A 57671-nucleotide genomic window follows, 5' to 3' on the forward strand; every position below is an offset into this window, starting at 1 on the left:
AAATGGTTCAAATTCAACAGTTACTCTATGTACGTAATTTTGCGAGTTTCCAGCACAATCTGTATATGTCCAAGTATAAGTTACTTCGCCTTCACAAGCTGGAGCATCAGATACAACAGGTCCAACAGGAGTGATGTCGTTACCACAATTATCTGTAACTGATGGAGGTGTTGGTACATTAATGTTAGCCACACAATCAACTGTATCGGTTGTTTCAGCAATAGGATCTAAGTCCGCAAAATCAATCGTTACTCTATGTACGTAGTTTTGAGAGTTCCCAGCACAGTCTGTATATGTCCAAGTATAAGTTACTTCGCCTTCACAAGCTGGAGCATCAGATACAACAGGTCCTACAGGAGTGATGTCGTTACCACAATTATCTGTAACTGTTGGAGGTGTTGGTACATTAATGTTAGCCACACAATCAACTGTATCGGTTGTTTCAGCAATAGGATCTAAGTCCGCAAAATCAATCGTTACTCTATGTACGTAGTTTTGCGAGTTCCCAGCACAGTCTGTATATGTCCAAGTATAAGTTACTTCGCCTTCACAAGCTGGAGCATCAGATACAACAGGTCCTACAGGAGTGATGTCGTTACCACAATTATCTGTTACTGTTGGAGGTGTTGGCACATTAATGTTAGCCACACAATCAGCAGTATCAGTTGTTTCAGCAATAGGATCTAAGTCCGCAAAATCAATCGTTACTCTATGTACGTAGTTTTGCGAGTTCCCAGCACAGTCTGTATATGTCCAAGTATAAGTTACTTCGCCTTCACAAGCTGGAGCATCAGATACAACAGGTCCTACAGGAGTGATGTCGTTACCACAATTATCTGTAACTGATGGAGGTGTTGGCACATTAATGTTAGCCACACAATCAGCAGTATCGGTTGTTTCAGCAATAGGATCAAGATTGATATATTCTATGGTATAAACATATGACCAAGTATCTTGATTATTATTACAATCAGTATAGGTATAGGTATAAGTTCTTGTTCCTTCACAAGTTATTGGATCTGGACTATCTGTTATAACTGCATTTGATGGAGTTAAATTATTACCACAAGCATCAGTAATTGTTGGAATTGTAAATGTTTCAGTTGCTTCAGATAAACAATTTACCGGTTCAGCACCATCGGCTTCATTAATAGTTAAAGCAGGTGTATTAATAGTTATTGTTTGATCTGCTGTTGCGGCAATGCCACAACCATCAACAATTGTAAATGTTCTTGTAATAATAAGAGGACAAGAACCTGACGAATTATCTTGATAAGTTATACTAGTAACATTATCTTCAGTAAATGTACCACCTTCAGCTAAAAACTCTGCTTCAGTAATAGCTGTATCAGTTTCGCTGTAAGGTAATGAAGTTAGACCTCCATTAGTAATATCTGTAGCTAGACAGCCTTCAATAGAAAAATTATTAGGCGCTGTTATTGTAGGAGGCGTAGCGTCTTCAACAGTAATTTCATATTCAGCAGTAGCACTACAATTAGAATCTACATCTTCAACTAAAACAGTATAAGTTCCAGCAGGTAAACCTGAAATATCTTGAGTTGTAGAGCTTCCAGCATCATTCCATGCGTATGTATAATTACCAGAACCTCCAGTAACTGAGATATCAATAGCACCAGTGTTTCCATTAGCACAGTCTGTAGGAGTTAAATCTTCTAAAGTAATACTAATTTCTTCAAGCACTTCTACAGTTATAGCTACAAGATCTCCTTGACAAGCTTCACTAGGACCTTCAGAAACATAATAAGTAAATGTTCCAGCAGTAGTGGTATTTGGTGTTAATGTAGTTTGTCCAATTGCTCCAGGATCATTGTTTGTATAAAATAATAAAACATAACTTGGATCTGTTGAAGTAGCTGTTAAAGGGCTAGCTGTCTCGTTTAAACAATATGTTAAGTTATCAGCCGTTGGAACAGTTACAAGTTCATTTATTTCAATTGTAAAGATATAGTTACAACCTGAATCCCCAGGAGGTATAGCATAGTAAGTTGATACACCAGTGTTTGCAGGGAATGGGTTGTTTAAATCATAAATTTCAGTATTTGAATCAATAGGGTATTCATTAGTAAAAACTGAGCCAGGTGGGAAATTACCAGAAATTTCAGAAACAGGAATACCATTTACTGTGCTACCACAGTAAAAGAATTCTCTTTCTACAGAGGCATCTGTACAATTATCGAGGATAAATTGTTCTGAATCAATTCCTATTTCAATAGGATCTGCGTTTGGTTCTCCTTGACAGACACCATTTGTTTGATATCCTTGAATGAGAGGTAAAGAATAATCTGTGCTTGACAATTGACCCGTACCTTCAATATAACCACCTAAAAGCACAATTTTTGGTGCGCAATTGTCATTAATAAGTATGGAACAATCTGTAGTAGCTTTTAATTCGAAAGTAATATCGGCCAATAACATATTAAGACCTAAAGTACCTTCTTCTTCTGTACCTTCGTTTAATGGAATATAAGGCATATCCCAAATAATGGCACCTGTAGCACCTTCTGCAGCGTCAAAGTATGGTGGATTAGATTGGAATAATGTATGATATTGATTTGTGCTAATACTTCCAGGGACATAATTTGATGTAAATGGAATTGGTATCACCAATCTACCATCAACAATTGCTTCAGACCCTTTGTTTTTGACTTCTATTTTATAACTAGCAATATCGCCAGGAGTTACAACTGGGTTTGCAGGAGCTGGGTTTCCATTAATTGTTTCTAAAGATAATAAACCTTCAGTTTCTGGTATATAGGCATCTACTGAAAAAGTTACATTATGAATAGAATACGTATCTCCATTTGTAAAATATTTAAAGGATGTACTTGTTTGTTGATTATCAATAATGGATTTATTCGCATTATTAATATAAAACATACTAATATCTATTCCTGTATTATTTAATAAACTAGGATTTCTTAAGTTTCCACCTGTATTTATTGAGGATTTAAAAAAGTTATTGGTATTGTTTCCAGAATGACTTAAGGTTGTATAAGTGTTGGTGTCTCTATTTTCAATTTGGAATGTATCACCAGTAAAGGCAACATCACCTTCACCACCCATAACACCTAATTTTACATTTACATCTCCACTCTGAACGGCATTAAATCCATCAACATCAATAATGTATTGATTATTACTTCCAGAAACCACATAAGCATGCCCATCAAAAACAGTTACATCACGCCATTTCATTTTAGTGTTTTCGTAAACAACAACCATTCCCCAGCCACCATAGTAACCGGTACCATCTGGATCACCTTCTCTCAACGCAATATCTGCAACAAAATAGTTACCTAGACCATGTGTTTTAACATAATCTGTAACTTCTTTGTATGCAGAATACATATAATCGTCTGATGAAGTTGGGTAATAAATATCATTCGCATCTGCCGTTAATTGGGTGTAATTTCCAGCACCTGGACCCTTAATTGAAACTTTACGTTTATCGTAATTTTTTGTTATGGTAGTATATTCGTCTACTGTTTCTAAATAAGAAATATTTACATAAGCTCTATCTGTCCATTGTAATCTTAAACGTGTTACTTCCAAGGTATAATTTGCATCAGAATGTATTTGATAAGGTGTGCTTAAATACGCATTGTTATCATCCACAGAATTAGTTGGGACAACCGTTTCTGGGCCACTATTTACAGAGACATGTAATGTTTCGTTATTGCCAGATGTTCTATATATAAAACTTATGACATTGCCTGCACCTGAAGGTGTAAACGTGTATGTATATGTGCCACCAGAACTACTAATATCTAGGGAGTAATTAGTATTAGGTATATTTTCATTATCATAAATAACATCTGTAGTGTTTATTTGTTGCGTTGTTGTGTTTCCTGTAGGGACATTTTTAGTTACAGTAAATGTATTACTCGAACCAGCACGACCATTCCAATATAAACCAGCATATACAATGTTAGAACATTCTTGAATGGCGCCGTTTTCTTCTGAAAGTTCAAGTACTGCAGATGAAGAGTTTAAGGTGTTGACATCAGAATCAATATCAACATAACGCATGTCGTTACCACCGTTGTTGGTGTTATCACCATAAGATACCAAAGTTAAATTGGTGTTTCCCATCATGGTAAAATCCCCTTTAACATTGTATATGGTTTTTGACGGAGTGTAAATTGAAGTTCTCGGTTCAAAATCAACTCTTACTTGACTATAACTATAAAATGTAGCTGATAAGAAAATAACAGCTACTAATGCAAATTGAGCAAAAGATTTATAGTTTTTAAATTTTGAAGTGTATAAGTTTTCCATTTGTGTAACTTTTAATGAAGTTAATACCAATTATGAGCGATTAAATATTTTGTAAAAAATACTAATCTCAGGATCGGCATTTTGGATAAAGTTTCTTATTTGGTTTTCTGTGATTAAGAATTCACTTTTAATATAGATGTATTTTAAATTAGCAAACCCTCTAATATCATCTACAATAAAAGGTCTTGATAAATCACTTAGAGATGTTACATTAATAGTTATCATTTCTACTTTATTATACAAGGCATTTCTATTTGATAAAAATGGAATAGAATTGACGTCCTTAAGTTTTAGCACTTTTGGAGAAGCAACACCTACAACATTTTCTACATTATTATTTTTAATGTAGACAGAAGGTTCTAAGTCGTATAATAAATCTTGTGGATAGTTTGTAATTCTTGATGACCTTAATGAATTTTGGTCCGAATTATCAGGCAGTTTATAAATGTTATTTTCTTGCGCAAAACTTATGCTTGTAAAGAAAATCATCATAAAACAAACTAATAAATAGTTTGTAAACGTTAGTTTAATTCTATTTCTCATAATTTTTTTAAGTTTAATTTTGTTAAACCTTAAATAATAAAATGTAAAACTTTAATAAAATTATATTTTAAGTAATTCTATTACAGTATTTTGTATTGGTTGTTGAGGGAAGTACATTGATACATCAATGTAAAATGGATTAAGTAAATTTTTTAGACTTGGGATCATTTTTAATTAATAGCTTACGTAACAAATAAATAGCGATTAAACAATCCAATCAAATAAAAATGTTAAATAACTTATAAATTCGATAAGATGAGAGTTAGAAACACTTAATCGGTAAAATAGATTAATTAGCCGATTGAGTTTTATGGCCCCAAACTTTTAAACTAGTTATTTGTTATTTAAATTTTTAAGATTTTATAGTCATAATAAATAATATTTGATATTTTTAATAGCTCACTGTATTTTTAAAGTAGCCAAAATAAGTCATATGTCCGACATACGCAACACTTTATCGATAAAAAATGCATTTAATCGTAAAAAATGAAAAAACTAATCATAATTAGACATGCTAAATCTTCTTGGGAAGAGAATCTTAGTGATCATGATAGAGGGTTGAAAACTAGAGGGTTACAAGATGCTAAATTAGTCTCATTGCAGTTTAAACAATTAGAAATGGTTCCAGACAAAGTACTTTCAAGTACTGCAAAAAGAGCAAAAAAAACGGCCGAAATATTTATAAATAATTTAAATATTAATAATAAAAGCCTCATTTTAAATGCAAATCTTTATGATTTTTCTGGAGAAAATCTTGTTGAAGTGATTAAAACAGTTGAAAATGATATAAATAGTTTAATGATTTTTGGTCATAATCATGCATTAACATATTTTGTAAATACATATGGAGATAGATATATAGAAAATGTTCCTACAAGTGGATTAGTAGTCATAGATTTTCAAATAGACTCTTGGCAGTATATTAAGAAAGGTCATACAACTCATATTATGTTTCCTAAAGATTATAGAGAATAACTTAATACTGTAATTATTATAGCATGAATACATGGTATACAATGTTTTTTAAGTAAACTCCATCCTTAAACCTGTACTTTTTTTACATATTAAAGTAGATGAAGTATGGCAAAATTCTTCTTAATAATAAATTCTAATAGAATATATTTGTAGTAATAAATTCGATTTTATGACAAAAGCAGAAAAGCTTGATAATAATTATATAAATAGAGAAATTAGTTGGCTGCAATTTAATGCTAGAGTGCTGCAAGAAGCGGCCGATAAAAATGTACCTATAATTGAAAGGTTAAGATTTCTTGGAATTTTTTCTAACAACCTGGATGAATTTTTTAAAGTAAGATACGCAACGGTTAAACGAATTGTTGAAGCTGGAAAAGGAGCAAAAAGTGAATTAGGGGGTATTAGAGCACAAGAATTGCTAGAAGAAATTACTCAAATAGTAATTGAACAACAAAGCGAAAGTTTAAAGATTTTAAGTAATATAGAAAAGCAACTTGAAAAGGAACATATTTTTATTATTAATGAAACGGAAATAGATGCATCTCAACATCAGTTTGTTAAACAATATTTTATTCAAAAAGTAAGTCCAGCTTTAGTAACCATTATTTTAAGTCATCAAGTAGAACTTCCAAATTTAAAAGATAGTGCTGCTTATTTAGCCGTAAAGATGGTTTTAAATAATGCAAATCATCAATATGCTTTAATTGAAATTTCTAAAACCATGGATCGTTTTGTGGTTTTACCAGAAAAAGATGGTAAAAGTTACATTATCATGCTAGACGATTTATTGCGATATTGTTTACATGATATCTTTAATATATTTGATTATGATAGCATTTCTGCTCATATGATAAAAATAACAAGAGATGCTGAACTAGATTTTGAAAGTGATTTAAGTAAAAGTTTTATAGAAAAAATATCAGATAGTGTTAAACATAGACAAATTGGAGAACCTGTAAGATTTGTATACGATAAGACAATAGACAAAGAAACCTTATCTTATTTAATGGCAAAAATGGGAATTGATTCTCACGATAGTATCATTCCAGGTGGTAGATATCATAACAGAAGAGATTATATGGGCTTTCCAAGTCTTGGAAGAACAGATTTACTCTATTCTAAAATCGAACCATTACCTGTAAAAGGATTAAGTTTAGAAGAAAGTATTTTTGATAGTGTTTCTAAAAAAGATTATCTGCAATATGCACCATATCATACGTTTTCATATGTTGTTAAATTTCTTCGTGAAGCAGCTTTAGATCCAGCTGTTAGAACGATAAAAATAACCATCTATAGATTAGCTGAAATCTCTCATGTTGCAAGTTCCTTAATTAATGCTGCAAAAAACGGTAAAAAAGTAACAGTTTCTATTGAGATTCAAGCACGTTTCGATGAACAAGCAAACATCGATTATGCCGAACAAATGCAAAATGAAGGTGTCAACATGATTTTTGGAGTTCAAGGCTTAAAAGTACATAGTAAAATGTGTGTCATTGAACGTGAAGAAAATAATAAATTAAAGCGTTATGGATTTGTAAGTACAGGAAACTTTAATGAATCTACAGCTATGATTTATACAGATTACACCTTGTTTACTTCAGATCAAAGAATATTAAAAGATCTTAACAAAGTCTTTAGTTTCTTCGAAATAAACTATAAGATATATAGATATAAACACATAATTACATCACCACATTATACACAAAAAGCTTTTTTTAAACTTATTGATACAGAAATTCAAAATGTAAAAGACGGAAAACCTGCATATATTCGGTTAAAAATGAATAGTTTATCGAGCTTTCAGATGGCAGATAAGTTATATGAAGCCAGTAGAGCAGGAGTTAAAATTCAAATGATAATTCGTGGTATCTGTTGTTTAATTCCGGGAGTTAAAGGAATGAGCGAAAACATTGAAGTTATTAGTATTGTTGATAAATTTTTAGAACATACGAGACTCTACATGTTTTGTAACAATAACAATCCTAAAGTATATATTTCTTCGGCCGATTTTATGACTAGAAATATAGAAAATAGAGTAGAAGTAAGTTGTCCAATTTACGATGAAGACATTAAACAAGAACTTATAGAAACCTTCAACATTTCTTGGAGCGATAATGTTAAAGCTAGAATTCTCAATAAATCACAAAAAAATGAATATAGAAAAAGTAAAGCACCAAAAGTAAGGTCGCAATTTGCTTTGTACGATTATTATTCTAAAAAACTGGAAAATTAAATATGCTTTCAATAAAAAAATATGCTGCAATAGATATTGGTTCAAATGCTGTTAGGTTGCTTATAGCAAATATTATTGAGGAAAAAGGAAAAGAAACTCGCTTTAAAAAAAGCTCATTGGTACGTGTCCCTGTTCGTCTTGGAGCCGATGTTTTTTTAGAACAAACCATTTCAGAATACAATAAAAATCGAATTATCGATACTATGAAAGCTTTTAAGCTATTAATGAAAACGCATAATGTTGTAAAATATAAAGCTTGCGCAACTTCAGCCATGCGAGAAGCAATTAATGGAAATGAGATCACAGAATTAGTCTATAAAAACACTCAAATAAAAATTGATATTATAGAAGGCGAAGAGGAAGCAGCTATCATTGCAGCAACAGATTTACATTCGTATATAGATAAAAACAAAACCTATCTGTATGTAGATGTTGGTGGTGGAAGTAGTGAGTTTACTGTAATTAGTAAAGGAGAATCTATAACCTCTAAATCGTTTAAGATTGGAACCGTAAGACTGCTAAACGATATTGTGAAAAAAGAAACTTGGCAGGATCTAGAAAATTGGATTAAGCAAAACACAGAAGCTTATGAAAAAGTAGATGTCATTGGTTCTGGAGGGAATATCAATAAAATATTTAAAATTTCTGGTAAAGCCTTGGGTAAACCTTTGACTTATTTTTACTTAACGTCTTATTATAATACCTTACAATCTTATTCTTACGAAGAGCGTATTACAGAATTAGATCTTAATCAAGATCGTGCCGATGTTATTATTCCTGCAACAAGAATTTATCTTTCAGCAATGAAATGGAGTGGCGCAAAAGACATCTATGTTCCAAAGATAGGATTATCCGATGGGATTATTAAAAGCATCTACTACGACACAGTTTCTAGCAATACACAGTAAAAATTATACATTTAATCTTTATTATATATCACTTTTCATCAAAACATATATATTAGCCTCATTAGAAACCCGAAACTACTTTTTAAAATATTTTTATTATGAAAAAAACAATTTTTATTTTGGCTTTTGTAATATGCTCTACATATTCATTTTCACAAGGAAGCCTATATGGCGTTCGTGCTGGATTAAACATTTCCAATCTGGATTTCGATCCAAGTCCAGTGTTTGAAAACACACATAGAAATGGTTTTGCCATAGGATTTTTTGGTGAATACGACCTATCTAAAACAATTGCAATTGCTCCAGAAATTCAATTTTCTGCTGAAGGTGCTAAAGACAAAGATTTAAGAATAGATTATATACAAATCCCAATCTTATTTAAATATCGATTTGGCGAGAGGTTCTCTATAGGAGCAGGACCAATGGCTGGTGTTAAAGTGTGGGAACATGAAGACAATAGAAAAAACTTTGCTTTTTCGATGGTTGGAGGTTTAGAACTCTTTATTACAAACGATATTTTTATCGATGCTAGATATCATTATGGATTTACCAATGTTATTGATAACGAATCCACTTTCGAAGCAAAAAACAGCAACATCCAAATAGGTGTTGGTGTCAAGATTTAAACAATAATTGAAACATAAAAAAACTCCGATACTTATAGCATCGGAGTTTTTTTATGTTTATCCATGAATAGTTTCCTTCTTGCTCAAGTCTTTCATGATACCTGCTTCAAAATCAAGAAGGTCTTGCCATTTATCATCGACTTCTTTTCGGTCACCATATTGTCTCGCAAAACCTAAAAACATGGTATAATGGTTGGCTTCGCTTACCATTAAATTTCTATAAAACTCAGCAAGTTCTTTGTCTTCCAACTCTTCCGAAAGCAACCTAAAACGCTCACAACTTCTGGCTTCAATTAATGCTGCATAAAGCAACCTGTGTACTAGTTGTGTGGTTCTGCTACCTCCTTTAGGAAAGAATGTAAAGAGTTTTAAAACATACTCGTCTTTTCTATCGCGACCCAAAGTCCAACCGTTATCTAAAATACGATCGTGGACCATTTTAAAATGACTAATTTCTTCTTTTACCAAAGCAATCATTTCTTGTACAAGCTCTGTATATTCAGGAAAACCTACTATTAAAGAAATAGCTGTACTGGCAGCTTTTTGCTCGCAATAGGCATGATCTGTTAAGATGTCTTCAATATTTTTTTCTACAATGTTTACCCAACGTGGATCTGTTGGTAATTTTAAGCCTAACATGATTTTTTGTTTAGTCATTTTATAAAATTAACTAATTAGAATATGCATAAAGTTCTTTAACTTCCTGTAATTTATAAGTGCCTTCGGAATGAATTACAAGATCCCAAAAGTGTATGTTTTTACTATCTATTTTCTGAATCATTGCAGAAAGAACCACTTTGTTGTCTTCAATAGATGAAGATTCATCTAAGGATAATTTAACTATGGCATTGTTTAATTGTAGATCTTCTATAATTGTATCTAAAAACTGTTTATCAACTTTTTTATTAAAAATTTCTTTCGAATCTTTTGTAATTATAACTTCTGAAACAAACTCTCTATAATATTCTTTGTGGTTTATAGTGTCGCGATTAAAAGTGTTCAAGACACTTTGTTCCATGTTGGAGTATGTTTTCATTTTTATATGAAAACCATTACTTAGAATGGTGTCTGTTACAACTTCAGTATAGCTTTCTGGAATGTAAGTGATGTTTTCAGAAAAAGAATCTAATAATTTATTTTCTAATAAAACTTCAGTATTGGATTTAAAAACACGATCTCTGCCATCGCAACTAGCCAATAAAATAAATAAGATAAGGAATAAAGAAGAAAATAAAGTTTTCATAATTAAATATCTAAATCGAACGTTTTTCTTAAGGTCTCAATAGCTGGATTTTTCTCCAACAATTTCTCATACTTGTCCCTGGATGTATAAGCATATTTCTTTTCCATCTCTTCATTAACGTCAATGGATAAATGAAGATCGTAATTATTTAAGGATTTTTTTAAAAACACCATCAAATCGTATTGTTGACGTTCAACTTCAACTTTGTTCGTCGCATTTGGAAATTCTAAATATATGGTTGTTCCCTTAACTTTTGGCGTGTCTATAGAAAGAATTGAAGCTAGATTAAACTGTCCTTTTTCTTCTAATTGTTTGACAAAAGTGTTCCATAAAGACATGAATTCTTCGTTTGTAAAACTGTCTGTTGGTAAATTTTCTTCATCAACAACCACTTCCATCTGCTTGATTTGATGTTCTTTTTTAGCTCTAATACTTTTTAAAGACAAACCAGAAGTGGCTTTTTTACCACTATTTAATGAAATTTTAGGAGTTTCAATTTTTGGCTTAAGAACTTCCTTTTTTATATTCCCAGAAGTTTGAGCTATTTGTGTTGTGGCATTAGATGAAGTGTCCTGTATTGGTTTGTCAGTCTTTTTATTTTGAATTTCTGGTACAGCAACAGGAACTGGCTTAATGCCTTTTTTAATAAAGTAACTAGCAGGAATTATGAAGTTTTTGCTATTTTTTTTTTCTCCATCATAAGTGATAGAGGCAAGCTGCATAAGGCATAATTCAACAAGTAACCGTTGATTTTTACTGGTTTTATATTTCAAATCACATTCGTTTGCCATTTCAATACCTTGGAGTAAAAACGATTGTGATGTTTTTTGAGATTGAATGAGATATTTCTCTTTAGTTTCTTCGCCAACTTCTAATAGTTCTATGGTTTCAGAATTTTTACAAACTAATAAATCTCTAAAATGAGATGCTAATCCAGCAATGTAATGATGGCCATCAAAACCCTTGGCTAAAATACTATTAAACTGAACCAATAAGCTTGGAATATTATTTTCAAGTATGTAGTCTGTACTTGTAAAATAGGTTTCATAATCAAGGACGTTTAAGTTTTCGGTAACAGCCTGTCTGGTTAAATTTTTTCCTGTAAAGCTAACCACACGATCGAATATGGAAAGCGCATCACGCATAGCTCCATCTGCTTTTTGCGCAATAATATGAAGGGCATCGTCTTCAGCAGTAACACCTTGTTCTTTAGCAATATATTTTAAATACTCTTTAGCGTCTTTAACAGTAATGCGTTTAAAATCGAAAATTTGACAACGAGATAAAATCGTTGGAATAATTTTATGTTTTTCTGTTGTTGCAAGAATAAAAATACAATGTTTTGGAGGCTCTTCTAAGGTTTTTAAAAAAGCATTAAAAGCAGCTTGAGAAAGCATGTGGACTTCATCGATAATATACACCTTGTACTTTCCTACTTGTGGTGGAATACGAACCTGGTCTGTTAATTCTCTAATTTGATCGACGCCATTGTTTGAAGCAGCATCTAGCTCAAAAATGTTAAAAGCAAAATCTTCATCTTCTTTTTCAGTTCCATCACTATTAATCATCTTCGCTAAAATTCGCGCACATGTTGTTTTCCCTACACCACGAGGTCCAGTAAAAAGAAGTGCTTGTGCTAAATGATTGTTTTCAATAGCATTTAATAAGGTATTTGTAATAGCCTGCTGCCCCACAACATCTTTAAATGTTTGGGGTCTGTATTTACGTGCAGATACTACAAAATGTTCCATACAACAAAGTTAAAAATTCAATTCAGAATTTAGAATTCTGGCTTCAGTATTTAATAGTATTTATTAACAATTTGTGTACTTTTGCCAACAAGTAGATTGCCTTATCGAACCAAACTTGTTTTGGTTAGGAAAGTCCGAACACCAAAGTGCAACATAGTGGTTAATGGCCACCAGTCGTGAGGCTAGGAAAAGTGCAACAGAAAGTATGTACAGGTAATGCTGTAGTGAAACCAGGTAAACTCTATGTGGTGCAATGTCATGTAAACCAACGTTTGAGAGCTGCACGCTTGATGTTGGAGGGTAGGCAGCTAAAGTGTATTGGTAACAATGCACTCAGATAAATGATAAGGATGTTTTGAACTATTGTTGGGGAGATCCTGAAATGAGTTCAGGACATACAGAATTCGGCTTATAGATTTACTTAAATAAACAATCCCATTTAGTGTATGCTATTTGGGATTTTTTTTAACTATTCTTCTTCGTCATTATTTTTAATCTCAAAAAAGCTAAACATATTTCCACCATAACTTTTAGAATAATTATAATTATCAATTTGAGATAAGTCTGTATGTTTAGAATGTTCAACTATTAAAATGCCATTTTTTTCTAATAAGTTGTTTTTAAAAACGATTTCTGGAATTTTAGTAAAGTCTTCAATTGAAAAATCATAAGGCGGATCTGCAAATACGATTGTAGCTTTTTGCGTTGTTTTTTCAAGAAACTTAAACACTTCGCTTTTAATGGTTTGTATTGGCATCTCGAAACTACGAGCTGTTTCATTTATAAATTTGATGCAACCATAATCTTGATCGACACATGTTATTTGTGTTGTGCCTCTGGATGCAAATTCATAGCTAATGTTGCCAGTTCCAGCAAAAAGATCTAAAACGGAAATATTATTGAAATAATATAAGTTGTTTAGAATGTTAAATAAAGCTTCTTTAGCCATGTCTGTTGTTGGACGAACAGGTAATTTTTTTGGAGCAGTAATTCGTCTGCCTTTAAATTTTCCAGAAACGATGCGCATTAAAAGCTTTGTGTTAATACAAAATCTGAATAATTAGATTTTGGTTTGTTAGTATAATTATAGGTGTTCGGCTTAGTTCCAAAAGTTATATGTCTAATATATTTATAGGTAATTGTATATAAGTTGGATTCCTTATCAATATCACCTAGAAAGATAAGCTGTATTTTTTCAGGGTTTAATTTTAGTTGTTCTACAGTAAAAAGAATATAATAGATAAAATCTTCTTGACTAGAATAATCGAATGTGTTGTATAAGACTAATTTTCCTTTATCTGTAGCTACAATTTCAAAATGTTCTTTATTTACATGGACATAAAGTTTCGCATCTTCAGCATGTTTTTCTATTTGAAGTACTTTTTCAATTAAAATTGATGAAAAATGATTGTAAGTAAAACTACCAAAAGTGTCATAAATATAATTGTTAATATTTACGTATGGAACATAAACAGAGACACTTTCATTAATGTCTAATGAGTCATAAGCAATAAAATCGGATTTTAAAATTTTAGAATTAAATTTTAAATAGTCAGCTAGCAGTTCTTCATCAAATAGAGCTTTAGGAACAATAGTGGCTAACTCATTAACATAAATAACATGAATGTTGTTAAAATCTTGTTGTAACTCACTTTCAGTATTAAAAAGATGTTTTAGAAAATCTAAAGCATCAAAAGGAGAGAGTTTTTTTTCTTTCTCAAAATGCTTTAAATAGGTAATGGTATTTGATTTTTTATTTAGAACACAAAAAGAAAGTCCATTCAAACTTATTTGAATGGACAAATCTATATGTTTTAATGTTTTTGGCGTATTATTCGCTATCTCCATAGGTTTTTGGCCAGTTTCCATTGGTTTTAACTTCGGTCATAGAACCCACTCTTAAAGCGTCTCCATTAACACCATCGACAGAAACAACTTCGTTTTCTTGAGCTATTAAATCTTTATCTTGATCAGATAAAATAACAGCTTTTTTAACGCTAGCTTCAAAAACTGGTATTTTTAAATCGTTTTGTTCTAATAAACCAGCTTTCATCTCAAATTGTGTATCTGTATTTGGCACGTTCATCATTGTTCTAAATCTATCAGAATTCTTAAATAAAGAATCTTTCACAGACTTAAATCCTAAAGTATCAATAATTGTAATTTCTTTAGTAGTTTCTACGCCGCCATAACGTTTTGTTAACTCTTCATCTATTACTGTAGAGTCTCTACGTTGCGTAATAGTATATTTTGCAGTATCTAAAAATTTCACCAAGTTATCGAAATTAGGTGCAAATTTACCTGTAACTTGTTGATGCGCTAATTGAGCATCTCTAATATCAATTAGTTTATCAATAACTAGTGCATAACGTTTATCCTTTACTTTGTTAAATTGGATAGGTTCGTATACAGACATAAAAGTCTGGTATCCTAAAAAGATAATTAAAGCCCATAGAACAATTGTTAAAACAGGCTTCATTTTAGAAGGAATAAATTTGTCAATTAGCCATACTAAACCAATTGTAACTAGTATTACAGCAACAGCTATAAGAATTATTTTAAACATAGTGTTAGTTATTAAATTTAATTAAGGTACAACGCAAATCTACAATTTTTTTTTAATCGTTAAAACCAAAGCACGTAAAAATCATTAGTATCTTTGATGAAATATTAAAATTTAACACCTTTCATGACTTCTTCGGAATTTTATTCTCTTATAAAACAGCAATTTCCATTTCATCCAACGACTAAGCAAGATATTGTTTTATTACAATTATCTGATTTTATTTTTAGTAATAGTCCAAATGATTTGTATTTGTTAAAAGGCTATGCAGGAACAGGAAAAACAACCATAGTTGGTACTATTGTTTCCAATCTATGGAAAGCAAAAAAGAGTGCCGTTTTAATGGCACCAACAGGAAGAGCTGCAAAAGTGATAGCAAATTATTCAGGAAAAGAAGCTTTTACCATTCATAAAAAAATATATTTTCCAAAAAAAGAAAAAAGTGGCAGCGTTAAATTTGTATTACAACCAAACAAACATAAAAACACCATTTTTATTGTAGATGAAGCTTCGATGATTCCAGATACTCCAAGTGAATCCAAATTATTAGAAAACGGTTCCCTTCTTGATGATCTAATGCAATATGTTTATTCTGGACATAAATGTAAATTATTATTAATTGGAGATACAGCTCAATTACCACCAGTAAAGTTAGATTTAAGCCCAGCTTTAGATGCCAACACACTTGGTTTAAATTACAACAAAGAAGTCATTAAAATGGAACTAGATGAAGTTGTAAGACAAGAACAAGATTCTGGAATCCTTGTAAATGCTACTAATTTAAGAGAATCTTTATCCAATGCTTTTTTCGATACGTTTAAGTTTCATTTAAAAGGCTTTGAAGATATTGTTAGACTCATAGATGGTCAGGAAATTATGGATGCCATTAATGATTCTTATAGTCAATTAGGGAACGAGGAAACAGCCATTATTGTTAGAAGCAATAAACGTGCAAATATGTATAACGAGCAAATTAGAAATAGAATTCTTTTTAATGAAAATGAGCTAACTGCTGGAGATTACTTAATGGTTGTTAAGAATAATTACTTTTGGATAAAACCAACAACAGAAGCAGGATTTATTGCCAATGGAGATATTATTGAAGTTTTAGAAATCTTTAATATTATTAATCTTTATGGGTTTCGTTTTGCTGAAGTTAAATTAAGAATGGTCGATTATCCAAAAATGCAACCTTTTGAAACCGTTTTGTTGTTAGACACTATTTCTGCTGAAACTCCTTCGCTTACCTATGAGGATTCGAACAGGTTATATCAAGAAGTGATGAAAGACTATGAAAATGAAACCAGCAATTATAAAAAGTTTTTAAGTGTTAAAAACAATAAATATTTTAATGCGCTACAAGTCAAATTCTCTTATGCAATTACCTGTCATAAATCTCAAGGGGGTCAATGGAACACCGTTTTTGTAGAACAGCCTTATTTGCCTGATGGAATTACAAAAGATTATCTTAGATGGCTTTATACAGCTGTAACTCGAGCCAAAGACAAATTGTACCTTATCGGTTTTAAAGATGACTTTTTTGAAGAATAATTTTAGAAATTAATAATCATGTCAATAGAATCTATATTAAGTATTTTTTTAGGTGTCGGATTAGCAGCTTCGGTAGGATTTCGTGTCTTTGTACCATTATTTGTTTTAAGCCTGGCAGCACATTTTCAGGTATGGGAACTAAATGAATCATGGCTCTGGATTGGAAGTTTACCAGCAGTAATCGTTTTAGGTGTTGCCACCATTGTCGAGATTTTAGCCTACTATGTGCCTTTTATAGATAATTTGCTAGATACTATTGCAGTTCCTTTGGCAGCCATTGCAGGAACAGCTATCATGGTTTCTACAGCTATAGATTTAAGCCCTGTTTTTACATGGGCTTTGGCTATTATTGCCGGAGGAGGAACTGCAGCTGTAATTGCAGGTACCACCTCTGCAACTAGGTTAGCTTCAACATCTACAACTGCAGGATTTGCAAACCCCATAGTTTCAACCCTAGAAACAGGAACCTCAATATTGTTAGCCATTATTTCAATATTTTTGCCAATTTTAGCTATTGTTTTGGTTTTTATTATTGGTTTTATCATTTTTAAGATTTACCGAAAGTTTAAGCCCTTGAAACCTTAAAATATCTTTTAAAAATCCTATTTTTGAATTCATAAAGGAAAAACAATAGATGAAAATAATTTCCATGATTCCAGCACGATATAGTGCATCACGATTTCCAGGAAAACTTATGCAAGACTTGGAAGGGAAATCGGTAATAAGAAGAACGTATGAAGCAACTGTTAATACCAAGTTGTTTGATGATGTTTTTGTAGTTACAGACAGTCAGATTATTTTCGATGAAATTGTGAATCATGGTGGAAAAGCCATCATGAGTAAAAAAGATCATGACTGTGGAAGCGATAGAATTGCAGAAGCTGTTGAATTTATGGACATAGATATCGTGGTAAACGTTCAAGGAGATGAACCTTTTACTGAAGTGTCTTCATTAAAAAAACTCATTGAAGTTTTTAAAAACGATGTTGATAAAGGCATAGATTTAGCCTCTTTAATGGTTCATATTACAGATTGGGAAGAAATTAAAAACCCAAATACAGTTAAAGTTATTACAGACAAAAATAGTTTTGCCTTGTATTTTTCTAGAAGCCCAATTCCGTTTCCTAGAGACGAATCGGTCGATGTTAAATACTATAAGCACAAAGGTGTTTATGCATTTAGAAAAGAGGCCTTATTAGATTTTTATAGATTACCAATGCTTTCTTTAGAAGCTTCAGAAAAAATTGAATGTATTCGTTATTTAGAATATAGTAAAAAAATAAAAATGGTTGAAACTCACGTTCAAGGTGTTGAAATAGATACACCAGAAGATTTAGATCGTGCAAAAAAACTTTGGAAATAGATATTGAATAAAGAATACAAACATATTAAAGTAATAGGCTTTGATGCAGATGATACCCTTTGGGTTAACGAAACTTATTTTCGAGATGCCGAAGATGCTTTTGCTAACCTATTATCTAAATATGAAACTGTAAATAAAATAGATCAAGAGCTCTTTAAAATGGAGATGAAAAACCTGCCATTATATGGTTATGGTGTTAAGGGTTTTATTTTATCCATGGTCGAAATGGCATTGGAATTATCCAATAATAATGTGTCTAATAAAACTATTCAAACTATATTAGATATAGGAAAAGACATGATTAATAAACCTGTTGAATTACTTGAAGGTGTTGAAACTGTTTTAAAAATACTTTCAGAAAATTACAGATTAATTTTAGCAACCAAAGGCGATTTATTAGACCAAGAACGTAAACTAGAAAAATCTGGTCTTATAGATTACTTTCATCATATTGAGGTATTAAGCGATAAACAAGAGGCTAATTATTCTAAACTATTAAATCGGTTAGATATTAAACCCTCAGAGTTTTTAATGATTGGAAACTCGTTAAAATCAGATATATTACCTTTAGTAAACATTAAAGCACATGCTATACATGTTCCTTTTCATACTACTTGGACTCACGAACAAGTAGAGGAAAGCGAAACCAATGGCAAAACGTATAAAACGGTAAATAACTTATTAGATATTCTACCATTATTAAATGAATTATGAAATTTTAGTTACAATAAATACATGAGTTTTAAAAATTTTCCAATGGTGTCCAAGGTCGTTTTTGGACGTGGCTGTTTTAATCAATTAGGAGATATTATTTCCCCAAATAGATTAAGCACTAAAGCACCATTTATTTATATCGTTGACGACGTATTTAAAGGGAATCCTTGGCTAACCTCTAGAATCCCTTTATCTTACGATGATAAGATTTATTACATTTCTGCAAACGAAGAACCAAAAACTTCTCAAGTAGACGAACTTGTTGAAGAAATAATTCTTAGTTATAAAGAACTGCCTTCAGGAATTATTGGAATAGGAGGAGGAACCATTATGGATTTAGCCAAGGCCATTTCAATTATGCTTACTAACGATGGTGAATCTAAAGATTATCAAGGGTGGGATTTAGTTAAAAAACCAGCCATTTATCATGTTGGAGTGCCAACCATATCTGGAACTGGAGCAGAAGTATCGCGGACTACAATTCTAACTGGTCCCGAAAGAAAATTAGGTATTAATAGTGATTTTACACCTTTCGATCAAGTTGTTTTAGACCCAGAATTAACCAAAGATGTTCCTAAAGACCAATGGTTTTATACAGGCATGGACTGTTATGTACATTGTATAGAATCTTTAAATGGTACTTATCTTAATTCATTTAGTCAAAGTTATGGCGAAAAAGCCTTAGAATTATGCAAAGAGATTTTTTTAGGAGAAACGCTTTCTAAAGAAGAATCTGATGATAAGTTAATGATGGCTTCCTGGCATGGTGGCATGAGTATAGCTTATTCTCAAGTTGGAGTCGCACATGCTATGAGTTATGGGTTAGGATATTTATTAGGTGTTAAACATGGTGTAGGAAACTGTATCGTATTTGAACATCTGGAAGAGTATTATCCAGAAGGTGTGGCAATGTATAAAGCCATGCGTGAGAAACATAATATTAACATTCCACAAGGTATTTGTGCAAATTTATCTGATAAAGAATTTGACATTATGATTGATGTTGCTTTAAGTTTAGAACCTCTTTGGGAAAATGCATTAGGTAAACATTGGCAAAAATCTATGACTCGCGAAAAATTAAAAGACCTTTACCAGAAAATGTAATATGCAAAAACTTGCAAAATTTATATACTTTAAACTATTAGGTTGGAAATTAGTTGGTAATACCACAATGTCTAAGGATACAGTTAAAAAAGCTGTAGTGATAGCTTTGCCACATACCAGTTGGCACGATTTCTATATTGGGTTGTTACTTAGAACAGTAATTGGAATAAAATCGAATTTCGTTGGTAAAAAAGAACTTTTTGTTTGGCCATTTAAATATTATTTTAGAGCCATTGGTGGTAGACCAATAGATAGAACTTCTGGTCAAAATAAAGTGGAAGCCATTGCTAAATTATTTGATGAAGATGAAGAGTTTAGATTGACCTTAGCTCCTGAAGGTACACGAAAAAAAGTAACTGAGTGGCGAACAGGTTTTTATTATATTGCTAAAGCTGCAAATGTTCCAATTATCATGTTTACATTAGATTTTGAAAACAAACAAAATAGAATATCTGAACCATTTTATTTAACAGACAATATGGAAGCAGATTTCAAATTTATGAAACAATTTTATAAAGGAGTTGTTGGTAAATTTCCTGAATATTCTTAGAACTATAAATTTGGCATATATTTTGAGTCTATTAATTACGTTTAGTAGATGAAACATAAAGTAAACTTTTGTCCCTAAAAAGAAACATTTACTACTAAAAAAAGCTACTTATTTTTAAGTAGCTTTTGCTTTTTTGAGTTGTATTATTTCTAGTCTATCACTTTAAATTCTTTCATTTCTTTTAATGGCTCTAGTACATTATAATCTTGCCAATAATTTGGATCGAAAGCTTTAAGCGTTTCATATTCTATTTTTTGTTTTTCTTTAGTTGCATTATATTCTGAAGGCAGTATATCTTTTTGTCCCATGATTAAAATTTCATTTTTTTCCTTAAATACACCTTCAACTTTAAAATTGAAAGATACTTTTTCGCGACTGTCATTGTCTTTAAATTTAATAGGTCTGTCTACATAAAAATATCTATCTAATTGATCTGTCATATAATTCGGATAATAAAAGCCATCATCATGTTTTTTGTATATTACAAAGCCTTTTTTGTTTTGTTCAATGTATTTGATGCCTAATAAAAGTTTCAAATTTAGTTTTTCACCAATACGTCCTTTAGCAAATTTATAATCTGCTTTTAGAATGGCAAAGGTTTCATGAGAGACGTAGAATACACCTTCAAAATCTGCAGAACTTCTTCTAGGAGCATAAGCAATAACATATACCATTTCGGGACCTATAAAGGTAATATCCTTTATTTCGTATTTGTATTTTCTTGTATCTGTTATAAAATTTAAAATGGTTTCTGATGAAAATCCATGGCTTTCAACCATGTTGTGGATCATTTTTCGAACAAATTTTAGAGAATTTATAGTGTCCTCAGCTTTATCATTATCCTCGTTTAAAGAAACAGAATCAGACACTTTAAATAAACCAGATTTAACTGTATAAATTTTATCTTCATCTAAATGCTTTAAGACAATAGCCTTTCCTTTTTCTGCTAGTTTTTCAACAGATTGGTCGTTGCGTTCATCCAATAAACGAATGGCTTTTTCAACGTTTAGTTTAGACTCGTCTTTGTTTTTAATTTTTAATTGGCCAACAAGCTCTGTATATTGTTTCGATTTATTCGTTATTAAGGATCTTTCTAATTCGTCAAAATCTTTATTAAATGCTTCTAATTGTTTTTTCTTAAAACCTGATGACTTATCGATTTCAAAATCGGCATCTTTACCAAGAATGTATTCTGTTCTTCTACTAAAAATATTATATTCAATTAGATTGTTTTTATAGTTTCTTTTTAGGTTTCTATTTACATAATACATTATAGAATCTATGGTCAAAGGTTTGTTGGTTAAATAGACTTCATACAATTCGTTTACCTGCTCAGCAAGCTTATATTCTCTAGAAGTAAATTCTTTTAATTCAAGTCCCGATTTTTCAAAACCTAAACATGATATATATACAGAATCTGTTGGTTTAAAACCCTCTGTAGTAATTGAAAAGTTGCCCTCTTCATTTGTAATTACACCATAATTCTCACCAATTTGAATAGTTGCATAAGGAATAGGCTCATTCGTTTTTGTTAGTACTTTACCAGATACTTGTTGAGCAAATCCTAAAAAAATATAGCTAATTGACAATAGGATGGTTAAAGGTTTTTTATACATAAGTTTTTATTTTTAAAACGATTGACTTCTTGATTTGTTACCTATAAAGATGAAAAAACCCAAACAATTTGTTTGGGTTTTTTAGAAATATTTATGAATTTATATTAAAATAAAATTAATCTTCAGAACTTTCTTCCATTGTGTGATAGACATTCTGTACATCGTCATCTTCTTCTAATTTTTCAAGAAGTTTTTCTACATCAGCAGCATCTTCAAGGTTTAATTTTTTAGTTACTTGTGGAATACGTTCAAAACCAGATGAAAGTATTTCAATATCACGAGATTCTAATTCTGCTTGAATAGCTCCAAAACTTTCAAATGGCGCATAGATTAAAATACCATCGTCATCTAAAAACACTTCTTCAGCTCCAAAATCTATGAACTCTAATTCTAATTCTTCAGGATCTAAACCTTCGTTTGGAATTCTAAAATTACAGGTATGATCGAACATAAAAACCACAGAACCAGATGTACCTAGGCTGCCATCACATTTGTTAAAATAACTACGAACGTTAGCTACTGTTCTCGTGTTATTATCTGTTGCAGTTTCTACTAAAACAGCAATACCATGTGGTGCATAACCTTCAAAAATTACTTCTTTAAAATCGCCCTGGCTTTTATCGCTAGCTTTTTTAATAGCACGTTCTACATTATCCTTTGGCATGTTTACGGCTTTGGCATTCTGTATTACTGCTCGTAATCTCGAGTTACTAGCAGGGTCTGGACCACCTTCCTTAACTGCCATAACAATGTCTTTACCAATACGTGTAAAGGCTTTACTCATAGCAGACCAACGTTTCATTTTACGTGCTTTACGAAATTCAAAAGCTCTTCCCATCTAAAAATGTATATTTTAAGTTCCCACAAAAGTGGAAATCTATATTAATGATTTTTTATGAACACAAATGTAAAAAAATAAGATAATTGAGACTGATAGTATGAAGAAAATTATCAAATCTTAAAAAATATTTCTGAAAACTATAATTGAACATGGTGTCTGTTCATTTAATATTAGAATTACTCTTGTACTTCAACAATCATTTCAATAGCTTCAGCTAGCTTGAAATCTTTATTTGTTACACCTCCAGCATCATGTGTAGATAAAGAAATGGATAAAATGTTATAAGTGTTTGTCCATTCTGGATGATGATTTAATGCTTCACATTCAAACGCAATGCGACTCATAGCACTAAAGCAATCTCTAAAATTATCGAATTCAAATTCGGCATGAATTGCATTTTCATAATAATCCCAATCTGGAAAACGTAATAATTTTTTTTCTATGTCTTGTTCAGATAACTTACTCATGGTATTTATTTTTAAGTGTACTTAAATTTAAGCAATTTTAATGTGAAAATCAACTAAACTGCTAATTCAGTTAAAATGTCTTGACTTGAAAATTGGAGATGTTTTGGTAATAGGTTGTATTTTGATAAAACGGCCAAATAGCGTTCGTCGTTTGTAGTATATACGTGTTTTAATGTGTAGTTTTCTATGTCTAGAGTCTTAATAATTTCTTCTATAAATTCATCATGATGTACTAAATCTTTACTACCTAAATGAAAAACACCTTTTTTATCTCTGTTGATAATGTAATGAATTTGTTGGGTTAATTTAGAGTCTGTTGAAACGTTCATTATTAAGTTAGGAAACACTTCAATTGGCTCTTTTTCGTTGATTAACATTTTTATTTCTTGAATTCTTGGCGATTGAACTCCAAAAACCATTGGCAATCTAATGATGACTGTTTGTTTTTTTGGTAATCGCATGAGCATGTTTTCAATTTTAATTTTAAAATGCCCATAAATACTGTGACTTAAAGTTTTATCTGTTTCATAACTAGGAAACTTGCTATAACCATCAAAAACATTTGCAGAAGATAAAAATATAAGTTTGCAGAGCTTGTTATATTTTAAATATTCGGTAATGTGTTTATGTGCAATTACTTGAGCAGAAAATTCACCTCGAATTGCCGAAATAATAATGGTTGGTTTTACAGCTTCTAAAATTTCGAAAACATCATCTTCTTCTACGTTATATTGAAAAAAATGGCTGTTCTTTTCAAATAATCTATTTTCAGTATTGTAAGTGCCAAAGGTTTTAAAATAGGAGCAGAGTTCCTTATAAATAGCATTTCCTAAAAAACCACTTGCGCCTAAAATTAGTACGCGATGTTTATCTTCTCTTTCTTTCATATTTGCCTAAAACGGAAGATTTGTATTTTAAAATATGGACTGATTGGTTTCTGATGTAAATATTTCAAGCGCTTGCATGCCTAGTTTCGAATTTCCTCTTTCGTTTAAACCAGGAGCCCAAACCGAAATAACAAACTCATTTGGGAGCAATGCTACAATACCACCTCCAACACCACTTTTTCCAGGAAGCCCAACTTCGAAAGCAAATTCTCCAGCTTCGTCGTAAAAACCACATGTAAGCATAATGGCGTTAATGCGTTTAGCCTGACTTTTAGTGAGTCTTGTTTTTTCTAACAAGCATTTTCCTTTATTTGCAAATACGTAAAAAGCTTTTGTTAATTGAGCACAGGTCATTTCTAAAGAACATTGATGGAAGTAAAAATCTAAGACATCTTCCACGTTATTATTTAAATTATCAAAGGACTTTAAAAGGTTTGCAGCTGCATAATTATTAAAACCAGTTTTCTTTTCAGAATTGGCAACTTTATAATTGTAATTGATACTGGAATCTCCAGTAATATCTCTAACATAAGCTAAAAAATCTTCTTTTGGGTTTTCAAATAATGACACTAAAACGTCAGCAATTACAATAGCTCCCGAATTTATAAGTGGATTTCTTGGAATGCCTTTTTCTAATTCTAATAAAGATAAATGATTAAAAGGATTTCCAGAAGGTTCCACGTCCAAACGGCTCCAAATATCTGAGCCAACTTTTGATATTGCTAAGGCTAAAGTCAATACCTTTGAAATACTTTGAATAGAAAATTTCTTTTCAGAATCTCCAACAGAAAAATTTTCTCCAGAAATAAGGTGTAAATGGATTCCAAAAGCATTCTTATCTACATTAGCCAATTCTGGAATATAGGTTGCTATCTCTCCCTTGTCTGTTTCCTTACTAACTTCTTGGTAGATGTTATTTAAAATCCCTTGGTAATCTATCATGTATTAACCTTTGTAAAATGGCAGTTTTATAACTGTAGCTGGAATAGCATTTTTTCTAATTTGAATATGTATTTTACTATCAACATCAGCAAAGACTTTAGGTACATACCCTAAACCAATCCCTATTCCTAAAGAAGGAGACATGGTTCCAGAAGTAACACGACCTATGGTTTTTCCTTGGCTATCTACAATGTCGTAACCTTGTCTTGGTATGCCACGATCGTCTAATTTAAAGGCTACTAATTTGTTTTCAACTCCATGTGCTTTTTCAGCTTCTAAGGCTTTAGAGTTTGTAAACTCTTTTGTGAATTTTGTTACCCAACCTAAACCAGCTTCAAATGGTGATGTAGTATCATCAATATCGTTTCCATAAAGACAATAACCCATTTCTAAACGCAATGTATCTCTTGCAGCAAGACCAATAGGCTTAATTCCATAATCTGCTCCAGCTTCAAAAACTTTATCCCAGACCTGTTTTACTTCGTTATTCTTGCAATAAATTTCAAAACCACCACTACCTGTATATCCAGTAGCAGAAATAATCACATTTTCAATTCCAGCAAAATCGCCAACAATAAAGTTATAAAATTTTATTTCTGATAGGTCATGACTTGTTAAACTTTGCATGGCTTCAACAGCTTTGGGTCCTTGGATTGCTAAAAGAGAATAGTCCTCACTTAAATCTTTCATTTCTGCTCCAACATCATTTTTAGATGAAATCCAGTTCCAATCTTTTTCTATATTACTAGCATTAACAACTAAGAGATAGGTTTCTTCTTTAATACGATAAATTATTAAATCATCAACAACACCTCCATCATCATTAGGTAAATAACTGTATTGGGCTTTGCCAATAGTTAGTTTTGAAGCGTCATTACTTGCAACTTTTTGAATAAGCTCCAAAGCATGAGGTCCTTCAATTAAAAATTCTCCCATATGAGATACATCAAAGACACCAACAGATTTTCTTACCGTCTCATGTTCTATATTGACTCCTTCATATTGAACTGGCATGTTATAACCAGCAAAAGGAACCATTTTTGCTCCAAGAGCTTCGTGTGTGGATGTTAATGCAGTGTTTTTCATATTTAGAATTTTTCAAATTTTGATAGACAAAAGTATTGAAAAATATCTGTTTTATTCATTAAGAGTTTCGTTAAAGTACGATTAAATATTTGTTAATTTTTTTAATGTTTAAAGAAAATCAAGATGTAAACTATTAATTTAGTTACTTCTAAAACAATCCAATATGAAATTGCAACTAACCACACTTTGTCTTTTTTTATTTTCTATGATCATTTCTGCTCAAGATGGTATTCCAATCGATTATTTAAAATCCGATTTTCATAAAAGTAGAAGGGAGGCTTTTAGAGAAAAGATGCCAGAAAACAGTGTGGCAGTTTTATTTTCGAATCCTGTAAGAAATAGAGCGAATGATGTAGATTATATTTATCATCAAGATCCAAATTTTTATTATTTAACAGGTTATAATGAGCCTAATGGAGTTCTGATGATTTTTTCAGATGAACAAGTAAATGATGCAGGAATAAATTATAATGAGATTCTTTATGTGCAAGAGAAAGACCCTAGAAAAGAACAATGGAATGGGTTTCGTTTAGGAACTGAAGGAGCCAAAGACAAATTAGGATTTGCCTTGGCTTATAATGGAAGTGATTTTAGTAATTCTGGAATTGATTATGTCTCGTTTGATAAAGTGATGTTTATTAATTTTGAAGATGATTACAGAGATTCAAAAAGAGATCAAGCAGATTTATACAGCTTAGTTGAGACCTTTAAAACCCAAATAAATTATAGTGAAGACGCAATTCCAGATCCAATAAAAGAGCGTGTATATGAGATGATAAAAGTTACTGATGTAGAAAACAGTGCCAATGTGGCTCAAAATATTGGTAGAGCTTTGGAATATTATCCAGATTTAAAGAATGATAAAATTATAACAGAGTACGTTAATACAACGGATAATAACACACGTATTGAATTAAAACAACAAGTTATTAAGATTGAAAGTGAAACTCCAAAAAGTAATTTAGATACAGAAACATTATCTAGAATTATGGGTGGATTACGCCAGATTAAAACGGAAGAAGAAATGGTGTTACTTACTAAAGCTGTTAGAATTTCTGCCATGGGACAACGTGAAATTATGAAAGCCATGCATCCTGGCATGTCAGAAACCGAAATTCAAGGTGTTCATGAATATGTTTATAAAAAATATGGTAGTGAGTATGAAGGCTATCCAAGTATTGTAGGTGCAGGAAATAATGGTTGCGTATTGCACTATATTGAAAACAATAAAATGAAAGTTGAAAACGATTTGGTTTTAATGGATTTGGGAGCCGAATATCATGGTTATACAGCAGATGTTACCAGAACTATTCCTGCAAATGGAACGTTTAATAAAGAACAAAAAATTATTTACGATTTAGTGTACAAATCTCAAGAAGCTGGTATTGCTGCAGCAACAGTTGGGAATGCTTTTAATGCAACAGATGCAGCCTGTAGGAAAGTTATTGATGAGGGATTAATAGCTTTAGGATTAATTAAAAGCAGCAAAGAATCTAGAAAATATTTTCCTCATGGTACATCGCATTATTTAGGATTAGATGTTCATGATGCCGGACTTTATGGGGCTTTCGAGCCAAATATGGTAATTACTGTAGAACCTGGAATTTATATTCCAGAAGGCAGTGATTGCGATGAAAAATGGTGGGGAATTGCTGTTAGAATTGAAGACGATATTTTAATTACTGAAAACGGACCAATTAATCTTTCTGCTGAAGCACCACGTAAATCGGATGAGATTGAAAAACTTATGAAAGAAAAGAGTGCTTTAGACGACTTTACATTGCCTAGTTTAGATTAAGAAACTTTTATAATTAATTTTAAAGCGTCAATAAAAAAATAGAAGTCAATTCTAACCTTTTTTGCTGTCGCTTTTTTTATTTAAGTTTTAATTATTTGTTACAAATTTAAAAGCTTCATCTAATTGTGAGACATCAAAATATTGTTCTTTCCTGCCTTTGCTTGCTCTTTCAAAAAAGATGTTATCTATTGGGACCAATGCTTTTAATACTTTGGAATGAGCAACAATAGCTTAATGACCTAAATTTTTATAATGCCTTAGAATGAAAATAATGTCTTCAAAAAAAGCTTTGGCTTGGGTATTAGACATTTTATATTCATCTATTTTAACTAAAACATTTACGGTATTAAACCCTTTATCTAATTTTTCCTTGAAGAATTTTTGAGCTAATTTTTCGTCTGTTTCAGAAAAGTTTTCAATTACTTCAAAAGCCAAGGTGTTTGTTTCGAATGTTTTTAAATGCTCTATCATAATTTTATATTTTAAGTTAAGCAACTAAGTATTTAAAAATAATGTTTTTATAAAAAAATATAAAACATTTTTTCATAATATAATCTTTTAATAGATACTCATTTAATTTGTTATTCTTTAGCTTTTTTTGTCATGATGTTATTTTTTTTCAAGTTGCTCCATTTTACAGAATTTTTAATATAGCAGTAGCATTTGATGGTTTGGATTGCTGTGGGTTTCAGAAATTTTAAAATCGTAACATCCAATTACATTAAAACCAGCTTTTTTATAAAAATGAATGGCTTTATGGTTTTCTATCCATGTGTATAGCCACATCCCAGATTGATGGTGATTTTTAGATAATGCCACATTGAAATTGAAGAGCTCCAAACCTAATTTTAAATGATGAAACTCTTCTAAAACATAGAGTCTTTCTAGTTTAGTAACATTTTTAAAAAGAATATTATTTTGCGAATAATTATAAATTATTTTGGAATATCCTATAGGTTCTTGGTTGAAGTATAAAATGTGATAAACATTATTCGAATCTTTCAATTCTGAGTCGAAGATGTCTTTTGTGAATTTGGATGATACATAATTAAAAATATCCTTTTTTGAAGCGCTCCTACCATGAGATTCTATAAAGGATTGCGATCCAATTTTGGATAGTAATTCAGCCTCTTTTATTGTGGCATTTTTAATTGTTGTCATTAGAAAAACAGAATAAATATGTTTATGATATCAAAAGTATTATTTTTACTTTTAATAAATCAATGGAATTTAAATGAAAATATTATCTAAAGAGCAAGTTTACGAAGGTGATAAATTAACAGCCGAAAGACAAAACATTTCATCTACAGAGTTAATGGAACGTGCAGGCATACAAATTTTTAGCTGGCTTGATGTTAGAATGCAAGGCGCTCAAGTTCCAATTCATGTTTTTTGTGGAATTGGAAATAATGGAGGAGATGGTTTGGTTGTTGCAAGGCATTTAGTGTTACATGGTTATAATGTGCATACTTATGTTGTAAATTGTAGTGATAAACGCTCAAAGGATTTTTTAAATAATTATGATAAAATTAAACATGTTACCAAAGAGTGGCCTACACTCTTGGACTGTAAAGACGACTTCCCTAAAATTGATGAAGACGATATTGTTATTGATGCTGTTTTTGGTATTGGTTTAAATAGAGAAGTAGACCTTTGGGTTAAAGAATTGTTTCAACATTTTAAAGCTTCAAAAGCATTTACTCTTGCTATAGATATTCCTTCAGGTTTGCATACAGATCAAGTGCCTAAAGATGAAAATGGTGTTGTATGGGCAAACCACACACTAAGTTTTCAATCGCCAAAATTAGTTTTCTTTTTACCCGATACAGCAAAATATTCCCAACAATGGGATGTTTTAGATATAGGAATTGATAGAGAGTACTTAATTAAAACAACGACTAAAGCTGAGTTAATAGGAAGACAAGAAGTAATTCCTATTTATAAACCAAGAGGTAAGTTTTCTAATAAAGGTGATTTTGGACATGTATTAATTATTGGTGGAAGTTATGGTAAAATTGGAGCTGTTACTTTAGCAAGTCGTGCTGCCTTAGCTTCAGGAGTAGGTTTAATTTCTGCTTATGTTCCAAAATGTGGTTATACCGTGCTCCAGTCTTCCTTTCCAGAAGCTATGGTAATAACTGATACAGATGAACATGTTATTACAAATATTGAGAATAAATTCACACCTTCATCTATTGGAATAGGAGTAGGCTTAGGAACAGATACAAAAACAGTCTTGGCTTTTGGAAATTTTCTAAAGCAAAATAAATCTCCTTTAGTTTTAGATGCAGATGGCATAAATATACTTTCTGAAAACAATGAGTTGTTAAAGTTACTGCCAGAAGGGACGGTATTAACACCACACCCAAAAGAACTAGAACGTTTAGTTGGTAGTTGGGAGGACGATTTTGATAAACTTAATAAAGTAAAGGCTTTTACTAAAAAACATCAAGTGATTGTTGTTATTAAGGGAGCACACACAATTACTGTTTTAGAAGAACAACTTTATATTAATTCTACTGGAAACCCTGGATTAGCTACAGGAGGAACAGGAGATGTTTTAACTGGAATTATTACAGGTTTGTTAGCACAAGGATATAATCCCTTAGTAGCAAGTATTTTTGGAGTGTATTTACACGGGAAATCGGCTGATATTGCCGTTGAAAAAACAGGTTATCAAAGTTTAATTGCTAGTCATGTTATTGAACACATAGGAGATGCTTACTTAGATCTATTCTGGCAACCTGAACCACCACAACCAGAAGCAGAAGCAAAAAGCAATAAAGAAGGAAGCAAGAAGAAATAAAAAAGGACAGTTTATAAAGGTGTTTTTCATCAAACTGAACTCGTTTTAGTATCCCTTAATTTTAGAAAAGTAAGATGTGATTCTGAAATTAATTCAGAATGATAATTGCTTAAACAATCAGAATAATTTATGGAAAAGAAATATATAAAAAAAGCCATTCGATTTGAGTGGCTTTTTAGTTTTGTAATGAAAATACTTTTATATTTCTAAAGAATTAAATAATTCTATTAATTTTTCGCTTGAAGGTCTTGGAGCATCTGGAGTTACTACATTTCCATTAGGATCTATTAAAATAAAACGAGGAATACCATTAATTTTATAATCCTTAATAAATTGCGATTGCCACCCTTGAGGAGCAAATAATTGAATACCAGTCAACTCTTTATCTGCAATCATAGCTTTCCAATCTTCACGAGCTTTATCCCAAGAACCTCCATGAGATCTATCGTCGTCAATTGAAAGACTTACAAAATTTATGTTTTTAGCATGATATTCTTTTTCCAAAGCTTTTAACGAAGGAATTTCGGCCTTACAAGGTCCACACCATGTAGCCCAAACATCTATGTATGTGTATTTTCCTTTTAAATCTTCAAGAGAAGTTGTGGTTCCATCCACATTTTCGTAATCAACAAATGTAGGCGAAGGAGCACCTTCTGGTAATTCTTTCTTCAAATTAATACCATCAGCAATATAGCCTCTATAGAATTTAAGCATAGGCTCGAGATCCTTTATTTTACTTTTAGTTAAAGATGAATCGATTCCAGTTTGAGATGCATAAAATTCATTTAATTGCGTTTTAATATTATCTAGAGCAATATCAAGTTCTTCCATTTCAGTAATGGTGCTCAATTCGTCCATATTTAGTAAAGATTCTTGTTTTAAAGATTCTTCAGCTAAAAAATTACTGTGCTCAGAACCCGTTCCAGTGTATTTAACAGTTTCATCAAATTCTTTCGCATCGATAGTCATGTTAATGTCAAAACCATTTTTTAGGAAAACAGAAGTGCTTTCATTTCCATCAAAAAAGCTGTAAACACCAGTTTCAACTTTTAAGGTATCACTAAAAGTTCCATCGCTATTTACTTTAATTGTTTTAGAATAATCGCGAGTTCTTAGAACTACAGAGTCACTATTTTTGTTAGTTATAGTTCCAGAAAAAGTTACATAATCTTTAGGGGCAACGTCTTCTTTGCAAGCAACAATAGCTATAGCGCTCAATAAAAGAATAATTTTTTTCATTTTTATTGTTTAAAATTTTATCAAAAATAAGAGATATTTTAAACTATTTATCAATTCTATTAATTATTAACAAATGTTTGCATAAAAGATTTGTAATGTTGAATTTTGGAATCTATTACAAATACTATGGACAACATTCATTATATATCTTCGAAAACTCTAGATTTAAAAACACTTCATGCTATAGTTTCTGAAGAAAAAAAGTTGCAACTTTCTGAAGAAGCAATTGAAAAAATCTCAAATTGTAGAAACTATTTAAACGAAAAGTTAAAGAATCAAGACAAACCTATCTATGGTATTAATACAGGATTTGGCTCGTTATATAATGTAAAGATTTCTAAAGAAAATCTAACAAAACTTCAAGAGAATTTAATGATGTCTCATGCTTGTGGCACAGGAGATTTGGTGCCTGAAGCTATAGTAAAACTCATGCTCTTGCTTAAAATACAGTCTTTAAGTTATGGACATAGTGGTGTTCAATTACTTACTGTTGAACGCTTAATTGATTTTTATAATAATAATATTACGCCAATAATTTTCACTCAAGGATCTTTGGGTGCATCAGGAGATTTAGCACCTTTAGCACATTTGGCATTACCCATAATTGGAAAGGGAGAAGTAACTTATAAAGGCAAACTTTTTTCTGGTGAAGAAATTTTAAAGACTTTTAATTGGGAACCGATAACACTGCAATCTAAAGAAGGATTAGCGCTTTTAAATGGAACGCAATTTATGAGTGCTTATGGTATTCATTTACTTTTTGAATCTTATAAATTATCTTATTTAGCAGATTTAATAGGAAGTGTTTCTTTAGATGCATTTGATGGTAGAATTGAACCGTTTAATGAGTTGGTACATCTAGTGAGACCTCACAATGGGCAATTAAAAACGGCCGAACGAGTTAGAGAGTTTCTTGAAGGAAGTGAATTGATAGCACAAGAGAAGGTACATGTCCAAGATCCATATTCGTTTAGGTGTATGCCTCAAGTGCATGGAGCTAGTAAAGACACTTTAGCTTTTGTAGAAAAAACGTTTATTACTGAGATAAATTCAGTTACTGATAACCCAAATATTTTCTCGAAAGAAGATGAGATTATTTCTGGCGGTAATTTTCATGGTCAGCCTTTAGCTCTTGCTTTAGATTACCTTAAAGTTGCTATGGCAGAATTTGGAAATATTTCTGAACGTCGGGTGTTTCAATTAGTTTCTGGTTTAAGAGGTTTGCCAGCTTTTTTAGTAGATAGTCCAGGATTAAATTCTGGTTTTATGATTCCACAATATACAGCAGCAAGCATTGTAAGTGCTAATAAACAATTAGCTTCTCCAGCTAGTATAGATAGTATCGTTTCTAGTAATGGACAAGAAGACCATGTGAGTATGGGAGCTAATGCGGCCACACAAGCATATAAGTTAATTGAAAATGTGAAACGTGTTTTAGCAATAGAGTTGTTTAATGCATCACAAGCATTAAGTTTAAGAACTCCTTTAAAATCTTCAAAATTTATTGAATCTTTTTTAAGTGTGTATAGAGAAGAAGTACCATTTGTAGCTTTCGATAGAGAATTATTTAAAGATATTGAAGCTTCTATTGCTTTTATTGATACCTTATCTATTGATAGTCATGAAGTACTCTAAATAATTAACTGTTTTCAATTAGTTTATTAGCCCAGTCAATAGCATCATTTAACTCTGTAAAACTTTTAAAAGGTTTAGAAAAAAATGTTTTTTCTAAAGCCACATTATCTCTATATATTTTATCTCCAGTAACAACTGCAAAACCAATAAGGTTTTCTATTTGAGAAGTTTTAAAATAAATATTAGGGTCTACAGAGTAGGAGTTGATACGGTGTGTTATATAAACAAATCTTTTATTTTTAAAAAAGGTAGTTGCAATCTCTACTAAAATTTCGTTGTATTCTGGTAAAACTGTAATACCTTCATTCATAACAAATATTAGAAAGTTGTCATGGATGGTAACTTTGCCAAATGGGTATGTTATTATATTTGACATATGATTAAGTATTTAATTTACTGGTAAAATTAACGAATAAATATAGATGTAAATAAAAAACGCCATTAAAAGTCAATAATGGCGTTGAAATAGTATTTGTTCTTAATTTAGGATTTAGTTGTATTTTTTGCTTTTTCAATTTTCACAGTCAATTCTTTTGTTTTAGAATCTAAATCCATAAGTATTATATCTCCTTCGTGGATTTTAGCATTGATAATCTCTTCAGCCAGTTTGTCTTCAATATACTTTTGAATGGCTCTTTTAAGAGGTCTGGCTCCATATTGTTTATCGAAACCTTTATCTGCAATATAATCTTTAGCTTTTTTACTTAATTTTAGAGTATAACCAAGAGCTTTAATTCGGTTAATTAATTGTTCTAATTCAATATCGATTATTTTATCAATATCTTTTCTTTCTAAAGCATTGAACACCACAACATCATCAATTCTATTTAAAAATTCTGGTGCGAAAGCTTTTTTAAGTGCATTTTCAATAACACTTCTTGCATTGGCATCTTCTTGGGCTTTTTGTGAAGCTGTTCCAAAACCAACACCAGTTCCAAAATCTTTTAGTTTTCTAGAACCAATATTTGAGGTCATAATTATAATAGTATTTCTAAAGTCAATTTTTCTTCCTAAACTATCCGTTAGAAAACCATCATCTAAAACTTGTAAAAGCATATTAAAGACATCTGGATGTGCTTTTTCAATTTCATCAAGTAGCACAACAGCATAAGGTTTACGTCTTATTTTTTCAGTTAATTGACCACCTTCCTCATAGCCTACGTAACCTGGAGGTGCACCAACCAATCTTGAGATAGCAAATTTCTCCATGTACTCACTCATATCAATTCTAATAAGCGAGTCTTCACTATCAAATAATTGTTTAGATAAGACTTTGGCTAATTGTGTTTTACCAACACCTGTTTGACCTAAGAAAATAAACGAACCAATAGGCTTGTTAGGGTCTTTTAATCCAGCTCTATTTCTTTGTATTGCTTTAACTACTTTTGCTACTGCTTCATCTTGCCCAATAACTTTGCCTTTAATAAGTTCTGGTAATTGTGCTAATTTGTTGCTTTCAGTTTGTGCAATTCTATTTACAGGGATTCCGGTCATCATAGAAACTACATCAGCGACATTATCTTCTGTTACAATTTCTCTATGTAAATTAGTTTCTTCTTCCCATTTTTCTTGAGCAATGGCTAATTCCTTTTCGATACGTTTTTCATCGTCTCTTAATTTAGCAGCTTCTTCATATTTCTGTTTTTTAACGACAGATGTTTTTGTTTCTCTAACATCTTCTAATTGCTTTTCTAAGTCTAAAACTTGTTTAGGCACATTGATGTTTTTAATATGAACTCGCGAACCTGCTTCATCTAAAGCATCAATAGCTTTGTCTGGTAAAAAACGATCGGTCATATATCTATTGGTTAATTTTACACACGCTTCAATGGCTTCAGGTGTATAATCAACATGATGATGACTTTCATATTTATCTTTAATATTGTTTAATATTTCTATAGTTTCTTCAACAGTAGTAGGCTCTATAATAACTTTTTGAAAACGACGCTCTAAAGCACCATCTTTCTCAATATATTGTCTGTATTCATCTAGTGTTGTTGCACCTACACATTGTATTTCACCACGAGCTAAAGCAGGTTTAAACATGTTAGAAGCATCTAAGCTTCCTGTAGCTCCACCAGCACCAACTATGGTATGAATTTCATCTATAAAAAGTATGATATCGTCATTCTTTTCAAGTTCATTCATAACAGCTTTCATACGTTCTTCAAACTGTCCTCTGTATTTTGTTCCTGCAACTAAGCTAGCTAAATCAAGGGTTACTACGCGCTTATTAAAAAGAATCCGCGATACTTTTTTGCTAACAATTCTGTTTGCTAATCCTTCGGCAATGGCAGATTTACCTACCCCAGGTTCACCAATTAAAAGTGGGTTGTTTTTCTTTCTTCTACTTAATATTTGAGAGACTCTTTCAATCTCTTTTTCTCTTCCAACAACTGGATCGAGTTTACCTTCTTCGGCCATAGCAGTAAGGTCACGTCCAAAATTATCTAATACAGGTGTTTTAGATTTTTTATTTGTTTTAGAAGTTGGAGTATTAAATAAATTCTCTTTGGAAGCATCATCTTCGGAAGATGCGTTATCATCATCCTGAAAAGATTCAGCTTTTGGTTCTATATAATCGTCGTCATTAGTTATCATATGTTTAAACTGTTCTTTAGCGTTATCGTAATCTACTTTCAATTTATTTAAAAGTTTGGTTGTAGGATCGTTTTCATTTCTTAAAATGCATAAAAGTAAATGAGCAGTATTAATGGACGTGCTTTGAAAAAGCTTTGCTTCTAAAAAGGTTGTTTTTAAAGCACGTTCAGCCTGCCTAGTAAGATGTAAATTCTTTTTTTCGTTTGAAACGACTGCAACATTAGGGTTTGCAGGACTAAGTATTTCTACTTTACGTCTTAAGTGATTTAAATCTATTTCTAGCGCATTTAAGATATTTATTGCTTTACCATTTCCATCGCGAAGCAAGCCAAGCATTAAGTGCTCTGTGCCAATAAAATCATGTCCTAAGCGCAACGCTTCTTCTTTACTATAAGCAATAACATCTTTAACTCTTGGTGAAAAATTATCATCCATATATTCTTTCCTTTCTACATTAAAAATAATAAATCTATACGATTAAAATCAAAAATCATACCTCAATTTATGGGTAATATGCTAATAGACAAAAAAAACTTAATAAAATCAAAATATTTAACAGCTTACTTATTAAATAAAAAACCTCGAAATTGTTAATAAAAAACTTCAAAAAACTATAGATAAACACTTACTGTAACTGCTGAAATGGTTATATTAGCACGATTTGAAAAACTAGAAAAAAACTAATTAAATTATATATGGCAGAAGGAGAAAAACTCATTCCAATTAACATTGAAGATGAAATGAAATCGGCTTACATTGATTATTCAATGTCAGTCATTGTGTCACGTGCTTTACCAGATGTAAGAGATGGTTTAAAGCCAGTTCATAGACGTGTGCTTTACGGCATGCATGAACTTGGTATTAGAGCCACTGGAGCCCATAAAAAATCGGCGAGAATCGTTGGGGAAGTTTTAGGTAAGTATCACCCACATGGAGATACCTCTGTTTACGATGCCATGGTTCGTATGGCTCAAGAGTGGAGTTTGCGTTACATGTTAGTAGATGGACAAGGGAATTTTGGGTCTGTAGATGGAGATAGCCCTGCAGCAATGCGTTATACAGAAGCTCGTATGCGCAAAATATCGGAAGATATGTTAGCAGATATCGATAAAGAAACAGTAGACCATAAACTTAATTTTGACGATACGTTACAAGAACCAACCGTTTTACCAACTAGAATACCTGGTTTATTGGTAAATGGAGCTTCTGGTATTGCTGTTGGTATGGCTACCAATATGCCTCCACATAATTTAAGTGAGGTAGTGGATGGTACCATAGCATATATTAACAATAACGATATTGAAATCGACGAGTTAATAACACATATTAAAGCTCCAGATTTTCCAACAGGAGGAACTATTTATGGCTACGATGGTGTAAAAGAAGCCTTTCAGACAGGTCGTGGACGAATTGTCATGCGAGGTAAAGCCATTATCGAAGAAGTTCAAGGTAGAGAATGTATTGTCGTAACTGAAATTCCTTATCAAGTGAATAAGGCAGATATGATTAAAAAAACTGCCGATTTGGTAAATGAAAAGAAAATGGATGGTATTGCAACCATTCGTGATGAATCCGATAGAAATGGGATGCGAATTGTTTACGTATTAAAACGTGATGCCATTCCAAACATTGTTTTAAATAAACTTTACAAATACACAGCGTTACAGTCTTCTTTTAGTGTGAATAATATTGCATTAGTAAATGGTAGACCACAAATGCTTAACCTAAAAGAACTAATTCACTATTTCGTTGAGCACAGACACGAAGTGGTTGTAAGAAGAACCACTTACGAATTACGTAAAGCAGAAGAACGTGCTCACATTCTTGAAGGATTAATTATTGCTTCAGATAATATTGATGAAGTAATTAAAATTATTCGTGCATCATCAAATGCAGATGAAGCTCGTGAGAAGTTAATTGAACGTTTTAAACTTTCAGAAATTCAAGCGAAAGCCATTGTCGAAATGCGTTTGCGTCAATTAACAGGTTTAGAACAAGACAAATTGCGTTCGGAATATGATGATTTAATGGTTACCATCGAAGATTTAAAAGACATTCTTGATAAAAAAGAACGGCGTATGGAAATTATTAAAACAGAATTAGAAGAAGTAAAACATAAATATGGTGACGAACGTCGTTCAGTAATTGAATATGCTGGTGGTGATTTAAGTATTGAAGATATGATTCCAGACGAAAAGGTAGTGATAACTATTTCGCATGCTGGTTATATTAAACGTACATCGCTTACAGAATATAAAACTCAAAATAGAGGAGGCGTAGGGCAAAAAGCATCAACAACTAGAAACGAAGATTTTTTAGAACATCTGTTTGTTGGTACTAATCACCAATACATGTTATTCTTTACACAAAAAGGAAAATGTTTCTGGATGCGTGTTTACGAAATCCCAGAAGGAAGTAAGACATCGAAAGGACGTGCTATTCAAAACTTAATAAATATTGAACAAGACGATGCTGTTAAAGCGTTTATCTGTACACAAGATTTAAAAGACGAAGATTACATTAATAGTCATTACGTAATTATGGCTACTAAAAAAGGTCAAGTAAAAAAGACGTCTTTAGAGCAATATTCTAGACCTAGAACAAATGGAATAAATGCCATTACTATTAAGGATGACGATATATTATTAGAAGCAAAACTAACAACAGGCGAAAGTCAAGTGATGTTAGCCTTAAAATCTGGTAAAGCCATTCGATTTGAAGAAGCTAAAACCAGACCTATGGGTAGAAATGCTTCTGGTGTTCGTGGCATTAGATTGCAAAACGAAAAAACGGACGAAGTTATAGGGATGATTGCTGTAGATGATATGGAAAGTGATATCCTAGTTGTTTCTGAAAATGGTTATGGAAAGCGCTCTAGCTTAGAAGATTATAGAATTACCAATAGAGGAGGAAAAGGTGTAAAAACTATTTCAATAACAGAAAAAACGGGTAATTTAGTAGCTATTAAAAATGTAACTGATAATGATGATTTAATGATTATCAATAAATCTGGAATTGCAATTAGAATGGCTGTTCAAGACCTAAGAGTAATGGGTAGAGCTACACAAGGAGTTAAATTAATTAACTTAAAAGGGAACGACTCTATAGCTGCAGTTGCTAAGGTTATGCATGATGAAGACGAAGTAGAATTAGATGAAGAAGGAAATATGATTGTTCCTGAAGCTTCAGAAAATACAAGTCAAAATGAAGATGGCACAACTCTTGATAATTCCAACGAAGAAGAATAAAAAACGTATAATTTAATATTAATTACAATGAAAAAACAATTTATAGTTGCTTTAGCAATCATGGTAACAACTTTTGGTTTTGCACAAAAAAAAGAATTAAAAGAAGTTGAAAAAGCAATTAAAAACAACAATTTTGCAGAAGCAAAATCTATTTTAAGTCAAGTAGAGCCGATGCTTTCTACTATGGATGATAAATATAAAGCTCAATATTATTACTTAAATGCTGAAGCTTTATATGCTAATGGATCTGCAAGTAATGACGATGTTACTAAAGCTCTAAAAAGTATAGGTTTGGTTGAAGGTGATTATGTTGAAGAATCAGCCGAATTAAAAAAGACCATGATTCAATCTTTTGTAAAAAAGGGGAATGATGCTTATGAACTTAAAGATTATAGCGTAGCTTCAAAAAACTTTGAAAATGCCTATAGAGTTTCAACTAAAGATACATTATATCTGTATTACGCTGCAGTAACTGCAAGTGGAGTTCAAGAGTTTGACAGATCTTTAGTTTTATTAGAAGAATTAGACGATTTAGGTTACACAGGTATTGAAACAGAATACTTTGCAACTAATAAAGACACTGGAGAAGAAGAAGTTTTTCAAAGTAAGTCTATTAGAGACATTTCTGTTAGAGGTGGAACCTATGTTAAACCTGGACAACGTACTACAGAATCTAAAAGCGAAGAAATTGTAAAAAGTATTGCCTCCATTTATAAAAATAAAGGTGAAAACGACAAAGCTTTAAATGCTATTTCTAAAGCGAGAAAAGCTAATCCTGAAGATTTAAATTTATTGATTTCAGAAGCTAATTTATATTTTGAATTAGGCAATCACGAAAAATTTAAAGAATTATTGAAAGAAGCGACATTAAAAGATCCTAATAATCCAGAATTGCAATTCAATTTAGGTGTAATGACTCAGGAATCCGGAGATTTTGAAGCAGCTAAGAAGTACTACGATAAAGCTATAGAATTAGACCCAAATTATACCAATGCTCAAATTAATATGGCTGCTATGATTTTAGATAAAGAAAAGCCATTAATTGAAGAAATGAATAACCTTGGTAGTTCTTCTGCTGATAACAAGCGTTACGATGAATTAAAGCTGCAACGTACTCAAATTTATAAAGATGCTATTCCATATTTAGAAGCTGTTTTAAAAACAGACGAAAAAAATATTGACGCCGCAAAGACATTAATGAATATTTATAGCGCAACTGGATTTACAGATAAATATAAAGCTATGAAAGTTAAAGTAGAATCTTTAGGAGGAAATTAATCCTTATAATTAAAAATATACTATAAAAAAAGCTGCAATTTATTTTGCAGCTTTTTTTTATATCACTTTTTTTATAACTCTTAATTTATGTGTGTGCATTCGTTTATCATGGTTGTAAATACCAGAATGATCTAATCGGTCAATTCGTACTTTACCATGTGCATGAATAATGTAGTTATCCTTCATAATAATACCTACATGAACAATCTGTCCTTCGCTATTATCAAAAAAAGCTAAATCTCCAGGTTCACTTTCTTCAATAAAACTTAAAGCCTCACCTTGCGTTGCTTGTTGCGAAGCATCTCTTAAAAGCTTATAACCACTAAGCTTGTAAACCATTTGTGTAAAACCAGAACAATCTATTCCAAATGGAGTTTTTCCACCCCAAAGATAAGGTGCATTTAAATACATAAAAGCGGTTTCTAAAATACTTGATTTTGGCATTCTTTCTTTTATAACCTGTCCTTCATGTGTATGGCCTAATAAAGAAAGCCCATTTAATGATGCTCCAAGTGGAATGGCATAAAGTTGTAGTTCTTTATCTTCCACAAACTCAACCAAGTTGTTAGACAGAATTGGAAATTCTTCATGAATGGATTTATACGCTACTTCAGAAATTTCAAGATATTGTTTGTTGTCAATCCAGCCTTCATAAGTATCAAAACCAAGACGGATTTTGCTCCAAGACTTACGTTGTTCAAGAACTTTAAAATAATCGCCGTATAATACTTGCGAAACTAATTCGCTAGTATCTGTTGGTTCAAGTCTTAAAGGAACAATGCTTAAATTACAAATTCCGTATTGCATGAATAATAATTATCAGGATTAATGTCTTTCAATTACAACAGCAGAAGCACCACCACCACCATTACAAATAGCTGCAGCACCAATTTTTGCATTGTTCTGTTTTAAAACATTTAATAAAGTAATAAGTATTCTAACTCCAGAGCAACCAAGTGGATGACCTAAAGAAACTGCACCACCATTAACGTTTACATTACTATCGTTAAGGCCTAAAATTTTCATGTTAGCTAAACCAACAATCGAAAAAGCTTCGTTAAATTCAAAAAAATCGACATCCTTTAAAGAAACACCAGCTTTAACTAAAGCTTTTGGTAAAGCTTTTGCAGGAGCTGTTGTAAACCATTCTGGTTCATGGGCAGCATCAGCATATCCAGTAATAGTTGCTAATGGTTTTAAACCTAGCTCTAGAGCTTTGTCTTTACTCATTAATACCATAGCTCCAGCGCCATCATTAATGGTTGAAGCATTTGCTGCAGTTACTGTTCCATCTTTTGTAAAAGCTGGACGTAAAGCAGGTATTTTTTCTATTTTAACGTTGCTGAACTCTTCATCTTTAGAAACTATTATCGCATCTCCACGACGTTGAGGTACTTCAACAGGGACAACTTCATTATCAAATTTCCCAGCTTCCCAGGCAGCAGCAGAACGCTTATATGATTGAATTGCAAAAGCATCTTGATCTTCGCGAGAAAATTTGTATTCTGTAGCACATGCATCGGCACAAACTCCCATAGCATTATTATCGTAAGCATCAACCAAACCATCTTTTTGCATGCCATCTTCCATTTTGGCAGGTCCAAATTTTGTGCCTGTTCTTGCATGGTAATAATGTGGAATTAAACTCATGTTTTCCATACCACCTGCAACTATAATATCTGCATCACCTAAAGCTATAGCTTGAGCTGCCTGCATCACACTTTTCATTCCTGAAGCACATACTTTATTTACTGTAGTACATGGAACTGTATTAGGAATGCCAGCATAAATAGCGGCTTGTCTAGCTGGTGCTTGACCTGTTCCAGCTTGAACTACATTTCCCATGATAACTTCCTGAACTAAGTTAGGATTTAAGTTAATTTTATCCAATGCTCCTTTAATTGCAATAGCCCCTAATCTTGGAGCTGGAATTGTTGATAAAGCTCCTAAAAAACTACCAATTGGAGTTCTGGCTGCAGATACAATAACGACTTCTTTACTCATTTTAAGTGTGTTTCATTTTAATTGATGCAAAATTAATCAATTTTTAGTAGAATCTAGAATGTTTACATTATTATAAGTCGTCTAATTCGGTGATATTTTTATTACATTTGAAATACTTAAAACAATCAATGAAAGACTTTATTAATTTTCTTTATAAAAATCATTCTTTAGCTTATAAACTGATTCTTTTTATAAGTACCACGTTTTTAATAGTCTATCTGTTCCCTAAAAGTGGAAAGTTTAAATATAATTTTGAAAAAGGTAAGCCTTGGCAATCTGAAAATTTATATGCTCCTTTCGATTTTGCTATTAAAAAAACAGAAGAGGAAATTCAATCTGAGAAAAATGAAATTAAAGATAATGCTATTCTATATTTTAATTTAGAGCCAAAAATTAAAGAAGCTGTCATTGAGTCTTATAAAACGGAATTCAAATTAGAATTTCCAGATTCTTTAGTAAAACAAAACAAAGATAATCTCTATGCCAAAGGGCTAGATTTATTAAAGAACTTCTATAATTATGGTGTTTTAAGTGAAAATTATGACTTTTCAAAAGAAAGAAAAGTCATTCTTCTAGAAGGAAGAACAGAAAAACAAACCATCAAATTTTCAGATTTAACCAATCAAGGAGAAATAAAGAATATAATAAGTAAATTGTTAAAGAATGAAAATCTAAGTCAATATACAACTCCATACATTTCTTTATTCTTTGATATTGTAGAACCAAACGTCTCTTACGATAAAGGTTTCACCGAAAAAGCATTGCAAAATGACTTAGAAAAAGTTGCTTTTACAAGAGGAAGTGTAGAAAAAGAAACACTTATCATTTCTAAAGGTGAAGTGGTTGAAGGTAATAAATATCAAATACTTAAATCTTTAGAGTCTGAATATGAATCTCAAGTTTGGACAAAATCAAATTATAATTGGATTCTATTTGCTTACACCTTATTAGTGTCATTAGCATTACTCATGTTGCTTTTATTTTTAAGAAAATATAGGAAAGATATTTTTGAGAATAACACCAAAGTAACATTTATATTTTTTAATGTTTTTTTAATGGTTTTTATAACAACAATAGTTGTTAATTATAATTCATTATATATTTATGTAGTACCAATTTGTATTCTCCCATTAGTCTTAAAAGCTTTTTTTGATGCTCGATTAGGACTATTTACCCACGTGATAACTGTATTGTTATTGGGTTTTATAGTTTCTAATAGTTACGAATATATGTTTCTTCAAATAATTGCAGGAATCGTTACTATTTTAACAGTTTCTGAACTCTATAAACGTGCCAATTTATTCATATCAGTTGGACAAATTACTCTTATATATATTATTGCTTATTTTGCGTTTTTCGTGATTCATGAAGGCAGTATTGAAACGCTAAAATGGGAAACCTTTGGTCTGTTTGTTTTGTGTGGATTAGCAACATTGTTTGTTCAGCCATTAATTTATGCTTATGAAAAATTATTTGGTTTGGTTTCAGATGTATCACTTTTAGAATTATCAGATACAAATACTAAATTATTAAAGGAATTATCTAATAAAGCGCCAGGAACATTTCATCATTCATTAAACGTTGCTAATTTAGCAGAAGCTTCCGCAAATGAAATTGGTGCTAATGCCATGTTAGTTAGGGTAGGAGCCTTATATCATGACATAGGAAAAATGATGAATCCAACGTATTTTACAGAAAATCAATCTACTGGAATTAATCCACATGATGAATTGTCTTCAAAAGAAAGTGCAAAAATTATTATCGATCATGTGATTAATGGTATAGAAATAGCTAAAAAAAATAACTTACCAGATAGAGTTATAGATTTCATTCGTACACATCATGGTACAAGTTTGGTTTATTATTTTTATAAAAAAGAAAAAGACTTAGACGATGCTATTGACGAAAATTTCTTTAAGTACCCAGGCCCAAAGCCGTTTAGTAAAGAAACAGCTATTTTAATGATGTGCGATAGTGTAGAAGCAGCATCAAAAAGCTTAAAAGAACCCACATCAAGTAAGATAGATACGTTTGTGGAAAATATAATTAATAAGCAAATGGTTGATGAACAATTTTTAAATGCAGACATAACTTTTAAAGAAATTCAATCCATAAAAAAAGTGTTAAAACACAAGCTTGCAAACATTTATCATTTGCGTATTGAGTATCCAGAATAAAAATTTAAAAAAGTAAATAAATTTGTTGCGTTATTTCAGATGATATGTTACATTTGCATCCGCAATTTATTGCTATGTTCATAAACAATCGGAGAGGTGCCTGAGTGGCCGAAAGGAGCGGTTTGCTAAATCGTCGTAGGTGGAAACACTTACCCAGGGTTCGAATCCCTGTCTCTCCGCAATTTTCTAATTACATTTAGATAACCTTCGGGGTGTAGCGTAGCCCGGTTATCGCGCCGCGTTTGGGACGCGGAGGTCGCAGGTTCGAATCCTGCCACCCCGACAATTTTTAAGAGTTACGGGCTCGTAGCTCAGCTGGATAGAGCACCTCCCTTCTAAGGAGGCGGTCATAGGTTCGAATCCTATCGGGCTCACAAAAAGCTTCACTAGTAATAGTGAGGCTTTTTTGTTTTTAATTTGTAATTTTAATTTTTAATGAAATTCGTTTCGCAAAATGGCAAAAACTGGTCGAGAAAAAAACACGAAGAACAAAGCCAAACATTCTAAATTGGTAAATAGAAAAAAGAATAAACTTAAAGATGAAGAATTTAAACGCAAAGAACGTTTAAAAGCAATTATTCAGAATGCCAACAAATCAAAAGACTAACTTCTAAATAGCTTTTGAACTTTAGAATAAGAAATCTCTTTAAAATCATTAATTACAACATTAGCTTTGCTATAGTCTTGATTTTTAGAATGTAGACTTTTATAGCCTACACAAAAAATATCAGCAGCATTTGCTGCTTTTATACCATTGGTAGAGTCTTCAATAACCATACAGTTTTCTTTTAGATAACCACTAGCTTCAGCAGCATTCAAGAAGATTTCTGGATGTGGTTTGGAAGCTTTCAAATCGGCTCCACTTAATTTAGTAATAAAGTATTTGTCTAATTCAAATCTTGTAAAAACACTATCTATAGTGCCCATAGATGCTGAAGATGCTAAAACCAATGTCAAACCTTTTTCGTGATATTCTTTAATTAAATCTAGAACGCCATCTAAAAGTTGTAGATCTGGATCCTTTTTGAATAAATCCTTGAAAACCTGTCTTTTAATTTGGACTAACTCTTCTGGATTATTTGAGAGTTTAAAATGATTACAAAGACTTTTACATACATTAATAGTAGATTGACCAGTAAAAGATTGGTAATGTGTTTCGCTGACATTTATTTTTAAAGTATTAAACATGCCAAAATAGGCTTTGTGGTGCAAAGGTTCTGTGTCTACAATTACACCATCCATATCAAATAATACTGCTTTTAACATGAGTCTTTTTTTTTGTAAATATACAGATGATATAAGTGATATTTATATGTTTCAATTAGGATTTATCCCATTTTTTGAGGCTTAATCAATTTTAACAATATTATTAATTGTATTTTTTGTAATATTCTGAAAAAAAGCAATCTAAGGTAGAGTTTAATGAAATTATTATAAATCATATTGCGGTTTATCGAATAAAATAGTCATTTTATCGATAAAAAATATTGCATTTTTAATATTTTAACATATATTAGCCAACTATTAATTTCATTTAAAACCCAAATATAAAATGAAAAACCTACTTAAAAGCGTTATGCTTATCACTCTTTTTTTGCCCTTTTTTGGTTGTGAAAGTGAGTCCTTTGAGATAGCAGAAGAAGCTATAATTCAAGATTCAGAAACAACAGAATTGTGTGCAAACCAAAAACCGCAAGTACAGTTAACAAATAATTGTAATTTGCCAGTTTCCTTAAAAATTCAAGATCAAAACGGAATCTTATTAGAATTTGTAGAAGAACTTCCAATTGGAGGAATCTCAGAATGGAAACCATTTAATCCTGGAACTGTTGTATTAACCATTTTTACAACATCTAGTACTAAAGAAATAACAATGAATTTTAATTATTGTAATTCTTTAGAAATTGGAATAGATGAAAACTTTCAATTATCAACCAATTTAATTACAGAGCTTTAATGCAAATAATTAATATTTTTTGATTTTCTAAATTGGTGGTCGCAAAGATATATTTGTTACCACCAACTTTTATTCCCAGCTTTTTTCTGATAGTTTCAACAGATTCTGGGAAATTTCTAGTGGTTACATTCGCTTTATCGACTCCAATTTTTTTAAATTGCTTTTTATTGTAAGGGACTATTTGCTCTATAATAAACTGTCTTCCTGGAAACTCAATCAATCTATTAGATGTATATAAATGTGAATGTTGATGTAGTTTCTTTAATTGAAGTTGTATTGAAATACTGTTAAAACCTCCAGATTTTAAGATGGCTGCATTGGGCTCAAATAGATAGGTTAGAGGTAGGCTGTATTTAGACTCAGCTGTAGATTCATTAATCAAGTTAAAGCTGAAATGTTCTTCATTCTTACTAGAAATATTAACAGTTCTAATTTGAATATCAGTTTCAATATTGTTTTTTTCTAAAATCCAAAGTAATTCTTTTACTTCATTATTAACGGCAACAATATGTATTGTTTTTACATGCTTTAATTCGGTTATACCTATTGTTAAATCTAATAATGGAGATGTTTTAATTAAGATGTTTGTAGAACAATTAAATAATAGGTCTATATGTTCTGGTACATTAGGCAAACAATCGTAGAGAAAAAATACTTTTCCTTTACTGTCATGCCTTCTGGAAGGATCTATGTAGATCCAATCGAACTTTGAGTTTTCATCTTTAAGATATAAAACTCCATCTTTAGTAATAGTTTGAATATTAGAACTCTCTAATTGTTTAAAATTATGTGATACAATCTTTGAGAGTTCTTTGTCTATTTCACAATGGATAACCGTTCTAAAGTATTTTGAAAAGTAAAAACAATCTACACCAAAACCTCCAGTAATATCAATTATTGAGTTTCCCGAGATGAGACTTGCTTTGTATTTAGCTGTAATTTCCGAAGATGTTTGCTCTATATTAAGCTTATTTGGGTAATATATATTTGAAGTTTGAAACCAAGTAGGAAGTTTTTTTTTACACCTTTTTTTAGCTTCAATTTGCTCAATTAACACTTTAATATCAACTTGTAATTTTGTATGTTTCTTAAAAAGTAATACAGCTAAATCTGTATTTATATTTTTATTTATAAAAGCTTGATTTTCAATATTTAAAACAGCATTGTTCAAAGTGTTTTTATAAGTTTTTTGTGAGTTTTTGAACGACTTTGTTTTCAGATAAGAATTCTTTTAAAATAACTTTTATAACCGTATATGTAGGTACAGCAATAATCATTCCTATGATTCCAAAAAGTAAACCAGCTATAATGATAACCAGAAATATTTCTAAAGGATGAGACTTAACACTTTTAGAAAATATTACGGGTTGACTAATAAAATTATCTATTAGCTGTCCAATGGTAATTACAAGTATTACTTTAAGTGTAGTTGGTATAATAACATCACTAAAACCACTCCCTAAATTACTTGTCATGGTTAGAAGAATCATGATACAGCCTCCAATTAATGGGCCTAAATATGGAATTAAATTTATTAAAGCACATAAAAAAGCTATAACTATAGCGTTTTCAACTCCAACAATTAACAGACCAATGGTATAAATAATAAATAATACAGAAATTTGAAATACTAAGCCAACAAAATAACGAGATAGCAAATTTTTAATTTTATTGATAGAGTTTTTTAATCGTATTTCTTTATTATCAGGGATTAGTGTCATCAACCCATTTTCAAATAATTTACTGTCTTTTAAAAAGAAAAATGAAATAAAAAGCACAGAGAATAATCCCATACTAAAACTTCCGAAACCACTTACTACCGAATTTAAAAATTCTGGAATAACTGCAAAATCAATCTTAGAAAGTAGACTGGAACTAGCTAAAGGGTCTTCATCTTTTGCTATTTCTCCTAGGTTAAAATGAGAGATAAACTCTGTATAAATATGTTTAATATTACCTTGAAGCTGATCAATATTTAATAATGATAAATTTTGGCCTTGTTCTACTATCAACGGAATAAACAAGCCTATAAGTCCAACAATGACTCCTAATAATAGGAACATAGTCAAAGCAACTGCTAAGAGATTATTGAATTTTAGTCGATCCCTAAGAAAACCAATAATTGGTCTTCCAGTTAAAGAAATAACTGCAGATATTGCTATATAAACTATAACCGACTGAATTTTATACAGAAAGAATAATAAGACACCTATACCTACTATGGTCGCTATGGCTCTTAAAATCCCGTTAGAAATGTCTTTTGAATTCATTTAGTAAAGATACATTTTGTTTTAATTGCTCAAGAGTTTATTTTTTTTGGTCTGTTTTGTAATTTCATATAAGGTAACACTGGTGGCCTGGACTACATTCATACTACTATTTTGTCCATGCATGTTTATATGAATAATCGCATCTGATATATTTAAAATTGTTTCTGACACTCCAAAATTTTCATCTCCAATAATTAATGCAATTTTTTGATTTTCAGGAAAAACGAAAGAGTCTAAAGGCAAACTATTACTAGTGATTTCCAATGAAATAATCTGATAGTTTTCTGCTTTTAAGTAATTGATGGTTTCCAAAATAGATTCTTTTTCTACAAAAGGAACTGCTTTTTCGGTTGCTCTTGAGGTTTTTGTCATTTTTCTTCCCGATGGAATCTGAGAGCCACAAAAAATAATTCTTTCAATACCGAATGCATCTGCTGTTCTAAACAAACTGCCAATGTTTGGCGCATTGGTTATATTGTCGCATACTAAAGTAATTGGAAATGTTTGTTTAGTAAAATGAGTGTTATAATGAGTTAGTTGTTTCACAAAAATTAATTTTCAAACGCATATTTAACAATATTGGCTCCCATTTTAAGCGCTTTTTCTCTAATATCTGCTGGATCGTTATGGACAACTTCATCTTCCCAGCCATCTCCTAAATCGCTTTCAAAAGTAAAAAGCAATACCAATCTATTTTCGAAGAATACACCAAAAGCTTGGGGTCTTTTTCCGTCGTGTTCATGTATTTTAGGAAGACCTTTTGGAAAAGCAAAAGCCGTATTGAAAATGGGATGGTTTGCAGGTAGCTCTACAAGTTCTTTATCTGGAAAAACCTTTTTTAATTCTTCAGTAATATAAGGTTGCATTCCATAATTATCGTCTATATGCAAAAAACCACCAGAAATTAAGTAGTTTCTTAAGTTTTCGGCATCATTATCATCAAAAAAAACATTTCCATGACCAGTCATGTGGATGAATGGATATTGAAAAATTTCAGTACTACCAGTTTCAACTGTTTCTGGTTTTGGGTTAATTTTGGTATCAATATTCGCGTTACAAAAAGCAATTAAATTAGGTAAGGCTGTTGGATTTCCATACCAATCACCACCACCTTTATATTTTAAAATGGCAATGTCTTGTGAGATAATAGTTGAAGAATAAAGAAAAAAGACTAAAGATAAAAGAATCGTTTTTGCTAAGTTTTTCATTAAAAATAATATTTTTTAGGATTCATTTACAAAAGCAATTGAATGACAAGCTACAATTGCTGCAGTTTCAGTTCTAAGTCTTGTGTTTCCCAAAGTTACAGGAATAAATTGAGATTGAAGAGCTTGCTCGATTTCTTTAACACTAAAATCGCCTTCAGGACCAATTAATATGGTTAGGTCTTGGTTTGGGATGATTTCATTCTTTAAAGATTTTTTATCCGATTCTTCGCAATGTGCAATAAATTTTTGACCAGAAAAAGATTGGCTAATAAACTCTTTATAAGAAATAGCATCATGAAGTTTCGGTAAGTAGCAGGATAGGGATTGTTTCATGGCAGCCTGCAATATTTTTTCAAAACGCTCGATTTTAATTACCCTTCGTTCGCTATTTTCGCAAATAATAGGAGTAATGGAGTCGATACCAATTTCGGTTGCTTTTTCTAAAAACCATTCGTATCTATCGTTCATTTTAGTTGGAGCTACAGCTAAATGAACATAATAAGCTCTCTTTGCCTGTTTTTCTCTGGCATTTATAACTGCTACACAGTTTTTAATATCAGCCACAGTTATTTTTGCTGTAAAAAGCCAACCTAATCCATTGGTTATATGTAAAATGTCTCCTGCAGATTTTCGTAGTACTTTTACAATATGCCTACTTTCTTCTTTAGAAAAAATAATTTCTGTAACCTCTTGTGTAATATCTGGATTATAAAATAACTGCATTAATCTTTTAACTCTACAATTTTTAAAACTTTTACCTCTTTAATCTCTTTAGGTTGATATGTGTTTAGAATGATGTAATATAAACCATTCTCATCATCATCTAAGGTGAAAATATCGTTTTCAGAATAATTGGTTTTAGTAATATCTATGTTGTTAAAAAACATGGATGCTTCGTTTTTTGTAAACCAACCAGTATCTCCACCTCGTCGTGCATTATCTGCTACTGAGTATTTTTTAGCTAAAAAATCGAAAGGAGAACCATTGTTATAAGTAGTGATAATTCGGTCTCTAAAAGCGTTTATTTTCGAAACATCTGTATTTTTACTATCTAATAGAATATAACTCAGTCTATAGTGCGTAATGCTCGTTTTTTCAACCACTTTATATGTGGTTTTTTCATAATTATTTTCAGTGGTGGTTTTGCCTCCAACAGATAATTTAAAAAGATCTGTTGCTAATGTCGTTTTATGTTTCTCTTCATTGAAAGTAATTAGTTTATTGCCTTTTGTTTTATTGTTTTTAAGATATTCTTCTGCAGAAGCGGTGTCATTAATTAAATTTAAATCATTTAAATTTTCTTCTTGAGCATTTAAAGTTGTAGCAATAAGTGTGAAAACAAGCAAAAATCTTTTCATTATGGTCTGGATTTAATAGTATCACAAAAAAACAAAATTAATAGTTTAAAATAACATAAATCTGTAAGGTTATTAACAGAGCTTTTAACAAACTTTTAGAAAGGATTATTCGGTATGTTATAAATTAAGTAAAATGTTGTAAAGTAGTTTGTGTTTGTCGTTAGCACTTAAACAAACTCTTATAGAATAACTCGATTTGCATTGTAATTTTATTCGCTAATATTAAACTGAAAGTCTTATTTATTCTATAAATACAATATCAATTTTTGGTAAAAAATTATAAACATCTACTTCATCGTCACTCCAAATATCAATAAAGCGAGTAGATAAAATAGATAATTCGTTAAAAGTATAAGGTAGAAACTCAATATTGCCATTACTAATTCCATCAATAACAGTTCCTAAGGAGTTATTAGAGTCGTTATTCAACATGTTTTGAATTCTAGAAATAACATATTCTGTATTTGGTTCTAAAATTATATTTTGAGAAAGATTGACATAACTCATATTGTTTTGAGTAAATAAATGATTGCCAGAATATAAAATTGTATTTGTTGCTTCTTCTTTAATAATTATACCATAAGGTACTGTTACATCTTCATGAAAACTTTGGTAGCCAATACTGCATATCTGTTTTTGTGAAGAAACTTTAAACACATATGCATGCAAACTTGATTCTACTGTATCATAGCTTAGTAAATCTTCATTAATCACGATATCATCATAAAGATTTGAAAAATTACTGTTGGAATTATTACAAACTTGTTGAATTGAGTCATTATTATCATCATTCTGACAGGAAATCAATAAAAATGACAAAATAATTAAAATAGTAAAATGTAGAAATAGCTTCATGAAAAATGGTTTTTAACAAGATATAAAAATTAGTTGATTACGAAAATCAAATCTTTAACCTAGCAGAAGCTGTAACATGTTGTTCTGAAAAATCTTTTTCTAAATATTTTAAATAGCCAACAATAGCAATCATTGCAGCATTGTCTGTGGTGAATTCAAATTTTGGGACATATGTTGTCCATCCAAATTTGCTTTCTCCGGCTTTTAAAGCTTGTCTGATTCCTGAATTTGCCGAAACGCCACCACCAATAGCTATGTGCTTAATGCCTGTTTGCTTAACAGCTAATTTTAATTTATCGATTAGGATACCAATAATAGTATATTGAATGGATGCACAAATATCGTTGATGTTCTCTTCGATAAAATTTGGATTTGCTTTAGTTTCTTTTTGAATAAAATATAAAATTGCTGTTTTTAATCCTGAAAAGCTAAAATTTAATCCTTCTACTTTAGGTTTGGTAAACTGAAAAGCTTTCGGATTTCCTAATTGAGCACGTTTGTCTATTTCTGGGCCTGCTGGGTATCCTAGGCCTAAAACTTTACCACTTTTATCGTAGGCTTCTCCAACGGCATCATCGATAGTTTCGCCTATCACTTCCATATCAAAATAATTAGTAACCTTAACGATTTGTGTATGTCCTCCAGAAATGGTCATAGCTAAAAATGGAAAAGGAGGCTTATTAAAGCCTTCCTCGTCAATAAAATGTGCTAAAATATGAGCTTGCATATGGTTGACATCTATTAAAGGTATGTTTAACCCCATAGCAAGCGATTTTGCAAAAGATGTACCAACAAGCAATGAGCCCATTAAACCTGGACCGCGAGTAAAAGCAATGGCATGAAGTTGCTCTTTTGTAATGTTGGCTTTTTTTATGGCTTGATTAACCACAGGAACAATGTTTTGTTGGTGCGCTCTCGATGCAAGTTCAGGGACAACACCACCATATTCTTCATGGATTTTTTGACTGGCAATAACATTACTTAAAATCTGTCCGTTAAAGATTACAGAAGCAGCTGTATCATCGCATGAAGACTCAATTCCAAGAATGTAAATATTTTGTGAAGACATTAGTAAAAATTAGGCACAATAATTGTTAATTTTGGTTTCAAAGTTATAACTTTAAAACGTATCAAAAAATTTTTAAAAATACTATCTAAATTAGTAGCAATAATATTGCTGCTTTTCATCATTTTGGTGTTGTTGTTATCTATTCCTACTGTTCAAACATATTTAGGAAAAAAGGTAACAACACGAATAAATGAAGATTTTAAAACTAACATAAATATTGGTAAAGTAGGACTTCAATTCAATGGAGATGTAGAATTAAAAGAAATTCTTATTAGAGATTATAAAAAAGACACACTTTTTGCTGCCAAAGAATTAAATACTTCTATTTTAAACTTTAAAAATATTATGAATGCCAAATTAGCTTTTGGCGATATCGATTTGGAAGGATTAGTATTTAATTTAAAAACGTACAAAGGAGAGTCTGAGACAAATCTGGATATTTTTGTAGCTAAATTTGATGAAGATAACCCATCCGATAAAAAAAGTGAATTTTTACTTTCTTCAAGCGATGTAACCATAAATGGTGGGACGTTTAGATTAATCGATCAAAATAAGGAAACTCCTAAAATATTAGAATTTACAAACATTTACACCAATACCACAAATCTGTTAATTAATGGTAGTGATGTTAGTACACGAATAAATACCCTAGCTTTTTTAGATAGTAGGGGATTAGAAGTTAAAAATTTAGTCAGTAATTTCACATATACTCCTAGTAATATTTTACTAGAAGATTTAAGCATTAATACACGTAATTCGTCTTTAAACGGAGAGGTTAAATTTTTATTTAAAAGAGAAGAATTAAAAGATTTTACCAATAAAGTACAAGTTGACGCAACTTTCATAGAATCAGACATTGCATTAAATGAATTGAATACATTTTATAACGAATTTGGTATAAACCAAAGAGCCAAATTGAGTGCTAAAATTGACGGAACTTTAAACGATTTGCAATTAACTAATTTAAAGGTATTCACTAGTTCTAGGAGTGAAATTAATGGCGATATTAACTTTAAAAACTTATTTAATATTGAAGAAAATAATTTCTATATGCAAGGAGATTTTGATAAGTTATCTTCAAATTATAGAGATTTAAAAGCCTTGTTGCCAAACGTTCTAGGAGAGTCTATTCCTTCTGCCTTCGATAAATTAGGAAATTTTAATATTGTTGGTCAGACAGAAATAACAACATCTGAAATAGTTGCTAAATTAGAAATTTATACGCAAATAGGATTTATAGATGCAAATTTAGAAATGCAAAAAATTAACGACATTGACAATGCATCTTATTCTGGAAATGTGGTTTTCGAAGAGTTTGATATTGGAAAATTTATAAACGATGAAACTCTAGGTGTTGCTTCATTAAACTTAGATGTTAATGGTTCTGGATTTACTAAAGAGAATGTGGACACGCATCTAAATGGAGATATTTTTTCAGTGACGTATAATAATTACACCTATCAGAATATTGAAGTCTCTGGAGATTTAATGAATAAAATATTTGATGGAAAATTAAATTCTAATGATAAAAACTTGCAACTAGAATTTAATGGCTTAGCCAATTTTTCTGAAGAGATCAATACATTTGATTTTGTTGCAAATGTGTCTTATGCAAATCTTAACGCGTTAAATTTTATTAAGAAAAATGACATTTCTATTTTTAAAGGAATTGTCGACATGAAAATGGAGGGAACTACTATCAACGACGCTGTGGGTAGTATTCAATTCAATAAAACCTCTTATAAAAACGAAAACGATGAATACTTTTTTGACGATTTTGCCATAACCTCTTCTTTTAATGGAAAAGTAAGACACATAGAAGTTAATTCTCCAGATATTATTGAAGGCAAACTAAGTGGTGAATTTATGTTTGAGGATATTGGTTTGTTGTTTGAGAATGCTCTTGGAAGTATTTATACAAACTACAAACCTCATAAAGTGACATTAAATCAGTACATAGATTTTAATTTTAAGATTTATAATAAGATAGTCGAAGTTTTTGTTCCTGAATTATCCTTAGGAACAAACACCTATATTAGAGGAAGAGTTGAAAGCGATGAAAAAGAATTTAAATTAACTTTTAAATCTCCAGAGATAAAGCTTTACGATTATTTTGCAAATCATATTGAATTACAATTAGATAATAAAAACCCACTTTTTAATGCCTATGTAGAAGTGGATAGTTTAAATACTAAATACTACAACGTTTCTAAATTCAATTTAATTAACAAAACCCTAAACGACACCCTGTTTGTTAGAACAGAATTTCAAGGAGGTAATAAAAATGCTGATATTTATAATCTGAATTTTTATCACACCATTAATAAAGATAATAAGTCTGTTGTTGGATTTAAAGAATCGGATGTAACTTTTAAAGGAAACACTTGGACAATTAATGAGAAAAGAGATAATTTAAATAAGATAAAATTTGATAATAATTTGATGAATTTTGATATCGATCAAATTGTTATGAACCATGGTAACGAAGAGATACAACTCTCCGGAGTTTTAAAAGACTCAACCTATAAAAACATCCATTTAGATTTTAAAGATGTCGATTTAGCAAAAATCACTCCAACTGTTGAAGGATTAGATCTTCATGGTAATGTAAATGGAAAATTAGATGTCTTACAACAAAATGGTAGCTATTTACCAAACTCGTCAATAATTATTGACAATTTTGTTGTCAATGAATTGGCATTAGGATCATTTGATGCTAAAATCGTAGGGAATGAAGATCTTACAAATTATAATGTAAACATTAAGATTAAAGACGATTTTTCAGAATCGTTTACAGCGTCTGGAGATATTTATGTCAATGGCGAAGCTTCCTCAATAGATGTTGGTTTAAAGTTTAATAAGTTTGGTCTTCAAATTCTCAATCCCTTTTTAGTTGATGTTTTAGAAGACATTAGAGGCGATGTTTCAGGCATTGCAAGGGTTACTGGTAATTTAAAGAAACCAGATATAAGTGGCAATTTAGAATTGAACAATTCAGGTTTAAAAATTCCATATTTAAATGTGGACTATAAATTTGCAGAGAACTCTGTTGTAAGCTTAACAAACCAAAGTTTCGTATTTAATAACCTAAAATTAGCAGACACTAAATTCGACACCAAAGGAGAATTAAATGGAAGCATCAGTCATACAAATTTTTCCAAATGGAAATTAGATTTAAATGTAGAGACTTCAAATCTAGTGGTTTTAGATACAGATGGAGTTGTAGACGATGAAGAAGATGACGAAATTTTATATTACGGGACGGCTTTTATTGGTGGATCGGCTACTATAAAAGGACCTGCAGACGAATTGGTGATAAGTGTGATAGCAGAAACTAACCCTGGGACAACATTTGTAATTCCATTAAGCGACATGGAATCTTTTGGAGATAATTCTTTTATACATTTTTTATCACCTGAAGAGAAAGCTGCAAAACTTAAAGGCGAAGATATTGTAGTTAAAGAAGTTAAAGGATTAGAACTAGATTTTGATTTGGATATCACGCAAGATGCTGAAATTGAAATTGTTATAGATAAAGACTCTGGAAGTACAGTTAGAGGAAAAGGTGTTGGTGGTTTGTTAATAGAAATTAATACCAATGGAAAATTTAGAATGTTTGGTGATTTTGTAGTATTCCAAGGTTTTTATAACTTTAAATATGGTGGAATCGTTGAAAAACAGTTTGTAGTTGAAGAAGGAAGTTTAGGTTGGGATGGAGCACCATATGATGCCAGAATAGATATTAAAGCCATCTATAAAACCCAGGCAAACCCATCACCTTTGTTAGACAATCCAATAAATAGGAGCATTCCAGTACATGTTGTTACAACGCTTACTGGTCAATTAGAAAAACCGGATGTTGATTTCGATTTTACGTTTCCTAATTTAAGCTCAACAGTAAAATCC

49 protein-coding genes, 3 tRNA genes and 1 other RNA gene (1 of these 53 running past the window's edge) are annotated in these 57671 nt (G+C 31.1%); 23 read left to right on the forward strand and 30 right to left on the reverse strand.

Features of this window, described 5'->3' with window-relative positions:
- A partial coding sequence (locus ACI5KZ_RS02625; protein WP_406846819.1) for a SprB repeat-containing protein occupies window positions 1-4299 on the reverse strand: 4299 nt, incomplete at its 3' end.
- Window positions 4300-4329: 30 nt separating this feature from the next.
- A complete protein-coding gene (locus tag ACI5KZ_RS02630; protein ID WP_123808406.1) occupies window positions 4330-4842 on the reverse strand; it encodes a hypothetical protein in 513 nt (170 codons plus the stop codon).
- A 486-nt stretch (window positions 4843-5328) separates the two neighbouring features.
- Here ACI5KZ_RS02630 and ACI5KZ_RS02635 point away from each other — a divergent pair, with 486 nt between their 5' ends.
- From ACI5KZ_RS02635 to ACI5KZ_RS02650, 4 genes are all read left to right on the forward strand, one after another.
- Window positions 5329-5817 carry a SixA phosphatase family protein gene (locus tag ACI5KZ_RS02635; protein WP_406846820.1) on the forward strand — a complete coding sequence of 163 codons (489 nt, stop codon included), beginning with the start codon at window positions 5329-5331 and terminating at the stop codon, window positions 5815-5817.
- 169 nt (window positions 5818-5986) lie between these two features.
- Complete coding sequence (ppk1, locus tag ACI5KZ_RS02640; RefSeq protein WP_109309867.1) at window positions 5987-8050, forward strand: polyphosphate kinase 1; 2064 nt, start codon at window positions 5987-5989, stop codon at window positions 8048-8050.
- Window positions 8051-8052: 2 nt separating this feature from the next.
- A complete protein-coding gene (locus ACI5KZ_RS02645) occupies window positions 8053-8958 on the forward strand; it encodes a Ppx/GppA phosphatase family protein (RefSeq protein ID WP_109309868.1) in 906 nt (301 codons plus the stop codon).
- 98 nt (window positions 8959-9056) lie between these two features.
- The gene (locus ACI5KZ_RS02650; RefSeq protein WP_109309869.1) at window positions 9057-9584 is read left to right on the forward strand and encodes a porin family protein; all 528 of its coding nucleotides are present in this window, start codon (window positions 9057-9059) and stop codon (window positions 9582-9584) included.
- A 57-nt stretch (window positions 9585-9641) separates the two neighbouring features.
- On the opposite strand, the gene ACI5KZ_RS02655 is transcribed toward ACI5KZ_RS02650, so the two are convergent.
- Genes ACI5KZ_RS02655 through ACI5KZ_RS02665 form a run of 3 tightly spaced genes read right to left on the reverse strand, consistent with a single transcriptional unit; the run spans window position 9642 to window position 12578 of the window.
- A complete protein-coding gene (locus tag ACI5KZ_RS02655; protein WP_406847038.1) occupies window positions 9642-10223 on the reverse strand; it encodes a tRNA-(ms[2]io[6]A)-hydroxylase in 582 nt (193 codons plus the stop codon).
- Between the two features lie 31 nt (window positions 10224-10254).
- Complete coding sequence (locus ACI5KZ_RS02660) at window positions 10255-10827, reverse strand: hypothetical protein (RefSeq protein WP_109309870.1); 573 nt, start codon at window positions 10825-10827, stop codon at window positions 10255-10257.
- 2 nt (window positions 10828-10829) lie between these two features.
- Window positions 10830-12578 (reverse strand): DNA polymerase III subunit gamma/tau, encoded by a 1749-nt coding sequence (locus ACI5KZ_RS02665; RefSeq protein ID WP_109309871.1) that lies wholly within the window; start codon window positions 12576-12578, stop codon window positions 10830-10832.
- An 88-nt stretch (window positions 12579-12666) separates the two neighbouring features.
- Here ACI5KZ_RS02665 and rnpB point away from each other — a divergent pair.
- An RNA gene (rnpB, locus tag ACI5KZ_RS02670) (RNase P RNA component class A) lies at window positions 12667-13006 on the forward strand.
- Window positions 13007-13047: 41 nt separating this feature from the next.
- Here rnpB and ACI5KZ_RS02675 read toward each other — a convergent pair.
- The 3 genes from ACI5KZ_RS02675 to ACI5KZ_RS02685 are packed head-to-tail and all read right to left on the reverse strand — an operon-like array spanning window position 13048 to window position 15144.
- Window positions 13048-13605, reverse strand: coding sequence for an RsmD family RNA methyltransferase (locus ACI5KZ_RS02675; protein ID WP_109309872.1), 558 nt, complete (start codon window positions 13603-13605; stop codon window positions 13048-13050).
- Window positions 13605-14447, reverse strand: a complete 843-nt coding sequence (locus ACI5KZ_RS02680; protein ID WP_406846821.1) for a DUF3822 family protein — start codon at window positions 14445-14447, stop codon at window positions 13605-13607. Before ACI5KZ_RS02680 ends, ACI5KZ_RS02675 begins: the two co-directional genes overlap by 1 nt.
- Window positions 14410-15144 (reverse strand): hypothetical protein, encoded by a 735-nt coding sequence (locus tag ACI5KZ_RS02685; protein ID WP_406846822.1) that lies wholly within the window; start codon window positions 15142-15144, stop codon window positions 14410-14412. Before ACI5KZ_RS02685 ends, ACI5KZ_RS02680 begins: the two co-directional genes overlap by 38 nt.
- Window positions 15145-15267: 123 nt before the next feature.
- Between ACI5KZ_RS02685 and ACI5KZ_RS02690 the strand changes: the two genes are divergently transcribed.
- Genes ACI5KZ_RS02690 through ACI5KZ_RS02715 form a run of 6 tightly spaced genes read left to right on the forward strand, consistent with a single transcriptional unit; the run spans window position 15268 to window position 20423 of the window.
- Window positions 15268-16692, forward strand: coding sequence for an ATP-dependent RecD-like DNA helicase (locus ACI5KZ_RS02690; RefSeq protein WP_406846823.1), 1425 nt, complete (start codon window positions 15268-15270; stop codon window positions 16690-16692).
- An 18-nt stretch (window positions 16693-16710) separates the two neighbouring features.
- Window positions 16711-17277: a DUF4126 domain-containing protein gene (locus tag ACI5KZ_RS02695; protein WP_406846824.1), complete on the forward strand. Its 567-nt coding sequence runs from the start codon at window positions 16711-16713 to the stop codon at window positions 17275-17277.
- A gap of 49 nt (window positions 17278-17326) precedes the next feature.
- Window positions 17327-18055, forward strand: coding sequence for a 3-deoxy-manno-octulosonate cytidylyltransferase (gene kdsB, locus ACI5KZ_RS02700; RefSeq protein ID WP_109309875.1), 729 nt, complete (start codon window positions 17327-17329; stop codon window positions 18053-18055).
- A 3-nt stretch (window positions 18056-18058) separates the two neighbouring features.
- Window positions 18059-18769, forward strand: coding sequence for an HAD family hydrolase (locus ACI5KZ_RS02705; protein WP_109309876.1), 711 nt, complete (start codon window positions 18059-18061; stop codon window positions 18767-18769).
- 21 nt (window positions 18770-18790) lie between these two features.
- Window positions 18791-19873, forward strand: coding sequence for an iron-containing alcohol dehydrogenase family protein (locus tag ACI5KZ_RS02710; protein ID WP_406846825.1), 1083 nt, complete (start codon window positions 18791-18793; stop codon window positions 19871-19873).
- A 1-nt stretch (window position 19874) separates the two neighbouring features.
- Window positions 19875-20423: a 1-acyl-sn-glycerol-3-phosphate acyltransferase gene (locus ACI5KZ_RS02715; protein ID WP_109309877.1), complete on the forward strand. Its 549-nt coding sequence runs from the start codon at window positions 19875-19877 to the stop codon at window positions 20421-20423.
- 149 nt (window positions 20424-20572) lie between these two features.
- On the opposite strand, the gene ACI5KZ_RS02720 is transcribed toward ACI5KZ_RS02715, so the two are convergent.
- From ACI5KZ_RS02720 to gcvT, 6 genes are all read right to left on the reverse strand, one after another.
- On the reverse strand, window positions 20573-22039 hold the full coding sequence (locus tag ACI5KZ_RS02720; RefSeq protein ID WP_406846826.1) for a carboxypeptidase-like regulatory domain-containing protein: 1467 nt from the start codon (window positions 22037-22039) through the stop codon (window positions 20573-20575).
- A 115-nt stretch (window positions 22040-22154) separates the two neighbouring features.
- Complete coding sequence (locus ACI5KZ_RS02725; protein ID WP_109309879.1) at window positions 22155-22877, reverse strand: YebC/PmpR family DNA-binding transcriptional regulator; 723 nt, start codon at window positions 22875-22877, stop codon at window positions 22155-22157.
- Window positions 22878-23056: 179 nt separating this feature from the next.
- A complete protein-coding gene (locus ACI5KZ_RS02730; protein ID WP_109309880.1) occupies window positions 23057-23347 on the reverse strand; it encodes a 4a-hydroxytetrahydrobiopterin dehydratase in 291 nt (96 codons plus the stop codon).
- A 53-nt stretch (window positions 23348-23400) separates the two neighbouring features.
- Complete coding sequence (locus ACI5KZ_RS02735) at window positions 23401-24234, reverse strand: sugar nucleotide-binding protein (protein ID WP_109309881.1); 834 nt, start codon at window positions 24232-24234, stop codon at window positions 23401-23403.
- Window positions 24235-24261: 27 nt separating this feature from the next.
- The gene (locus ACI5KZ_RS02740; RefSeq protein WP_109309882.1) at window positions 24262-25176 is read right to left on the reverse strand and encodes a glutaminase; all 915 of its coding nucleotides are present in this window, start codon (window positions 25174-25176) and stop codon (window positions 24262-24264) included.
- Between the two features lie 3 nt (window positions 25177-25179).
- A complete protein-coding gene (gene gcvT / locus ACI5KZ_RS02745; RefSeq protein ID WP_109309883.1) occupies window positions 25180-26262 on the reverse strand; it encodes a glycine cleavage system aminomethyltransferase GcvT in 1083 nt (360 codons plus the stop codon).
- A gap of 163 nt (window positions 26263-26425) precedes the next feature.
- Here gcvT and ACI5KZ_RS02750 point away from each other — a divergent pair, with 163 nt between their 5' ends.
- A complete protein-coding gene (locus tag ACI5KZ_RS02750) occupies window positions 26426-28060 on the forward strand; it encodes an aminopeptidase P N-terminal domain-containing protein (RefSeq protein WP_406846827.1) in 1635 nt (544 codons plus the stop codon).
- A gap of 231 nt (window positions 28061-28291) precedes the next feature.
- On the opposite strand, the gene ACI5KZ_RS02755 is transcribed toward ACI5KZ_RS02750, so the two are convergent.
- Both ACI5KZ_RS02755 and ACI5KZ_RS02760 read right to left on the reverse strand, forming a co-directional pair.
- Entirely contained in the window at window positions 28292-28531 is a 240-nt protein-coding gene (locus tag ACI5KZ_RS02755) for a hypothetical protein (RefSeq protein WP_406846828.1), read from the reverse strand.
- A 174-nt stretch (window positions 28532-28705) separates the two neighbouring features.
- Entirely contained in the window at window positions 28706-29221 is a 516-nt protein-coding gene (locus tag ACI5KZ_RS02760; RefSeq protein ID WP_109309886.1) for a GNAT family N-acetyltransferase, read from the reverse strand.
- 73 nt (window positions 29222-29294) lie between these two features.
- On the opposite strand from ACI5KZ_RS02760, the gene ACI5KZ_RS02765 reads away from it, so the two are divergent.
- On the forward strand, window positions 29295-30866 hold the full coding sequence (locus tag ACI5KZ_RS02765) for an NAD(P)H-hydrate dehydratase (RefSeq protein WP_406846829.1): 1572 nt from the start codon (window positions 29295-29297) through the stop codon (window positions 30864-30866).
- A gap of 198 nt (window positions 30867-31064) precedes the next feature.
- Here the strand turns inward: ACI5KZ_RS02765 and ACI5KZ_RS02770 are convergent, their stop codons facing one another.
- Window positions 31065-32105 carry a redoxin family protein gene (locus tag ACI5KZ_RS02770; protein WP_406846830.1) on the reverse strand — a complete coding sequence of 347 codons (1041 nt, stop codon included), beginning with the start codon at window positions 32103-32105 and terminating at the stop codon, window positions 31065-31067.
- A 126-nt stretch (window positions 32106-32231) separates the two neighbouring features.
- Here ACI5KZ_RS02770 and hutH point away from each other — a divergent pair, with 126 nt between their 5' ends.
- Window positions 32232-33740 (forward strand): histidine ammonia-lyase, encoded by a 1509-nt coding sequence (gene hutH, locus ACI5KZ_RS02775; protein WP_406846831.1) that lies wholly within the window; start codon window positions 32232-32234, stop codon window positions 33738-33740.
- A 4-nt stretch (window positions 33741-33744) separates the two neighbouring features.
- On the opposite strand, the gene ACI5KZ_RS02780 is transcribed toward hutH, so the two are convergent.
- Window positions 33745-34116 carry a hypothetical protein gene (locus ACI5KZ_RS02780; protein ID WP_406846832.1) on the reverse strand — a complete coding sequence of 124 codons (372 nt, stop codon included), beginning with the start codon at window positions 34114-34116 and terminating at the stop codon, window positions 33745-33747.
- A 107-nt stretch (window positions 34117-34223) separates the two neighbouring features.
- The gene (locus ACI5KZ_RS02785; RefSeq protein WP_109309891.1) at window positions 34224-36776 is read right to left on the reverse strand and encodes an ATP-dependent Clp protease ATP-binding subunit; all 2553 of its coding nucleotides are present in this window, start codon (window positions 36774-36776) and stop codon (window positions 34224-34226) included.
- 260 nt (window positions 36777-37036) lie between these two features.
- Here ACI5KZ_RS02785 and gyrA point away from each other — a divergent pair, with 260 nt between their 5' ends.
- Both gyrA and ACI5KZ_RS02795 read left to right on the forward strand, forming a co-directional pair.
- Window positions 37037-39589 carry a DNA gyrase subunit A gene (gene gyrA, locus ACI5KZ_RS02790; protein WP_109309892.1) on the forward strand — a complete coding sequence of 851 codons (2553 nt, stop codon included), beginning with the start codon at window positions 37037-37039 and terminating at the stop codon, window positions 39587-39589.
- A 27-nt stretch (window positions 39590-39616) separates the two neighbouring features.
- Window positions 39617-40867, forward strand: a complete 1251-nt coding sequence (locus ACI5KZ_RS02795) for a lipopolysaccharide assembly protein LapB (RefSeq protein ID WP_109309893.1) — start codon at window positions 39617-39619, stop codon at window positions 40865-40867.
- 57 nt (window positions 40868-40924) lie between these two features.
- Here the strand turns inward: ACI5KZ_RS02795 and ACI5KZ_RS02800 are convergent, their stop codons facing one another.
- The gene (locus ACI5KZ_RS02800) at window positions 40925-41674 is read right to left on the reverse strand and encodes a C40 family peptidase (RefSeq protein ID WP_109309894.1); all 750 of its coding nucleotides are present in this window, start codon (window positions 41672-41674) and stop codon (window positions 40925-40927) included.
- Window positions 41675-41692: 18 nt separating this feature from the next.
- The gene (locus ACI5KZ_RS02805) at window positions 41693-42871 is read right to left on the reverse strand and encodes an acetyl-CoA C-acyltransferase (protein WP_109309895.1); all 1179 of its coding nucleotides are present in this window, start codon (window positions 42869-42871) and stop codon (window positions 41693-41695) included.
- Window positions 42872-42999: 128 nt separating this feature from the next.
- Between ACI5KZ_RS02805 and ACI5KZ_RS02810 the strand changes: the two genes are divergently transcribed.
- From ACI5KZ_RS02810 to ACI5KZ_RS02830, 5 genes are all read left to right on the forward strand, one after another.
- Window positions 43000-45048 (forward strand): HD family phosphohydrolase, encoded by a 2049-nt coding sequence (locus tag ACI5KZ_RS02810; protein ID WP_406846833.1) that lies wholly within the window; start codon window positions 43000-43002, stop codon window positions 45046-45048.
- 90 nt (window positions 45049-45138) lie between these two features.
- Window positions 45139-45227: transfer RNA gene (locus ACI5KZ_RS02815), tRNA-Ser, on the forward strand.
- A 29-nt stretch (window positions 45228-45256) separates the two neighbouring features.
- Window positions 45257-45331, forward strand: a tRNA-Pro gene (locus ACI5KZ_RS02820).
- 17 nt (window positions 45332-45348) lie between these two features.
- Window positions 45349-45422, forward strand: a tRNA-Arg gene (locus ACI5KZ_RS02825).
- Between the two features lie 80 nt (window positions 45423-45502).
- Window positions 45503-45655, forward strand: a complete 153-nt coding sequence (locus ACI5KZ_RS02830; RefSeq protein WP_165815847.1) for a hypothetical protein — start codon at window positions 45503-45505, stop codon at window positions 45653-45655.
- On the opposite strand, the gene ACI5KZ_RS02835 is transcribed toward ACI5KZ_RS02830, so the two are convergent.
- Window positions 45652-46314: an HAD family phosphatase gene (locus tag ACI5KZ_RS02835; RefSeq protein WP_109309897.1), complete on the reverse strand. Its 663-nt coding sequence runs from the start codon at window positions 46312-46314 to the stop codon at window positions 45652-45654. The two genes, ACI5KZ_RS02830 and ACI5KZ_RS02835, sit on opposite strands and share 4 nt — an antisense overlap.
- 286 nt (window positions 46315-46600) lie before the next feature.
- On the opposite strand from ACI5KZ_RS02835, the gene ACI5KZ_RS02840 reads away from it, so the two are divergent.
- Window positions 46601-47005 (forward strand): hypothetical protein, encoded by a 405-nt coding sequence (locus tag ACI5KZ_RS02840; RefSeq protein WP_109309898.1) that lies wholly within the window; start codon window positions 46601-46603, stop codon window positions 47003-47005.
- Here the strand turns inward: ACI5KZ_RS02840 and ACI5KZ_RS02845 are convergent.
- The 8 genes from ACI5KZ_RS02845 to tsaD all read right to left on the reverse strand — a co-directional run bounded on the left by ACI5KZ_RS02845 (window position 46992) and on the right by tsaD (window position 53765).
- Window positions 46992-48176 (reverse strand): THUMP-like domain-containing protein, encoded by a 1185-nt coding sequence (locus ACI5KZ_RS02845; protein WP_406846834.1) that lies wholly within the window; start codon window positions 48174-48176, stop codon window positions 46992-46994. The genes ACI5KZ_RS02840 and ACI5KZ_RS02845 overlap by 14 nt on opposite strands.
- Before the next feature lie 7 nt (window positions 48177-48183).
- A complete protein-coding gene (locus ACI5KZ_RS02850) occupies window positions 48184-49275 on the reverse strand; it encodes an AI-2E family transporter (protein ID WP_406846835.1) in 1092 nt (363 codons plus the stop codon).
- 21 nt (window positions 49276-49296) lie between these two features.
- Window positions 49297-49821 carry a TrmH family RNA methyltransferase gene (locus ACI5KZ_RS02855; protein WP_109309901.1) on the reverse strand — a complete coding sequence of 175 codons (525 nt, stop codon included), beginning with the start codon at window positions 49819-49821 and terminating at the stop codon, window positions 49297-49299.
- 5 nt (window positions 49822-49826) lie between these two features.
- Window positions 49827-50483, reverse strand: coding sequence for a DUF4159 domain-containing protein (locus ACI5KZ_RS02860; RefSeq protein WP_406846836.1), 657 nt, complete (start codon window positions 50481-50483; stop codon window positions 49827-49829).
- Window positions 50484-50498: 15 nt separating this feature from the next.
- On the reverse strand, window positions 50499-51206 hold the full coding sequence (locus ACI5KZ_RS02865) for a 16S rRNA (uracil(1498)-N(3))-methyltransferase (RefSeq protein WP_406846837.1): 708 nt from the start codon (window positions 51204-51206) through the stop codon (window positions 50499-50501).
- Window positions 51206-51841 (reverse strand): peptidylprolyl isomerase, encoded by a 636-nt coding sequence (locus ACI5KZ_RS02870; RefSeq protein ID WP_109309904.1) that lies wholly within the window; start codon window positions 51839-51841, stop codon window positions 51206-51208. The genes ACI5KZ_RS02865 and ACI5KZ_RS02870 overlap by 1 nt, the downstream gene beginning before the upstream one ends.
- A gap of 240 nt (window positions 51842-52081) precedes the next feature.
- Window positions 52082-52696, reverse strand: a complete 615-nt coding sequence (locus ACI5KZ_RS02875; RefSeq protein WP_123808411.1) for a hypothetical protein — start codon at window positions 52694-52696, stop codon at window positions 52082-52084.
- Between the two features lie 46 nt (window positions 52697-52742).
- Window positions 52743-53765 carry a tRNA (adenosine(37)-N6)-threonylcarbamoyltransferase complex transferase subunit TsaD gene (tsaD, locus tag ACI5KZ_RS02880; RefSeq protein ID WP_406846838.1) on the reverse strand — a complete coding sequence of 341 codons (1023 nt, stop codon included), beginning with the start codon at window positions 53763-53765 and terminating at the stop codon, window positions 52743-52745.
- 105 nt (window positions 53766-53870) lie between these two features.
- Here tsaD and ACI5KZ_RS02885 point away from each other — a divergent pair, with 105 nt between their 5' ends.
- Window positions 53871-57671, forward strand: partial view of a translocation/assembly module TamB domain-containing protein gene (locus tag ACI5KZ_RS02885; RefSeq protein WP_406846839.1) — the 5' portion only. Its footprint extends 609 nt past the window's final position; 3801 of the gene's 4410 nt are visible here — the first part of the coding sequence; its start codon is at window positions 53871-53873; its stop codon lies off the right edge, out of view.

It is taken from the genome of Xanthomarina sp. GH4-25 (assembly GCF_045363175.1).
Taxonomy (GTDB): Bacteria; Bacteroidota; Bacteroidia; order Flavobacteriales; family Flavobacteriaceae; genus Xanthomarina.

Excerpts from the sequence above, each read along its gene's own strand:
- ACI5KZ_RS02830 (WP_165815847.1), top strand. The coding sequence starts at position 45,503 with ATGGCAAAAACTGGTCGAGAAAAAAACACGAAGAACAAAGCCAAACAT.
- ACI5KZ_RS02795 (WP_109309893.1), top strand. The coding sequence starts at position 39,617 with ATGAAAAAACAATTTATAGTTGCTTTAGCAATCATGGTAACAACTTTT.
- ACI5KZ_RS02635 (WP_406846820.1), top strand. The coding sequence starts at position 5,329 with ATGAAAAAACTAATCATAATTAGACATGCTAAATCTTCTTGGGAAGAG.
- ACI5KZ_RS02690 (WP_406846823.1), top strand. The coding sequence starts at position 15,268 with ATGACTTCTTCGGAATTTTATTCTCTTATAAAACAGCAATTTCCATTT.
- ACI5KZ_RS02730 (WP_109309880.1), bottom strand. The coding sequence starts at position 23,347 with ATGAGTAAGTTATCTGAACAAGACATAGAAAAAAAATTATTACGTTTT.
- ACI5KZ_RS02685 (WP_406846822.1), bottom strand. The coding sequence starts at position 15,144 with ATGTTTAAAATAATTCTTATAGCTGTTGCTGTAATACTAGTTACAATT.
- ACI5KZ_RS02665 (WP_109309871.1), bottom strand. The coding sequence starts at position 12,578 with ATGGAACATTTTGTAGTATCTGCACGTAAATACAGACCCCAAACATTT.
- ACI5KZ_RS02780 (WP_406846832.1), bottom strand. The coding sequence starts at position 34,116 with ATGTCAAATATAATAACATACCCATTTGGCAAAGTTACCATCCATGAC.
- ACI5KZ_RS02645 (WP_109309868.1), top strand. The coding sequence starts at position 8,053 with ATGCTTTCAATAAAAAAATATGCTGCAATAGATATTGGTTCAAATGCT.
- ACI5KZ_RS02735 (WP_109309881.1), bottom strand. The coding sequence starts at position 24,234 with ATGAAAGAAAGAGAAGATAAACATCGCGTACTAATTTTAGGCGCAAGT.
- gcvT (WP_109309883.1), bottom strand. The coding sequence starts at position 26,262 with ATGAAAAACACTGCATTAACATCCACACACGAAGCTCTTGGAGCAAAA.
- ACI5KZ_RS02770 (WP_406846830.1), bottom strand. The coding sequence starts at position 32,105 with ATGAAAAAAATTATTCTTTTATTGAGCGCTATAGCTATTGTTGCTTGC.
- ACI5KZ_RS02630 (WP_123808406.1), bottom strand. The coding sequence starts at position 4,842 with ATGAGAAATAGAATTAAACTAACGTTTACAAACTATTTATTAGTTTGT.
- ACI5KZ_RS02660 (WP_109309870.1), bottom strand. The coding sequence starts at position 10,827 with ATGAAAACTTTATTTTCTTCTTTATTCCTTATCTTATTTATTTTATTG.
- ACI5KZ_RS02760 (WP_109309886.1), bottom strand. The coding sequence starts at position 29,221 with ATGACAACAATTAAAAATGCCACAATAAAAGAGGCTGAATTACTATCC.
- ACI5KZ_RS02755 (WP_406846828.1), bottom strand. The coding sequence starts at position 28,531 with ATGATAGAGCATTTAAAAACATTCGAAACAAACACCTTGGCTTTTGAA.
- ACI5KZ_RS02875 (WP_123808411.1), bottom strand. The coding sequence starts at position 52,696 with ATGAAGCTATTTCTACATTTTACTATTTTAATTATTTTGTCATTTTTA.
- ACI5KZ_RS02765 (WP_406846829.1), top strand. The coding sequence starts at position 29,295 with ATGAAAATATTATCTAAAGAGCAAGTTTACGAAGGTGATAAATTAACA.
- ppk1 (WP_109309867.1), top strand. The coding sequence starts at position 5,987 with ATGACAAAAGCAGAAAAGCTTGATAATAATTATATAAATAGAGAAATT.
- ACI5KZ_RS02715 (WP_109309877.1), top strand. The coding sequence starts at position 19,875 with ATGCAAAAACTTGCAAAATTTATATACTTTAAACTATTAGGTTGGAAA.
- ACI5KZ_RS02865 (WP_406846837.1), bottom strand. The coding sequence starts at position 51,206 with ATGCAGTTATTTTATAATCCAGATATTACACAAGAGGTTACAGAAATT.
- ACI5KZ_RS02835 (WP_109309897.1), bottom strand. The coding sequence starts at position 46,314 with ATGTTAAAAGCAGTATTATTTGATATGGATGGTGTAATTGTAGACACA.
- kdsB (WP_109309875.1), top strand. The coding sequence starts at position 17,327 with ATGAAAATAATTTCCATGATTCCAGCACGATATAGTGCATCACGATTT.
- ACI5KZ_RS02695 (WP_406846824.1), top strand. The coding sequence starts at position 16,711 with ATGTCAATAGAATCTATATTAAGTATTTTTTTAGGTGTCGGATTAGCA.
- ACI5KZ_RS02675 (WP_109309872.1), bottom strand. The coding sequence starts at position 13,605 with ATGCGCATCGTTTCTGGAAAATTTAAAGGCAGACGAATTACTGCTCCA.
- ACI5KZ_RS02785 (WP_109309891.1), bottom strand. The coding sequence starts at position 36,776 with ATGGATGATAATTTTTCACCAAGAGTTAAAGATGTTATTGCTTATAGT.
- ACI5KZ_RS02840 (WP_109309898.1), top strand. The coding sequence starts at position 46,601 with ATGAAAAACCTACTTAAAAGCGTTATGCTTATCACTCTTTTTTTGCCC.
- ACI5KZ_RS02655 (WP_406847038.1), bottom strand. The coding sequence starts at position 10,223 with ATGTTAGGCTTAAAATTACCAACAGATCCACGTTGGGTAAACATTGTA.
- ACI5KZ_RS02750 (WP_406846827.1), top strand. The coding sequence starts at position 26,426 with ATGAAATTGCAACTAACCACACTTTGTCTTTTTTTATTTTCTATGATC.
- ACI5KZ_RS02720 (WP_406846826.1), bottom strand. The coding sequence starts at position 22,039 with ATGTATAAAAAACCTTTAACCATCCTATTGTCAATTAGCTATATTTTT.
- ACI5KZ_RS02860 (WP_406846836.1), bottom strand. The coding sequence starts at position 50,483 with ATGAAAAACTTAGCAAAAACGATTCTTTTATCTTTAGTCTTTTTTCTT.
- ACI5KZ_RS02850 (WP_406846835.1), bottom strand. The coding sequence starts at position 49,275 with ATGAATTCAAAAGACATTTCTAACGGGATTTTAAGAGCCATAGCGACC.
- ACI5KZ_RS02870 (WP_109309904.1), bottom strand. The coding sequence starts at position 51,841 with ATGAAAAGATTTTTGCTTGTTTTCACACTTATTGCTACAACTTTAAAT.
- ACI5KZ_RS02800 (WP_109309894.1), bottom strand. The coding sequence starts at position 41,674 with ATGCAATACGGAATTTGTAATTTAAGCATTGTTCCTTTAAGACTTGAA.
- ACI5KZ_RS02805 (WP_109309895.1), bottom strand. The coding sequence starts at position 42,871 with ATGAGTAAAGAAGTCGTTATTGTATCTGCAGCCAGAACTCCAATTGGT.
- hutH (WP_406846831.1), top strand. The coding sequence starts at position 32,232 with ATGGACAACATTCATTATATATCTTCGAAAACTCTAGATTTAAAAACA.
- tsaD (WP_406846838.1), bottom strand. The coding sequence starts at position 53,765 with ATGTCTTCACAAAATATTTACATTCTTGGAATTGAGTCTTCATGCGAT.
- ACI5KZ_RS02710 (WP_406846825.1), top strand. The coding sequence starts at position 18,791 with ATGAGTTTTAAAAATTTTCCAATGGTGTCCAAGGTCGTTTTTGGACGT.
- ACI5KZ_RS02650 (WP_109309869.1), top strand. The coding sequence starts at position 9,057 with ATGAAAAAAACAATTTTTATTTTGGCTTTTGTAATATGCTCTACATAT.
- ACI5KZ_RS02740 (WP_109309882.1), bottom strand. The coding sequence starts at position 25,176 with ATGATAGATTACCAAGGGATTTTAAATAACATCTACCAAGAAGTTAGT.
- ACI5KZ_RS02725 (WP_109309879.1), bottom strand. The coding sequence starts at position 22,877 with ATGGGAAGAGCTTTTGAATTTCGTAAAGCACGTAAAATGAAACGTTGG.
- gyrA (WP_109309892.1), top strand. The coding sequence starts at position 37,037 with ATGGCAGAAGGAGAAAAACTCATTCCAATTAACATTGAAGATGAAATG.
- ACI5KZ_RS02810 (WP_406846833.1), top strand. The coding sequence starts at position 43,000 with ATGAAAGACTTTATTAATTTTCTTTATAAAAATCATTCTTTAGCTTAT.
- ACI5KZ_RS02680 (WP_406846821.1), bottom strand. The coding sequence starts at position 14,447 with ATGGAAACTGGCCAAAAACCTATGGAGATAGCGAATAATACGCCAAAA.